Raw genomic sequence first — 54,967 nt, 5'->3', positions numbered from 1 at the left:
CTTGGGCCCGTTGACCGGGCGCTGATTGCCGAGATTGTTGCAACCGGCGCCGAGGCTGGGGAGCTCGCCGAAGCATGGGCCTGGGTCAACAGCGACGAAGCGCTGATTGGCGAGGGTCGTCGTCTTCCGAAGGGAAGGGTTGCTGAACTCGTCGATCTTCTCTCGGCGGAAGACGAGGACTGGGAGGAATAGCTCCTGAAGCTGTTCGGAAAAGACTATCTTCCGGATCGTTAGGCAGACGTCAGTTGATGGTGAACTCTCCGTCGATCTGTTTCCATTCGTGCGGTCCGATCAGGCGTTTGTGGGTAAAGCGGATGGAATGCAGCGGACCGTCGAGATTGTCCTGCCAGAAATCCAGAAACCGGTGCATTTCCGGGAAATCGGGGGCGATGTCGTAGTCCTGCCAGACATAGGTCTGCAGCACGGATTCGAAATCCGGGATGCGATAGAGGATATGAGCAGTCGTCAGGCCGTAACCCTTGAGCTGATATTCCAAATCAGACGAAAAACGCATGCTTTGCTCCATTGCAATATTTGACGAGCCGCCTCGCGGGAAGCGGCTGATCATTGCAACGCGAGTGGGCGAATTGTTGTTCCTTTTTAGACCTTTAGCAGCCAGTGATCGAGAGTGCTAATTTTTTCGCAGACGGCCCTTGAAACTGCAATTTGCGCTAACCAAATCGATTTCGCCGATTGCTCGAAGAAGAGGATCGGCGCTCGTCCAGACCGGTCATCCGGTCCGGTGGGGAGCTTGATCATCATTGTTTGTCCAGGAGGAAAACATGGCGTTCCGACCGCTTCATGATCGCATTCTCGTTCGCCGCGTGGAGTCTGAAGAAAAGACCAAAGGCGGCATTATCATTCCCGACACCGCTAAGGAAAAGCCGCAGGAAGGCGAAGTGATCGCCGTTGGTCCCGGCGCGCGCAACGACCAGGGGCAGCTTCAGCCACTCGACGTAAAGGTGGGTGACCGCATCCTGTTCGGCAAATGGTCCGGCACCGAGATCAAGATCAACGGCGAGGACCTTCTGATCATGAAGGAAAGCGATGTCATGGGCATCATCGAAGCCCAGGCCGAGCAGAGACAGGCTGCCTGAAGCGCTTTGTCCATCAGTCAATGTAGCTGCCTAATTGAGGAGTGAAAAAATGGCTGCAAAAGAAGTCAAATTCCATACCGATGCCCGTGAGCGGATGTTGCGCGGCGTCGATGTTCTCGCCAATGCGGTCAAGGTGACGCTCGGCCCGAAAGGGCGCAATGTCGTCATCGACAAGTCCTTCGGTGCGCCGCGCATTACCAAGGACGGCGTCTCCGTCGCCAAGGAAATTGAACTGGAGGACAAGTTCGAGAATATGGGTGCGCAGATGCTGCGCGAGGTGGCATCGAAGACCAACGACCTTGCCGGCGACGGCACCACGACCGCAACGGTTCTCGCCCAGGCCATCGTCAAAGAAGGTGCCAAGGCGGTTGCGTCCGGCATGAACCCGATGGATCTGAAGCGCGGCATCGACCTTGCTGTCGACGCTGTCGTGAAAGAATTGAAGGCCAACGCCCGCAAAATCTCCAACAATTCGGAAATCGCCCAGGTCGGCACTATTTCCGCCAACGGCGACACCGAAATCGGCCGCTATCTCGCAGAAGCGATGGATAAAGTCGGCAATGAGGGCGTGATCACGGTTGAAGAAGCCAAGACCGCCGAGACCGAACTCGAAGTGGTCGAAGGCATGCAGTTCGACCGAGGTTATCTCTCGCCCTATTTCGTGACCAACCAGGACAAGATGCGGGTCGAACTCGAAGACCCCTATATTCTGATCCACGAAAAGAAGCTCTCCAACCTGCAGTCGATGCTGCCGGTTCTCGAAGCCGTCGTGCAGTCCGGCAAGCCGCTTCTCATTATTGCCGAAGACGTGGAAGGTGAGGCGCTGGCAACGCTCGTTGTCAACAAGCTGCGCGGTGGCCTCAAGGTCGCGGCCGTCAAGGCCCCGGGCTTCGGCGACCGTCGCAAGGCCATGCTCGAAGACATCGCCATCCTCACGGGCGGCACTGTCATCTCTGAAGACCTCGGCATCAAGCTCGAGAATGTTACCCTCAACATGCTCGGCCGCTCCAAGAAGGTCTCGATCGAAAAGGAGAACACGACTATCATCGATGGTGCCGGCTCCAAGGCTGAAATCGACGGCCGGACGGCCCAGATCCGCGCGCAGATCGAGGAAACCACCTCGGATTACGACCGCGAGAAGCTCCAGGAGCGCCTCGCCAAGCTCGCCGGCGGCGTTGCGGTCATCCGCGTCGGCGGTTCGACCGAAGTCGAAGTGAAGGAAAAGAAGGACCGCGTTGACGACGCTCTGCATGCCACCCGGGCGGCCGTCGAGGAAGGTATCCTTCCGGGCGGTGGCGTCGCACTGCTGCGCGCTATCAAGACCTTGGACAATGTTCAGACCTCCAACGCAGATCAGCGCGTCGGGGTCGATATCGTCCGTCGTGCGATCGAGGCTCCGGTCCGCCAGATCGCCGAAAATGCCGGCGCCGAAGGGTCGATCATCGTCGGCAAGCTGCGGGAGAACTCCGAATTCTCCTACGGCTGGAACGCGCAGACGAACGAATTCGGCGATCTCTATTCCATGGGCGTGATCGATCCCGCCAAGGTCGTTCGAGCCGCCCTCCAGGATGCCGCGTCCGTCGCCGGTCTTCTGGTGACGACCGAAGCCATGATCGCCGAAAAACCCAAAAAGGAAGCCGCTGCGCCGGCAATGCCGGCGGGTGGAATGGACTTCTAACTGCCGCGAAATCCGGCCCGCCTCTAACGTAGAGGCGGGCCTTTTCTATGCCGCTTAGCTGGTGCGGCGATCCTGCGCTATAGTCCTTCCTCTCCGCCTCCATCAGGAACATCGCTCCGCCTGAAGGGTTGGAAGCGCATGGCGGCATAGGCCGCGATCAGGGATGGAGAGATTTCGATGGAGAACAAGCGCCCGAAAGCGAACACACCGGCGAACCCGGATGCTGTGCCTGAAGGCACGCCCAACGCAGCGGAAAACATCTGTCGGCGATGCTCCGGCACCGGCAGGATATCAGCAGGGCAGTGCCCGGAATGCGGCGGAACAGGGAAAGTTCTTACTGCGGTCGGAGGCGCGGGTTGATCCCACCGCCGATCATGCATCGGGACCTGGCACTTCCTCAGGCGTCGTCAGAAGCCGCTTTTGCCTTTTTCGACCAACTCGACCCCGTGTCGCCGGAGGCGCTTGTCGGGTTATGGCGCGGACAATCGCTTCCGACGGGGCACCGGCTGGATGGAGTTCTGGACAATCTGGGCTGGTATGGAAAGCGTTTCAACGCCGACTTGCGTGCCGACCCGTTGCTGTTTGCGAGTGGTCATCGAAGACTGGCGCCGCTCGACCCCGGAGCGCTTCCTATGAGGCTCGTTCTTCAACTCGCTGCGCATTTCGGCCGCACACGGATGGCCCGTAACGGGTTTACCCACCTGCAAAGAGCACTGCGGGCGCGAGGCCCTGTCGCGTCTTTGAAGTCTCTGCATTACAGAGGCAAGACAAGTGCGGCAATGGTTTATGATCGACAGCCGATTGTTGATCATCTTCGCGGGATCGACGACGATCGACTGATGGGGGTGATGGAAATACAGGGCAATGGTGGCGGGTATTTCTTTCTTCTCACCCGCGCCTCCGCTTGGCTCGGTCCTCAAGATTCATAGCTGCAATGCCAAACCGCAGGAAATCAGGAGCTTCAACAACGGAGGAACTTGGGGGTTTAAGATTAATAGTTAATATCAAGTGATATTGCGGGTTTTAATACCTGTGATAGAAGTATTTCTGCCCGATTCTGGGTAGAGGGGATATTCACTTGACTAAGTTTATCTACGCCGCCGCGGGAGCTTTCGTGGCCATTTTCGTTTCGGCTGGTGCATCCAGCGCCGAGGATCTGATTTTCACGCTGACGAACAAGACGAAGGGTACACTGGAGCGCTTCTATACGTCGCCGGTTGGCGTCGGAGATTGGGAAGAGGATGTGTTCGGTGAGGACGTGCTCGGACCAGGCGAGAGCATAAAAGTGACCATCGGCGACGGCCGCGATGTCTGCAAGTATGACATGCGCTTCGAGTTCACCGAAGACTCCGGCTTCGAAGATCTTGAGGATACTCAGGACCTCTGCGCGATGGGCTCCTATACCATTCACCAATAAGTCTCTGTTGGTCTTCGTCGAGCCCCGTCAGGAATGGCGGGGTTTTTGCACGTCTTGGATATCGTGCTGCGCCCTTTGTCGTTACCGTTTTCGGCAACGGACGGAAAAATTAGCGATCCGGCTGGATTCGGAACTCGCAGAGTGCAAAGCTCACCCTACATAGGGGAAGCTCTCACTTGTTTCGGCTCTAACTTTCGCGGGATGCCCCGCTGTCCGGAGGAAATTCAGTCATGTCCCTGAAAAAGCAGTTTCTGGGTATCGCGTTCGCGCTGGGCGTTTCGGCTACTATGGCGCATGCCCAGGTCGTGGTTTCCTCGAAGATCGACACCGAAGGCGGAGTGCTCGGCAATATTATCCTCGCCGTGTTGAAAGCCAACAAAATAGAGGCCACCGATCGCATTCAGCTGGGTGCGACCCCGGTCGTCCGCAAGGCGATCGCTGCCGGCGAGATCGACATCTATCCGGAATATACCGGCAATGGTGCCTTCTTCTTCGAAAAGGCCGACGATCCCGCCTGGAAGGATCCGAAAAAGGCTTATGAGACAGTCAAGAAGCTCGATTACGACGCCAACAAGATCGTCTGGCTTGCACCGTCGCCGGCAAACAACACATGGGCCATTGCAGTCCGCAAGGACGTGGCCGACGCAAACAAGCTGAAGACGCTCAGCGATTTCGGCAAGTACGTTGCCGGTGGCGGCAAGATCGTATTGGCGGCCTCTTCCGAATTCGTGAACTCGGCTGCGGCGCTGCCCTCGTTCCAGACGACTTACGGCTTCAAGCTGAAGTCCGACCAGCTCATTACCCTATCCGGCGGCGACACGGCCGCTACGATTGCGGCGGCGGCCAATCAGACGAGCGGCGCAAACGCGGCAATGGTCTACGGAACCGATGGCGGTATTGCGCCCTCCGGACTTGTGGTTCTCGAAGACGACAAGGGCGTGCAGCCCGTCTATCAGCCAGCACCTATCATCCGCGAGGAGGTGTTGAAGAAAAACCCGAACATCGAAGCGCTGCTGAAGCCGGTTTTCGAGAAGCTTGATCTCGTCACGCTGCAGGATCTCAATGGTCGCGTGCAGGTGGGCGGCGAGCCGGCCAAGGCGGTCGCAGAGGACTTCCTCAAGAAAAACGGCTTCTTGAAATAGTTTTTTTCCAAGGATTTTATGCGGCATAGGCCGGACGCTTCCAAGTGTCCGGCTTTTTGATCGGATCAGGAGCAGGGGCGGTTTGAGAATCCAGCTCGACAAACTCGGCATCGTCATTGCTCTTCTTGCGGCTTATGGGACGCTTGGGGCTTCCTTCGCCGTGTCGAAGCCGAACCGCATCGTGCAGGGGCAGGCGAAATCGATCCTGGATGCGCTTCCCTCCTGGGCGGCTTGGGCTCTGTTGGTGCTGTTGTTTGCCGCCGCGGTCGTGGCACTGCTGCGGACATCCGCCTGGGCCAAACTGATCGCGGCAGCCGCAGCGCTTCTAGCGCTTGCGCTTGCCATGGGTTTGACAGGGCACTTCCTCACACCAGCGGGCAACACCTACGCTCGCGTGTCTCCCGCCTCAGGTTTCTGGATCCTTCTTTTCGCCTTCGCGCTGCTGGCCGCCGATGCGATCACGCGGCTGAAGCCGCCGCCATGGATGCGGGTGCTGTTTCTGATATTGGCAGGCGCCGGTGTCGGAGGTCTCCTGTTTTCGGGAAGCTGGGACGGGCTTTCGATCATGAAGGAATATGCAGGCAGGGCCGATGTCTTTTGGGTCGAAGCAGGCAAACACGTCACGCTCGCGCTCGGGTCGCTTTTGGCGGCTGTGGCGGTCGGCCTGCCGCTGGGCATCCTTTGTCACCGGGTCGAGCCTTTGCGGGCGAGCGTTCTGAACGCGTTGAATATCATACAGACAATCCCATCCATTGCGCTTTTCGGCATTCTCATCGCGCCACTCGGGTGGATCGCCGCGACGGTTCCCGGTGCCGCGGCACTCGGCATTCGAGGCATAGGGGCCGCCCCTGCATTCGTTGCGCTCTTCCTCTATTCGCTGCTGCCGGTCGTCGCCAACACCGTCATCGGACTTTCAGGCGTTCCGAAAGACGCGGTCGATGCGGCGCGCGGGATTGGGATGACGAACCGGCAACGGCTCTTCAAGATCGAGTTTCCGCTTGCGTTGCCGGTTATCCTCACCGGTATCCGCATCGTGCTCGTCCAGAATATCGGTCTTGCAACGATCGCGGCCCTGATCGGGGGCGGGGGTTTTGGCGTTTTCGTCTTCCAGGGCATCGGCCAGACGGCGATGGATCTCGTGTTGCTTGGTGCGGTGCCGACCGTGGCGCTCTCCTTTGCAGCCGCCGTAATACTGGATGCACTTATCGAGCTCAATTCGCGGGCCGTAAACGGAGCGAGGTCGGGATGATCGAGATCGACGCCATCACCAAACAATATGACGGCGTTGCCGTTGTCGACGACGTTTCCATGGTGATCGAACCGCGCACGATCACGGTCGTCGTCGGTACGTCCGGTTCGGGAAAAACGACGCTGCTGCGCATGATCAATCGGCTGGTGGAGCCGAGTTCGGGAGCGATCAGGCTGGATGGCGAAGACAACCGGTCCATCGCCGGTTACGAACTTCGCAGGCGGATCGGCTACGCCATCCAGGGGCATGGGCTGTTTCCCCATCGCACCGTAGCGCAGAACATTGCGACCGTGCCAAGTCTGCTGGGTTGGGAAAGGCGGCGGATCGATCTGAAGGTCGCGGAACTGCTCACCCTCTTTCAGCTTGAACCGGAAATCTATGGGCCGCGTTACCCGCATGAACTTTCCGGCGGCCAACAGCAGCGGGTGGGAGTGGCGCGGGCCTTGGCGGCAGAACCCAATGTGCTCCTGATGGACGAACCATTCGGCGCCCTCGATCCGATCATCCGCGCCAAGGCGCAGGAGGATCTGCTGGCGATCCAGAAGCATTTTGGCACGACTATCGTGCTCGTGACCCATGACATGAACGAGGCCTTCCACCTCGCCCACAAGATCGCCGTGATGGATCAGGGAAAGGTCGTTCAATACGGACCGCCGGCCGAGCTTGTGCAGACACCGGCGACATCTTTCGTGGAAACCCTGATCGGCGAGACGGAGCGGCCATTCCGTCTGCTTTCGATATCAAGGGCCGGAATGGCCGTAGAGCCGGGTGAGGCGGCTGGCGAGCCAATTCGGGAAGACAGGACGCAGCAGGACGCGCTGGCCGACCTTCTCTGGAGTGGAAGAACGGCGTTGCCGGTGGTTTCGGTCACCGGCATGCCGATGGGACGGGTGACTCTGGACGCGCTTCTCAAGCGGGCAGCGAGGCCGCTATGAAGGCCTGGCTGCCGACCGCATTGCGGGCAATGCTGCTTCTCCTGCTGAACGCCTTTCTGCTCTTCCCGGAAAGTTTCGAGCCGTTGTTCAAGTCTCTGGTGCAGCCGAACGCGCCGGCCATTTACAACCAGGGCAGCCTGCTCAACCTGACGCTCTTGCACCTGAAGATCGTATTTTTCGCCACGCTGATTGCCGCGATCATCGCCGTGCTTTTGGCGATCCTTGTTACCCGGCCTTTCGGAAGCGAGTTTCTGCCTTTGTCCCGAAGCCTCGTGAATATCGGTCAGACGTTTCCCCCGGTTGCGGTACTGGCTCTGGCGGTGCCGGCCGTGGGTTTCGGGGAAAAGCCGACGCTGATCGCACTTTTTCTTTACGGCCTCCTGCCTATTTTCGAGAACACGCTTACGGCGCTCACCAATCTGCCCCGGTCGGTAGTGGAGGCGGCACGCGGCTCCGGCATGACGGGTTTCCAGCGGCTGCTGCAGATCGAATTGCCGCTGTCCTTGCCGGTGATTGTCGGCGGCATCCGCCTCTCGGTCGTCATCAGCCTGTCGACCGCGACGATCGGCTCGACGGTCGCGGCAAAAACACTCGGCGAGGTCATCATCGCCGGACTGCAGTCCAATAACCTGGCGTTCATATTGCAGGGGGGGCTGATCGTCGGAGCTTTGGCCGTCCTGATTTATGACGGTTTGTCGGCCGTGGAAGCCGTGCTGGCGCGCCGGGCCGGTGTTCGATGATGTCGAGATGCGGTTATCTGTAAAACCTAGCCATGGCTAGAATCCGTCGGAACGACCGCTTCGGTGTCCTGTTTGACGTTGCCGCGGTGAAAGATGAACAGGCCCGCAAAAACGATGATGCCGGCACCTATCCAGGTCTGGGTGTCCGGCAGGTCGCCGAAGAAGACCCAGCCGAGAATGACCGCCCATAGCAGGAGCGTATATTGCAGCGGCGCAAGGACGGACGCCGGGGCAAGCTTCAGCGAGCGGGTGATGAGCAGGTGCGCGATGCACGCCACGATACCCAGCAGGAGCAGCGCCAGCAGTTCGGCCAGGTTGAACGGGCTCCAGTTGCCGACGCTGAGAAAAATCCCGGCGATGAGGCCCGCCACCGTCTGCCAGGTCACCAGTGTAGCATCGGAGGTGGCACGCAGCCTGCGGTTCAGCACCAGCGTCAGGGCGAACGAGAAGCTACCGATCAACCCGAAGATGGATGGCCATGCCAGCATTTCGGACGAGGGCCGCAGCGCGATCACCACGCCGGCAAAACCGATCAGGACCGCAAGCCAGCGCCGCCATCCGATCCGCTCTCCGAGCAGAAAATGAGAAAGAGCGGCAACGTAGATCGGGCCGGCCATATAAAAGGTCATCACGTCGGCGAGCGGCAGGTAGATGACGGCTGCGTAGAAAAGGGCGAGGTCTCCGGTGGCGAAAAGGACGCGCATGATCTGCAGCGCCGGCCGCTCGACCTTGTAGAGTGCTGAAATCGGCTGGCGGGCGATCATCGGGCTGAGGACGAAGAAGGCGCCGAGCGAGCGGATGACCAGAACCTGGCCGACGGAAAAACTCGCAACCAGCCATTTGCCCATGGCATCGTTCAGCGAGAACATGAAATCGCCGAGCAGCATGAGCAGGACGCCGAGCAGCACCGCATTGCCGGCAAGGGCCGAAGACACTCTTTTCTGCATGTTGTTCGAGTGCTCCCGACTCAGGATTGTATTCTATGCTTGGCTTACCCGGCCAGCCTGCCGCCCTGCAAGGGGCGGGGGGCGCCTGTCGTGGTCGGAAAGCTGATCGGAAGGCCGCGCAAAACGCGGACGGCGAGAAATGCAAAGCATTCGGCCTCGACCGCATCGCCGCGCCAGCCGAACTGATCTGCAGAGGCGGCAACAACGCCCGCTCTCTTCTCAATCATCTTCATGATCGTCGGATTGTGGCGGCCGCCGCCGCTGACGATCAGCCGTCTCGGCCTGCGGGGTAAAAGATCGAGAGCCTTGCCCACCGCGGACGCCGTAAACGCGGATAGGGTTGCAGCGCCATCGGCAGGATCGAGGCCCTCGGCCATGGCCGCGGTAAAGTCGAACCGATCGAGAGACTTCGGATAAGGGGCTGTCAGGTAGGGATGTTGCAGGAGACGGGCAAGCCGCTCCTCGTCGACGCTGCCGGATGCGCCCAGCGCGCCGTCGCGATCCATTTCGCCCAGGCCCTGCGCTTTGATGAAATCGTTGAGCGGGGCATTTGCCGGACCGGTGTCGAAGGCGATGACGGTGTCGCCGCCATCCCACCAGGTGATGTTCGCGACGCCGCCAAGATTGAGCACGGCCGTCTCGCCGCTTGTGTCTACGCTGCGCAGCAATGCGGCATGATATGCGGCGGCAAGAGGCGCGCCCTGGCCGCCGGCGCGGACGTCGGCAGAGCGGAAGTCGTAAGCGACCCTGGTGCCGAGGATGGAAGCCATGAGCTCTCCATCGCCGAGCTGGCGCGTGTCGCCCAGCCGCGTGCTGGTCGGCGCGCGATGCAGCACCGTCTGTCCGTGAAAGCCGATGATGCCAATATCCGCCATGCCGAGGCCGGCGCTCTCGACGAGGTCTTTCACCGCCTTCGATTGAGCACGCGTCAGAGCTTCCTCCGCCTCCCTGAAGATTGCCGGTTCCGGCCCGTCGAAGTTCCAGGTGCGTGCCTGACGGAGGGTCTCTTCGAGCAGAGCGCGGATTTCCGGAGGGTAGGGGGCGAGCGTGTAGGCACCGAAGGTGTCGATCGTTTCGCCGTCCGTCTTTAGGAGCGCCACGTCGATATTGCCGTCCAGAACGGTTCCGGTCATCAGGCCGACGGCCCAGATAGGCTCCATGATCGAGATCCTCAGGGTTGGTTGATAAGGTCGCCCACCGTCTGCCGCAGCTGAACGATGCCGCTGTCGGCGTGGCGGGTCGGATGGACGCGATTGGTGAGCAATGTCCAGGCGTGGCCACGGTGGAAATCGATCCAGAGCCCGGTTCCGGTGAAACCGGTATGCCCAATGGTGCCGGGGCTGCAAGCGTGGCCGCCCGACCAGTTTTGATAGGGATGTTCCCAGCCGTGCGTTCGCTTGTCCGAGAGCGGCGTCCGCATCACCGCGATCGAGTGCTTCGAGGCGCCGGTGCCATCAAGCAAACCCTCGGCGAAATCGAGAACGGAATTGACCGTGCCGAACAGGCCCGCGTGGGCGGAGCCCTGGAGAGCGGCGCAATTTTCGTCATGCACTTCGCCGGAGAGTACACGCTGCCGCCAGGTGCAGTTTTCCGTCGCCGCCGATATGTCGGGCTTGGCAGAAAACGCAAAACCCTGACCTGGATCGAGATCGCGGATGCCTTTGCCGGTCAGCCGCTCCAGTGCAAAGCCAAGCAGAATGAAGTTGATGTCGGAATAGACGGGCGGGCCGTGGCGCCATTCACGCTGCAGGACGAAGGCGCGCAAGAGCTCCGGATCGCTGCCATAGGTATAGATCGGTTCCACGGCCGGGAAGGGCGTCTGGTGCCCCAGGCATTGACGGAACGTCACCTTCCGCTCCCAGGCGTCGGCATTGTACTGGCGCAGGTCCGGCAGCGCCGTCGTCAGCGGCGCGTCGAGATCGATCGTGCCTTGCTCCGCGAGTTCAAGAATGCGGGGGGTGGTGAATATGACCTTGGTCAGGGACGCCAGATCGAACCAGGTTTCGAGCTCCATGGGGCGGGCTGCAGGAACGATCTGCGCCGAACCTATGGCACGTGTCGCCCGGCCACGCTTCAGGTCGACGATGCCGAGTACGCCACCCGGAATGCGACCATCCGCAACGGCATTTTCGAGCGGCACGAAGGCACGATCGAAGGTGTCCCGCAGTTCGGCATCGGCGCCTATTTGGTCGTCCATTGTTCCACCTCAAGCTTCCGCCCGTGCCCGGTGATCCGGCCCGAAGCTCCGCCATTGCGTCGCCGGTGGCTCGAAACCAGGCGGCCGGACAAGCGACGGCACCTGCCGTGTGTCGAGTTCGAAATGCTGGTTGCGGCGATCGATGCTCGGCACAGCGGAGATGAGTCGTTTTGTATAGGAGTGCTGTGGATTGGAAAGTACCGAAGCGGCATCACCGATCTCGACGATCTCGCCGGCATAAAGAACCGCAATGCGATGGGCGATCCGCTCGACCACCGCCATGTCATGCGACACGAAGAGATAGGCGAGCCCATATTCACGCTGCAGATCCGCCAGCAGTTCCAGTACCTTTGCCTGCACGGAAACATCGAGCGCGGAGACCGCTTCGTCAAGAACGACGATCGATGGATTGAGCATGAGTGCGCGCGCAATGCAGAGGCGCTGCCGCTGGCCGCCCGAGAACTGGTGCGGATAGCGTTCGAGGCAGTTTTCCGGCAGGCCGACGCGCTTCAAGAGCGCGGCCATCCTGGCGCGTGTCTCCGCGTTTACCCGCCCGCCGGCGGCGATGACCGGTTCGGCGAGGATGCTGTCGATCCGCAGCCGGGGATTGAGCGAGGCGTAGGGGTTCTGGAATACCATCTGCACGCTCGGATCGGTCGCGGCGGCAATCCTGCCGGAATGCGTCGAGAAGCCGCCGCGGGTCGGGCGGACGAGGCCGAGGATGGCGCGTGCCGTGGTGGACTTGCCCGAACCGCTTTCGCCGACGATCGCCAGCGTTTCGCGGGGCATTAGATCGAAATCGACATTTTCCACGGCGTGGACGGCGCCGGGAGAGCGCCGGAACACGCTGCCGGCCACCTTGAAACGCACAGTCAAGCCATCGACCTTGAGGGCGGGCTTTGCCTCTTTGATCTGGCCTCGAACATAATCCGAGCGTGCAGCCCTGCCGGATTCGAAATGCGGCACCGCGCTGAGCAGGTGCCGGGTATAGGGATGCTGCGGCCGGTCGAGGACATCGCCGAGCGTACCCTGCTCGACCGCTTCGCCGGCCTGCATGACCATTACCTTGTCAGCGATCCCGGCGACGAGCCCGATATCGTGCGTGATGAAGATCATCGCCGTCCCGGTTTCGCGTTTCAACTCTCCAAGCAGCGCCATGATCTGCGCCTGAACGGTCACGTCGAGTGCTGTTGTCGGCTCATCGGCGATCAGCAGACGCGGATTGCAGGCAAGCGCCGTCGCGATCATCACCCGCTGAAGCATGCCGCCGGAGAGCTGGTTCGGAGTATATTTGAGCCGCCGTGCGGCATCGGGAATGCGCACGCGGTCGAGCGCGTCTTTTGCCGCTGCGGTTGCCTGCCTGCCGGTCAGGCCGCGATGGAGCCGGAAGGATTCCTCGATTTGGCGGCCGATCGTGAGCACCGGATTGAGCGAGGTCATCGGCTCCTGAAAAATCATGCCGATTTCCGACCCTCGGATTTTCTCGAGTACGGGTTCGGCCGCCTCGGCGAGGTCGAGGACGCTGTTGTCGGTTCGGGTAAGATTGACGGCGCCGCTGATGATCTTGCCGCCGCCGAAATCAACCAGGCGATTGATGGAGAGCGCAGTGACCGACTTTCCGGATCCGCTTTCGCCCACAACCGCCAGGGTTTCTCCGGCCTGAAGGTCGAAGCTCACGCCCCGCACGACCTCGTTTTCCAGAGGGTTCCGGCCAAAGCCGACGCGTAAATTCGAGACGGAAAGAAGGGGTGTCATGCGGCGGACCTGCGTGTCCTGGGATCGAGAATGTCGCGCAACGCATCGCCGAGCAGGTTGAAGCCCAGGATACTGATCATGATCGCCAGCGCCGGGAAGATCAGCAGCCATGGCGCAGTTTCCATCAGATTGCGGCTGTCAGCAAGCATGAGGCCGAGCGATGAGGCGGGCGGCTGGGTTCCGAGGCCGAGAAAGGACAGGCCCGCTTCCGTCAGCAGCGACCATGCGAGCGCCAGGGTGACCTGCACCGTCAGCGGCGCGACGAGATTAAGCAGCAGGTGGCGGGTCAGGATATAGCTGCGGCTGCTGCCGAAGGTGCGGGCGGCGTCCACGAATTCTCGGGCCTTGATGGAAAGCGCCGGGCCGCGGACCACGCGAGTGAAAATTGGCGTATAGACGATCGCGATTGCCGCAATGCTTGTCCAGGTACCCGGACCGGCAATCGCGATAATGAGCAGCGCAAGCAGGATAGCCGGGAAGGCGAGCAGCACATCCATGATCCGCATGACGAGGCCATCCCAGGCCTTGCCGAACCAGGCGGCCGTCAAACCAAGAACCGTGCCGGCGAACGTCGCGAGCGTCACCGAACAGAACCCGACGAAGAAGGATTGGCCGACCCCCTTCATCAGGCGGCTCGCGACATCGCGCCCGAACAGATCGGTGCCCATCCAGTAGATCATATTCGGGGCATGCAGCCGGTCGATGCGGTATTGCTGCAGCGGACTGTGCGGGGTGACGTCAAACATGCCGAGCAACGCGACGACGACATAGATCACGACGATCGTGCCGCCGATCCTGCCGCTCGGATGGGAAAAGATTGCACGCAACATCAGCCGCCTTCTCCAAGACGGATGCGTGGGTCGAGCGCGACATAAACGAGATCGACGATCAGGTTGACCACCATGAAGTTAAAGGCAATGAAGAGCACGCAACCCTGCACCAGCGCATAGTCGCGCTGCAGGATCGCATCGAGCACCAGCCGGCCGAGGCCGGGGAGGGCGTAGATCTGCTCCACCAGCACGGCGCCGCCGAGCAGGTAACCGAATTCGACACCGCTCAGCGTGACGACCGGGATCAAGGCGTTCGGCAGCGCATGCCGCCAGATGACGCTGCGTTTCGGAACACCCTTGCTCCGGGCGGTGCGGACATAGTCGTCGGAGAGCACGTCCAGCATGGCAGAGCGCGAGATACGGGTGACGGAGGCCGCAAAGGCAAAGCCGAGCGTCAGCGCCGGCAGGATCATCTGTCCGAGATTACGCAAGGGATGGGCCAGCAGCGGCGTGAATTCGCCCATGGTCGGCAGAATGCCGAAGCCGGCCGACAAGGTGTAGATGATCAGCAATCCGACGACGAAATTGGGCGTTGACTGCCCGATCATCGCAAAGATACGCACCCCGAGATCGGACATCCGTTCGTTGCGCGTGGCTGCAAAAACGCCGGCCGGCAAGCCGACGAGAAGTGCCACGCACATCGACATTAGGGCGAGTTGCAGGGTGAGCGGAAAACGTTCCAGAATGACGCCGAGCACCGGCTTTCCATAGGTAACCGAGATGCCGAGATCGCCGCGGAAAACGCCGAGCAGCCAGTGCCAGTACTGCACGGCAATCGGCTGGTCGATACCGAAATAGTTTGCCAGCGCCTCTCTCTGGGCCGGCGTCAGAAGGCCCGCTTCGGTGCCGAGCATTGCGGTGATCGCATCACCCGGCACCATGCGGATTGCCACGAAGACGAGAACGGAAACCCCGAGCATAACGAGCGGGAAGGTCGATAGCCGTCGCGTCAGGTAACTCATGAGCCAGCCAGCCTCCGTCCGTTCAGTTCAGCGTCATTGCTGAACCGTGACCTTGCTCAGGCCGAACAGGGAACCCTCCGGCGTCGGAATAAACCCTTGAACGTTCTTCTGCTGGGCGGTGTAGCTGTAAGACGTATAGAGCCAGACCCACGGCGACATTTCGACCAGATGTTTTTCGAAATCGGCAAAAATCGCCTTGCGTTTGGCGGGGTCGGTTTCTTCGCGCCCCTTCTGCATCTGACCGTCCAGGGTGTCGTCGATGTAGTTCGCGACCTTCTGCAGGTTGCCCGCTTTCGTCCAATACCTGTTGTACATGGAGTAAGGATCGGCGCGCCCGCCATTCAGTGCAACGGCCATGTCGAAGTCGCCCTTGAGCCAGGCATCGACATAGACGTTCAGCTCCATCATCTTGATGTCGAGCTTGACGCCGATTTCGGCGAGTTGCGACTGGATCACCTGCGCTTCGGAGGCAGCTGTGGCCGGTTCGCCGTTGGCGGCGATCACGGTTGCGGAAAAGCCGTCAGGATAGCCGGCGTCGGCCATCAGTTTCTTGGCCTTTTCCACATCGCGCTTATAGCAGAAGAGCTGGCTGGCATCGCTGGTATAGCCGGGCATGGTGAGCGGACCCGTCACCTTGCCTTCGCCGACCGAAGCGGTATCGAGGACGTCCTGCCGGTCTATCGCGCAGGAGATGGCCTGACGAACGCCGAGTTCGTTCATCGGCTTGCGTGAGGCGTTCAATTGCAGAACGTGGTAGGCCAGCACCGGCGTGCGGTTGAGCGTCAGGTTGGTTTCCTTCGGAACCAGCGTTGCCACCAGCGGGTCGTTCAGGAGCGCGAAGTCGATCTGCTTCGTCCGCAGCGATGCGAGGATCGCCGTTTCGTCGGGAAGCACGCTGATGTCGATCCCGTCGACGCCGACCCTGCCGCCCGCCCAATCCTTGTTGGCGCTCAGCACCTCCTTCGAGTTGGGGTCCCATTTCTCCAATTTGAATGGCCCGGAACCGAGCGCCTTCGTACCGACCGATCCAGCGGCGATCTCGCTTGCCGGAACGATCGCAGCGTTGATGCTTGCCATCGCCGTCAAAAGAGGCACGTCGGGTTGCGACAATTTAAAGACGACGGTCGTCTGGTCCGGGGTTTCGATCGACGCGATGGAACGGAAATTGGCCCGCGCCGCGGCGGCGGTCTTTTCGTCCAGGACGCGCTCGAAGGAAGCCTTCACATCCGCCGGTGTGACGGGCTTGCCGTCCTGGAACTTGGCGTTCGGATTGAGCTTGAATGTCAGTTGCTTGCCGCCGTCGGAGAATTCCCAGGAGGACGCGATTGCCGGAACGATCTTCAGGTCCTTGTCCAGGCGCACGAGCGGTTCATAGATCAGTTCGAGCAGCCGGATCGACGAAAAGGCGGTCTGTTTGTGGGGATCGAGGCCGGTCGCGTCCTGGGACCATGCCATCCGGAGCGTCGCGGACGACGCGGGCGAGGCAACACCGAGCGTTGCAGCGATTGCGAGACCGGCTATCAACCGCATTGAAAAATGTCTTCCCATTTCATTCTCCCTCTGAGATTTGGTTTGCCTTGCCGGCCCGACCGCAGCAAGCGGCAAAACCGTTCTTCCGCAGCTTCACGCTGTCTTTCCACTTATAGCCTTGCGAAGGAAGCCTCCGGCACCCTCAAGTGCCGTCCGTGCGCTGCCGACATCCATTCCCGTGAGCTGGATGAGGATCGCGAGCTTCACGTCGTTCTCTGTCAGGTCGAGCACCTCTCTTGCCTCGTCCGGCGAACAGCCCGTCGCCTGCATGACGATGCGGGCGGCGCGCGCCACGAGCTTCCGGTTGCTGGCGTGCAGATCGACCATGAGGTTCTGGTAGGTCTTGCCAATCCGGATCATGCTGGCGGTGGTCAGCATGTTGAGGATCAGTTTTTGCGCCGTGCCTGATTTCAGCCTCGTCGAGCCGGTCAGGATTTCAGGGCCGACGACCGGCGAAATGGCGATATCGGCAATGGCCGCAATTGCCGAATTGGGATTGCAGGATAGGGCGACGGTCCTGGCTCCAAGCGTCTTCGCATAGGTCAGCGCGCCGATCACATAAGGCGTGCGGCCGCTGACGGCGATGCCGACGACCACATCATCTGCCGTCAGCCCGATATCCGCGAGAGCCTGGCGGCCTTGGTCCGGATCATCCTCGGCCCCCTCGATCGCATGCATCAGCGCCTCGGTACCGCCGGCTATCAGTCCCACCACCATGCCTTCCGGCACGCTGAAGGTCGGCGGGCATTCGGATGCGTCAAGTACGCCTAATCGGCCGCTGGTGCCGGCGCCGATATAGACAAGGCGGGCGCCCTTTCGAAAAGCCCTGACGATGTCGTCCACCGCCTCGGCGATTTGCGGGATGACCTTTTCGACAGCCGAGGGAACACCCTTGTCCTCCTCGTTGATGGACCGGAGAACCTCCACGGTCGGGAACAGATCGATCTCCATGGAGCGGGGATTGCGGTCTTCCGAGACCAGCCCTTCCAACTCGGATATCAGCTCAGCGTCCGTCATGTTGCTGCCTTCGACATCGGGCGGATGACTTGTCTCTGTCCACCGTTAACCTTGGTTAAGGAGTAGGATTGTTCATTCTCTATGTCAATCAAAAATGGAATATAATATTCCTAATTTGATCCCAGTCTGCCTCTCCCGCCGGCCCTTGTTCAACCGCTGTGGGCGGCCCTGCGCGAGAGAATGATTGCGCCCGACACGGCATCGCCATCTGCCGGTTTCAGCCGACGGCGGACGTCCGGGGCAAGCCACGCCTCAAGCGGGCTCGACAGGCCACCAAGCAGCGTGACGCGCGGCGCGCCGAGTTCGAAAAGGGTGCGGACCAGCGTGTCGATCTGCTCTGCCGCAGCCTGGACTATTCGGCGGCCGGCTGAATCGCCCTGATCGGCATGGCGCATGACCATTGGCGCCAGTGCGGCATAGTCGGTGGCGGTTGCACGATCCATCCATGCGACCGCCTCCATGGGATCGCCCTTGAAGCGCTGCATGACTTCCCCGAGCAGGGCGGTTTTCTCAAGCCGCCCGTCACGGGCGCGCAATGCGAGCTGGATCGCTTTCAGCCCGAGCTCGGCGCCGCTGCCCTCATCGGAGATGGGAAAGCCGTAGCCGCCAACGCGAAGGTTCCTTCCCTCCACGACACCCAACCCGATCGAGCCGGTGCCGGCAATGACGATCGCGCCGTCGCGGCCGGAATGTGCGCCGAGGCAGGCGCCCATGCCGTCGCTGGTAAATTCCAGGCTTGCAAACGGATGCGGGATTGCCTTCAGGGCCTCCAGCGCACCCTTGCGGCCTATGCCGGCAAGGCCGATGCCGACATGGGTGCGGGCGACTTCATCCGGACCAAGTCCGGCCTCGTCGAACGCAGCATTGAAGGCGCGCGATATGGAGGCCCACGCCTCCTCGATGCCGAGGCGGGTGGTGGCGGGGCCTGAAAGCCCCTGTCCCAGCACCGCGCCGGATCCGTCCTCGATGCGCGCCCGGCAACCCGTGCCGCCGCCGTCGACACCCAGGAAATAGTGTTCGCCAGATGCCGTCATTCGCTGAACCGTTCGATATCGGCGCCGCAAAGGCGCAATTTCCGGTCGAGCTGCTCATAACCGCGATCGAGATGGTAGACCCGGTTGACGATGGTTTCGCCCGCCGACACAAGTCCTGCCAAGACGAGCGAAACCGATGCGCGAAGATCGGTCGCCATCACTTGGGCGCCCTTTAAGGGCGCTCCGCCCCGTACCAGTGCCGTGGTGCCCTGAAGCGAAATATTGGCTCCGAGCCGCATCAGTTCCGGAACGTGCATGAACCGGCTTTCAAAAACCGTTTCGCGGATCAGGGACGCGCCGTCGGCGCAGGCGGCAAGCGCCATGAATTGTGCCTGCAGGTCGGTCGGGAAACCGGGATAGGGCTCCGTGGTGATGTCAGCGGCTTCCAGAGGTCCGTCGCGCGACACGACAAGGCCACGGTCGCTCGGCCAGACACTGACGCCCATGGCCTCCAGTACCTGAACGACCGAAGCCATGTTTTCCAGCCTTGCATTGATCAGTTCCAGCGAACCGCCGGTAATGGCTGCTGCCACCGCATAAGTTCCCGCCTCGATGCGATCTGGAATGCCGTGATGTTTCGCCGGCAGCCAAGTCGTCGGCCCTTCGATGAGCACCCGATGGGTGCCTGCCCCTTCGATGCGTGCGCCCATCGCGCCGAGGCAGGCGGCAAGATCGGCAACCTCGGGCTCGCGAGCGGCATTGAGGATCTCCGTCTCGCCCTTTGCCGATGTTGCGGCCATCATCGCCGTCTCGGTCGCGCCGACGGACGGTGAAGGCAAAACGACGCGTCCACCTTTGAGGCCATTGGGAGCGGAGGCGACGATAAGCCCACCTTCGATGCGGATCTCGGCGCCGAGTGCGGCCAGAACCTTGATATGCATATCGACGGGGCGAGCGCCGATGGCGCAGCCACCGGGCAGTGACACGCGCGCATGGCCGAAGCGGGCAAGGAGCGGCGCCAGCACGAGAACAGTAGCCCGCATCCTGCGAACGGTATCGTAGGAGGTTTCTTTCGAGACGATGGACTTGGCATCGATCACTGTGGAATGAGACGATCGCGTCACCTCGGCGCCATGCAAACCGATGACGCCCAGCATATTCTCCACGTCGCTGACCTGAGGCAGATTGGTGAGCTCGACCGGGTGGTGGCTCAACAGTGCTGCTGCGATCTGGGGAAGTGCGGCATTCTTGGCACCGGCAATGGTGACGGCGCCCTGAAGCTTATGGCCGCCGATAATTCGCAATCTGTCCATGATGAAACTGCCGAAGGAGTGCTAGGGACTCTTCCCTCCAATAAAAGTAAACGCCCTGTCCTCCGAGTCAACGCTCTGGAATTTTTTATTCCGACTTTTCTCTGGTAGTGTGATATGCGGGCACAGAGACGCGACGGAAAGGCCAATGTCAGTCCTACGAAAGATCAACGCACAGCTCGAGGATATGGCGCCAGCGGATCGCCAGATCGGACAATTCATTCTGGATAACCCGGACCAGATGCTGAAGCTGTCATCGGCGGCGCTGGCAGCGGAAACGGGCCGCAGCCAATCCAGCGTCGTCAAATTCAGCCAGAAACTTGGCTTTGCCGGCTACCAGGAGCTGAAACTTGCCGTCAGCAAGGCGAAGGCCCAAGAGTGGCATGCACCTCCCGGCATGATTCACGGTTCGATCGAGGTTGGAGACGGCTATCTCACGATCCTGCAGAAGCTGATCAGCAGCAAGATGCTCGCCATGCAGCAGACGCTCGCGGTCAATGGTGAGCAGGAGATCGAGAGGGCTTTGACGGCTTTAAACGACGCACGCCGTATTCACATGGCTGGCGTTGGAGCCTCGTCGCTGGTTGCCCGCGACTTCTCCTATAAGCTGATGAAGCTCGGCCGCAACGTGTTGCATGACAGCGACAGCCACGTGCAGATGGCGAATGCCTCCACGCTGAACACCGCTGACGTCCTTTTCGCGCTTTCTTATTCCGGTGCGAGCATCGAGACACTGAGGATTGCCGAACTGGCGCGCGAGCGGGGCGCCACCGTCATGGCGGTCACCGGCCTTAACGGCGGGCCGCTCACGCAGGTCGCCAATATCCGGCTTTACACCGTCGCCGACGAGGAGAGAGTGCGTTCGTCGTCCATCACGGCCCGCGATGCCCAGCTGATGCTGACGGACCTTCTTTTCATTCTCCTCATGCAGCGCCAGCCGGATGCCAACGATTACGTTCACAACAGCGAGATTGCCGTCTCGGTGTTGAAGGCCAGATAGATATCTATGCGGAAGTCGGCCGGTGCTTCAGGCGCATGACTTTGAAGAAGCCGTTCGGAAAGGTCCGGCGAATATCAGCGACCTCGAAATTACCTCGACGCTCGGCCCATTCGGAGATTCGCGAGATCCGGAAAGCCGAACTCCAGCCGACCTTGTGGACGAGCGGCGCTACGGCCTCCTCTATTGCGCCCTGGATGCCGCGCCCATCGCCCAGCTTGCTGGCAATGATGATCTCACCGCCTGGCCTCAACACGCGAGCGCACTCATCCATCGCCCGCTCGGGATCTGGAATAAGGGTGACGACGAAGGGGAGGCAGACGGCGTCGAAGGAGCGATCGGCGAAGTCGAGCCGATGGGCATCCATCACATGCAGTGCGATCACATGCTCCAGCCGATCGTGAGCGACTTTCTCTCGGGCTTTGGCAATCATGTGTTCGGAAAGATCGACGCCTGTCACCCGACACTGCTTGGGGTAGTAGGGCAACATGAGACCGGTGCCGACGCCGACTTCCAGAATATCGCGCCCCGCTTCGGCTGCCAGTTTCGCAACCGTCCGATGGCTGTCGCGCAGGAGCCCGCGATAGACGCGATCGTAAACCGGAGCCCAGCGTTCATAGACCTTTCGCTGGTGCTCCACATTGTTCTGAATCTCTGGCAAGAGCGCCCCCCGTCGATAGCTCGTCACGTTCCGTGAACTCTCGATGGGGATGATAGTTCCCGCAGATCGCTGTTTTACGACGGCGCGACGCTCACTCTCCGCGCATGGCTTCGACAAACTTCCTCGCTCTTTCGCCGATGGTCGCGAGATCCATTCCGGGCTTGTAAAGAGAGGAGCCGATGCCGAAGCCGGCCGCACCGGCCTGGCTGTAAGCCGTCATATTTTCAGGCGTCACGCCCCCGACGGCAAGGACCGGAATTTCCTTGGGGAGGACAGCCTTCCAGGCCTTGATGACAAAGGGTGGTATCGCTTCGGCGGGAAAGGCTTTGACGCCCGTTGCACCCGCCTCGATTGCTGCGAAGGCTTCGGTAGGAGTGGCAACACCCGGCAGGCTCACCATGTCCGCTGCGCGCGTCGCCCTGATGACTTCTGGATTGGCATTCGGAGAGATAATGACCCTGGATCCGGTAGCGGCCACATCGGCGACCTGGGAAGGCGTCAGCACCGTGCCTGCGCCGATGATTGCCTGATCTCCGAAACGTTTCACCAGTTTCTCTATGCTTTTCAACGGTTCCGGCGAGTTGAGCGGCACTTCGATGATACGCCAACCTGCGGCGATCAACGTTTCGCCCACCGCCTCGACTTCCGCAGGCGTGATGCCGCGCAGGATGGCGACGAGGTTGCAGGCCTTGAGTGCTTCTTCAAATTTCATGTCGAAACTCCTTAGATGCTTTGGTGCTTTGCCGCTTCGGCAGCAATCAAGAGAATGCCGCGTTTGGCCGCGTTTTCCGGGCCGGGCTCGACAGTCAGATCAAAGAGCGGTGCGACACGGCCATAACGGTTGTTCAGGATATTGTTGCCAACGATGCCGATTGTATCGCCGGTTCGAAACCATCCGGTGGCCCGGGCCTGGCGGAACTCGGAGCCGATGACGAGGCCGGAAACGTAGTCGAGAATATCCTCCGGCTTCAGCTTTCCGTCGAGTATGCCGGTGCGGGCGCTGAAGATTACCGAGAGGAATGCGTCGGCACCGGCCGCGGCACTTGCGGCAAATTCGGCGCCTTTGTCGAAGGCGCTCCAATTGGTGTCGCCGCCGGGCTGCGGCTCAAGGGCCTTGGCGATGAACGAATGTTTCGTGAGAAGCGCAAAGATCTCGCCCGTTGCATAGGTCTGAAAGCTGGCGATCCGGCCGGACGCGATGCGCGCCCATTTGCTATGGGTGCCTGGCAGGACCAGCGTCCTGTCCTTCTCCAGGCCGAACCCGACAATCTGGGTTTCTTCACCGCGCATGACATCCGGGAAAGGCTGTGCGGCCGGGTTGCGCATGCCTGGCAGGAAGGTAATGACGGCGCCGTTTTCGAGCACCTTCTTGCGAGTTCCGGCCGCGAGTTCTGCGATGCCGGCCGGCGTATCGACATATGGCACTTCGATCCAGCCGTTGCGGCTGGTGATCATGCCGGTCGCAACGACCGGGAGAGGGCCATGGGCGGAAAACCATTCACCGACGGTGCGCATGAGAGCCGCTTTGAAGGCACCGTCCTTGACGAACTGAATTCCGCCTTCGGAACTTTCACGGATATCAAGGGTCTCGCCGGCTTCCGAGACAAGCATGGCACGCAGCGAACTCGTGCCCCAGTCCAGGATGATCGAGGTCGGTTGGGGCATGGTTATGTCGTTCCTCCGGATGGATTTTCGGCCTTTTCGATAGCCCGCCGCCTGGCGTCCTGTCGAGGGGTGATCTGGAATTAGTATGATAATTGCAAGCCGCAGCCGGATGATCGATCCGTTGGCCATGTGCGGCACCGCATCATTGAATTTCTCGGCCGCATCGCCATTTTAGGTGCAAATCCAAACCGAAGGAGGAAAGCATGGCGACGACTACCGAACGGGCCGTTCTGGCGGGCGGTTGCTTCTGGGGCATGCAGGATCTCATCCGGCGTCTGCCGGGGGTAATCTCCACTCGTGTCGGCTATAGCGGCGGCGACGTGCCGAACGCGACCTACCGCAATCACGGCACCCATGCCGAAGCGATCGAGATCATCTTCGATCCGGCCAAGACCAGTTATCGCGATATCCTGGAATTCTTCTTCCAGATCCATGATCCGTCGACGAAGAACCGCCAGGGCAACGATATCGGCATGAGCTATCGCTCAGCCATCTACTACGAAAATGACGAACAGAAGCGTGTCGCCGAAGACACGATCGCCGATGTCAACGCATCGGGCTTGTGGCCGGGCAAGGTGGTGACGGAAGTGGAGCCGGTCGGTGATTTCTGGCAGGCTGAACCGGAGCATCAGGATTATCTGGAGCGCTATCCGAACGGCTATACCTGCCATTTCCCGCGTCCGAACTGGAAGCTGCCGAAGCGTTCCAGCGTGGCTGCCGCCGAATAACCATTCTACATAATCCAATGAAAAAAGGCGCTGCCGTCGCGAACGGCAGCGCCTTTTGTTCGGGTTGTTTCTTATCAGGCGAGCGTATAGGCCGTCTTCACCACAGTGAAGAATTCCGCGGCATACTTACCCTGTTCGCGGGGGCCGAAAGAGGAAGCCTTGCGGCCGCCGAACGGTACGTGGAAGTCGACGCCTGCCGTCGGCAGGTTGACCATCACCATGCCCGCTTCCGAGTTGCGCTTGAAATGGGTGGCATATTTCAGGCTGGTTGTGGCGATGCCGGCCGAGAGGCCGAAGGGCGTGTCATTGGCAATTGCCAGCGCTTCTTCGTAGTTCTTAGCGCGGATGACGCTTGCGACCGGTCCGAAGATTTCCTCGCGGGAAATCCGCATCTGGTTGGTCGCTTCGGTAAACAGCGTTGGCTGCAGATAGAAGCCGGGGGTATCGCGCTTGATAACTTCGCCGCCGAAGGCGAGCTTGGCGCCTTCCGACTTGCCGATGTCGATATAGTCCGTGTCCTGCTTCAGCTGCTTGTCGTCGACGACCGGGCCGATATGGCTGCCGGCCTTCATGGCGTTGTCGACGTTGAGCGTCTTCAGCTTTTCGGTCAGCGCCGCGACAAACTTGTCGTGGATGCCTTCGGTGACGATCAGCCGCGAGGAGGCGGTGCAGCGCTGGCCGGTCGAGAAGAAGCCGGAATTGGCGGCTGCTTCGACAGCGACGGTCAAATCGGCGTCATCAAGGACGACCATCGGGTTCTTGCCGCCCATTTCCAGCTGGAACTTGCGGTTATGCTCGATCGAAGCGAGCGCGACGCGCTTGCCGGTGCCGGTGGAGCCGGTAAATGTGATGCCGGCGAGGTCCGGGCTGTCGAGCATGGCCTGGCCGACTACCGAGCCGCGGCCCATAACGAGATTCAGCACGCCCTTCGGGAGACCGGCGCGGTGCAGGATGTCAACGATCGCCCAGCCACATCCGGGTACAAGATCGGCAGGCTTGAAGACCACGGTATTGCCGTAGCAAAGCGCCGGAGCGATCTTCCAGGCCGGAATGGCGATCGGGAAATTCCAGGGCGTGATGATGCCGATGACACCGAGCGGTTCGCGGGTGATCTCGACACCGATGTTCGGACGGGCGGAGGGCACCATTTCACCGGTGAGGCGCAGGGCTTCGCCGGCGAAGAAATCGAAGATCTGGGCGGCGCGGATGACTTCGCCGGTTGCTTCGGGAAGGATCTTGCCTTCCTCGCGGGCCAGGAGCGCGCCGAGCTCGTCCTTTCGGGCGAGGATTTCGTCGGAAGTCTTTCTGAGGATCGCGTGGCGTTCGAGGATGCCGGAGCGGGACCAAGCGGGGAAGGCTGCCTTTGCCGCGGCGATCGCCTGTTTGGCGTCTTCGGCGCTGCCCTGGGCATACATGCCTACCACATCATTCGTGTCGGAGGGATTGATGTTCTTCGAAGCGTCGGAGCCGACCCATTCGCCGGCGATCAGGTTCTGGTAGATGGTCATTGACCTCTCCTTTCATGTGAAAGGCCCCGTCATGGGACGGGACCGTCAGATAAAGCTTGTTCAGTCGCTCACCTGAAAATGCTTGGCAGCCAGAGCGACAGGGCAGGGATGTAAGTCACGAGCAGCAATACTGCTATGCTGGCTCCGAAGAAAGGCCAGATCGTGCGCATCGCTTCACGTATCGTGATGCCGCCGACCGCGCAACTGACGAATAGCACGGTTCCGACCGGCGGCGTGTTGAGGCCGATGCCGGCATTGAGGATCATGATGACGCCGAAGTGCACCGGATCGACGCCGAAAGCCTTGACGACGGGCAGCAGGATCGGCGTCGAGATGATAACCATCGGTGCCATGTCCATGAAGGTGCCGAGGACCAGCAGGATAAGGTTGATCATCAGCAGAACGACGATCGGATTGTCCGAGATCGCGCTGATTGCTGAGATGATCAGCGATTGAACCTGCAGGAATGCCATCAGCCAGCCGAACGCGGCCGCGGTTCCGATGACCAGCAGCACCATCGCCGTGGTGCGCACGGCGCCCATGACAGCCTCTACAAAACCTTCCCAGTTCAGTTCGCGATAGACGAGCATGGCGACGAGGAAGGCGTAGAGGACGGCAATGCAGGAGCTTTCCGTTGCCGTGAACACACCGGAGCGGACGCCGCCGAAGATGATGGCGATCAGCAGGATACCGGGCAGCGAGGCCAGCAGGTAATAACCGACACGGGCGAGGCCGGGGAACGGGTCAGCCGGATAACCACGCTTGACGGCAACCCACCAGGCTGTGAACATCAGCGCACCGGCGAGCAGCAGGCCGGGAATGATGCCGGCGGTGAAGAGATCTGCGACAGATACGTTGCCGCCCGCTGCGATCGAATAGAGGATCATGTTGTGCGAGGGCGGGATCATCAGTGCGATGATGGCGGCATTGGCGGTCACGTTGACGGCGTAGTCCTTGTCGTAGCCGCGGGCCGCCATTTGCGGGATCATGAGTCCGCCGACAGCCGAGGCATCCGCAACCGCTGAACCGGAAATACCACCGAACAGCGTCGAGGCGACGACGTTTACCTGGCCCAGGCCTCCGCGCAGATGCCCGACGAGGCCGGCTGCAAAGCGGATCAGTCGATGGGCGATACCGCCGCGCACCATCAGGTCGCCCGCAAAGATGAAGAACGGGATCGCCATCATGGCGAAGACGTTCATGCCGGAATTCAGCTGCTGGAAGACGACGATCGGCGGCAGACCTATGTAGAGGACCGTGGCGAAGGATGCGATCCCCAGGCAGAACGCGATCGGCATGCCGATCAGCATGAGGAGCGTAAAAGAACCGAAAAGGATGGCGTAGGCCATTACGCAGCCTCCTGCACGAGGACGTCGGCAGCCACTTCAATGCCGACAACGACATCGACAAAGCGCTCCAGAGCGAAAAGAGAGATCATCGCGCCGCCGACGATCATCGGGAAGAAATCCGTGCCGCCCGGCCAGCCGAGAACGGGAATGGTGGCCGACCAGGTGCCGATGGCGAGTAGTGTCGAATAATAGGCCATGCCGATACCGAAGAGAACGATAAGACCGAGGCTTATGAGATCCATCGTTTTCTGGATCACCGGCGGCATGACGTAACGGACGATATCGAGCCCGAGATGCACGCTCTCGCGAACGCCGACGGCTGCTCCGAGCATGATGAACCAGGACATCAGATAAAGTGACAGCGGCTCGGACCATGTCGGGGAATCGTTCAGCACATAGCGGCCGAAAACCTGCCAACCGACGATGAGGGTCATGGTGACCATGCCAATGCCGGCGATGTAAAGTGACATGCGACTGAGCCCGCCCAGAAGGGGTCTTATGGCCAGCATGAAGTTTCTCATGATTACGTCCTCCCGCCGGTGTCTGCGAAAAACCGGCCTACAAAAAACCGGCCCTCGAAGGAGGGCCGGTCTACCGCTTGAACTTACTTTACGTCCTGGATGCGCTTCAGGAGATCCTTCATCTTCGCATCGGTAACGAAGCGGTCGTAGACCGGCTTCATGGCCGCGGAGAATTCTTCCTTGTTGACCTCGATCACCTTGACGCCGCCGTCGCGGACCTTCTGTTCCGAGCTCTTTTCACGGGCCGCCCACAGTTCCCGCATCTTGCCGACGGATTCCTTGGCGGATTCCTTGACGGCCTTCTGGTCTTCCGGGCTCAGCTTGTCCCAGGACGTTTTCGACATGACCAGAATTTCCGGGGTCATGGAGTGCTGCGTCAGGGAATAGTTCTTGGCCACCTCGTAGTGACGAGCCGATTCATAGGAAGGCCAGTTGTTTTCCGCCCCGTCGACGACGCCGGTCTCGAGCGAGGAATAGACCTCACCCATCGGCATCGGCGTAGGATTGGCGCCGAAGGCCTGCATCATTGCAATCCACATGTCCGACTGCTGGACGCGAATCTTCATACCCTTAAGATCGGCGAGCTTCTCCACCGGCTTCTTGGTCGTGTAAAAGGAACGCGCGCCGGAATCATAGTAAGCCAGACCAACGAGACCATGGGGTTCGAAGGCTTTCAGAACCTCATCGCCAATCGGACCGTCGACGACCTTGTGCATGTGTTCGGTCGAGCGGAACAGGAAGGGAAGGCCCAAAACGGCTGTCTCGGGCACCAGGTTGTTGAACGGGGCGGCGTTCACGCGGTTCATGTCGATGACACCGAAGCGGGTCTGTTCGATCGTGTCCTTCTCGCTGCCAAGCACCGAGTTGTTCATGACCTGGATCTTGATGCGGCCGTTGGTGCGCTGCGAAATCAGTTCGCCCATATACTTGACCGCTTCCACGGTCGGATAGCCGTCCGGATGGATGTCGGCGGAACGCAGCGTTACTTCCTGCGAATGGGCGGTTGTCGCGGCGAGCGCCAGGCCTAGTGCAAGGCCGAGCATTTTGGTGAGTTTCATGTTTTCCTCCTCTGGTAACACGCCGGAGCCTCCATGCTCCGGTCGTTCTGTCGTCAGTCTCTTTCAGCCGTCCATGCGGGAAGGCCGTAAAGTTCTTCTGGATTCTTCACGAGCGCGAGGTGACGGGCCGTGTCGTCTGGGAGCCAGCCGAGCACGGTATCGGTCAGCGCCGCATCGTTCGGATAATCGGCCTGCTCGCGGGCGAGATTGTGGGGCCAGTTGGTGCCCCAGACGATGCGCTCGGGCGCATAGGCTGCGATTTCGCGCGCCACTGCCGCCACATCGGCATAGTCCGGGCCGCCGGATTTTGATGACTCGTAGGCACCTGCGAATTTGAACCAGCATCTGCCGCCGTCGATCAGCCGCTTGACTGCCGCGACCTGCGGACTGTCGGGCGTGACGCCTGCGAAAAATTTGCCGTGATGGTCGAGCACCCAGCGGGATTTCAGCCTCGCGAGCCGCGCCTCGTGGTCGAGAATGTTGCTGCCGTCGAATTGAACTGCGAGCATCCAGCCCTGGGACGCGGCTTTCGAATCCACCGCTTCCAATTCGCCAAGGTTCACGGCGCCACCGGGAAGATCCATGATGCGGGCGCCGACATTGCCGGCTCCGGAAAGACGGTCCATTTCCGGATCCGATGTGGTCGAGTCGATGACGCAGACACCGCGGGCGATCGAGCCGAACTCGGCAAGGCAGGCGTTCAAGTTGGAGTTGTCGCGCTGCTGGGCATTGCCCTGGGTGACGATGACCCGATCGATGCCGATCCAGCGCATGAATTCAAGATACTGGGCAGGCGTCGGTAAATCTCCTGCCGGCAGGCCGGGACCGCCGGGCAGGGAAGGGTAACCCGGCAGATAGGCATGCATCTGGGTATCGACCGCGCCCTTGGGCAGTTTAGTCTTGGGAGGATTGCCGGAAAGGGTGCGGACGAGCATCAGATATCTCCCATGCGGAATTCAGCGAGCGCATCGCGGTTGATATCGATCCCGAGGCCGGGGCCGTTCGGAATCTGCACCACGCCGCGCTCGTGTTCGATCGGCGTTTTGATCACCGCCTGGCGGAACGGGTTATCGGTGCGGTCGAATTCGAGGATCGGTTCGATCGGGTTGACCCGGACCGGGCTCGGAATCATTGCTGCCATGAATTGCAAGGCTGCCGCGATATGCACCGCCGTACCCCAGACGTGCGGCACGACGCGGATGCCGTGCAATGCGGCGAGGTCGGCGACGCGCTTGGCCTCCGTGAAACCGCCGACGCCAGCCAAATCGGGCTGCAGAATGTCTACCGCACGGGTTTCCACCGGTTCGCGCATACCCCAGCGGCTGTGCCAGGTCTCGCCGCCGGCAACCGGGATCGGCTGTCTGGCGCGGACTTCTCGATAGGCAGCGAGCTGTTCCGGGACGACGGGCTCCTCGAACCAGTCAATGCCAAATTCCGCCGCCGCGTTGCCGAGCCTGATGGCTTCCACAGCGTCATAGCCGTGATTGGCATCGATCATCAGGCGCATGTCCGGGCCGGCGGCATCGCGGACTGCCCGTATGACGCGCAGATCTTCCTCGACGCCGAAGCCGATCTTGATCTTGGTGGCGTGAAAACCCTCTTCGCGATAGCGGGCGACATCCGTCGCATTGTCCTCGATCCGATCGACACCGTCGCGCTTGAAGCTGCCGGTTGCATAGGCCTTGACGGACTCGCGAAAGCGACCGCCGAGCAGGATCGAGACCGGGACACCGAAATGCTTGCCCTTTATGTCCCAGAGCGCGATGTCGATGCCGGACAATGCTGTGACGGCAAGGCCACGCTGGCCCTGGTCGCGAAGCGCATTGTAGAGCCGCGCCCAGATCTTTTCGGTTTCCAGCGGATTTTCGCCGATCAGCCAATTTGCATAGGCTGCGACGACCGCAGCATTCGGTCGGGCAGGGCCAAGACACTCGCCCCAGCCGATCGTGCCGTCGTCGCACTCGATCTCCACCAGAATATGCGCGCGGCGATCGAAGCGCATGGAAGCGCTTTCGAAGGCGACATCGAGCTTGTGTTCGAGAAGATGGGTGCGAACCGATGCGATCTTCATGGCATTACCGCTTGTGGGAGCCGATGAGTTGCAGAAGCATGTCTTCTTCGTCCGCTGTCAGATCGTCCAGCGGCGGGCGTACCTTGCCGGCATCGAAGCCCTGGAGGCGAACGCCAGCCTTGATTGCCGAAACTGCATAACCCTTGCGACGGCTGCGCAGCGCCATGAACGGGTAGAAGAAGTCCCTTAGGATCTCCTCGCAGCGTGCGCGATTGCCCGCCCGAAGAGCCTTGTAGAACTCGACGGCCAGTCCCGGCACGAAGTTGAAGACTGCTGAGGAATAGGTCGTGAAACCGGCCCCGAGATAAGCTTCCGCAAAAAGTTCGGCAGTCGGCATACCGCCGAGATACATCAGCCGATCGCCCATGGTGGCGGTGATCTGCCGGACCAGTCCGATGTCGCCGGTGCCGTCCTTGAAGGCGATGAGGTTCGGGCACTCATCACACAAGCGCTTCAGCGTGTCGACCTGCAGGACGGAATTGTCGCGGTTGTAGACCATGACGCCGATGCCGACCGACTGGCAGATGCGCTTCACATGATGATAGAGCCCTTCCTGTGGCGCATCGATGAGGTAATGGGGCAGCAGCAGGATGCCATCGGCGCCGGCCTTTTCGACGGCGCGGGCGAGTTCGACGCCCACATGGGTGCCGAAACCACAGCCGGAAACGATCGCCGTCTTGCCGGAGGCTTCCTTGGCGGCTGCGACGATACCGGGAATTTCGTTCGGAGAGAGCGAGAAGAACTCGCCGGTGCCGCCGGCGGCAAAGAGAACCGGCGCCTCGAAACCAGACAGCCATTCGATATGGCGGCGATAACTTTCCGGTTGAAACTGGCCTTCCTTGTCGAAATGGGTGACGGGAAAGGACAGCAGGCCGGCCCCAAGCGTAGCCTTGATTTCTTCAGGCGTCATGATCTGTATTTCCTCTGTAAACGTCTCCTCCGGACGGAAATTGTCGTACAGGTCGGAGTTACTTGTGTCAACAAGTTATCTTACAGATTCCCGCATCTCTCTCAGGAGGGTCCGGTAGCGCAGTTGGGCACCGCGCAGGTGCCGTCGCATCGCCTCGCGAGCGCCTTCCTCGTCGCCCATGGAGATCGCGCTCACGATGGCGTTATGTTCATCGTCCAGGAGCTTGATATAGGCCGCCTGATCGGCCTCGGAGTCGTCCGGTCGCAGAGCAGCGCGGGGGATGAGATTGCGTCCGATCATCGTGAGAAATTCGCGGAAGCGGGGATTGTTTGTCGCTTCCGCGATCGCGAGATGCAGTGCGAAATCCGCCTCGCTCGTCGGCTTCGAGGCCTCCAGACAGGCGCGAACTGCGTCATGTCGTTCGAGGATAACTTCCTCCTGCGCCGGTGACCGCCGGAGCGCTGCGAGCCCCGCAGCCTCCACCTCCACTGCAGTTCTGAGCTCGAGCAGCTCGATCATCGACGACACGCGAGCGAGGTCGGTATTGGAAAGTGATAACATTGCGGGACGATTCGGCGCGGAGGTCTCCAGCACGAAGACGCCGGCGCCTTGCCGTGCCTCCACCAGCCGGTCGGCCCGAAGTGCGGCTATCGCCTCGCGGACAACGGTGCGGCTGACGCCATGGGCCGCCGTCAGCTGGGCCTCGCTCGGCAGTTTCGAACCAGGCGGAAACTGACCGCTGGCGATCGCCCGCCTGAGCGTTTCGTCAAGCCGGGATACGAGCGTTCCTGATTTCTTCCCGGTATCCGCATTCGTCTCCACGCTCATAGGTTCCCTCATCCTTCTCCAGCCACGCCGAGTATTCCACTCGGGATAGCGTCTATTTCCGGTGCCCTGTTGTGCAAGATGTATGATAACTTTGGGTGGTTGTCATCAACAACGTTCGTATTGCAGGAAGGCGCGGCGCGCTCGCCGCCGGAAAGTGGGCAGGAACAAGCGGCACAGATGCCGCTTCCGCCTTACGAAGCCAAAGCGTTTTCAGGTCTGGCCGATGCCGCAATCGCGGGGGCGGCAACGAGAGCAAGTGCCGCAGCAGAGGCAAAGAATATTCCGTAGCCGAAGGCGTTTGCAATCTGGCCGGCCAGGATTCCGCCGAGGATGCTCACCAAAGCGTCCATGCACTGAAAGAGGGTAAAGTCGATTCCAGCCTGCCGTGGATCCGACCAGCGCATGAACTGGGCGTAAAGCGCGACGAAGCCAAAAGCCATGATGCCGGACGAACTGCCGATCGCTGCGACGACCAGCAGGCTTTCCGGCAGCAGTTTGGTAAAACCTGCAAGGCTGAACAGCGCGAGAAACGCCGCCTGGACAAGGAGTGAGAGCGCCAGCACGAGCCGCACGCCCCACAACCTGACGCAGAGCCCGCCAAGAAGTGCCGCGGCCAAGCCCACGAAAAGGCTTCCCACTCCGTTCAACAGGCCTATCGTCGCCACGTCGAACCCGGAATCGACGAGGAAGGGGCCGATCATCCCGAGCGCTGTTTTCTGCGCGATCACAAAGATCGCCGAAACCAGGAGGCCGCGACGCAGCTCCGGCCGCCTCAGCGGAGCGCCGAGCGATGGAACGTGCTGACGGGTTTCCTCCGGCAGGTTCCGTGCGGCGCCGAACAGGAAGGGCAGGCCGAGAAGGAGCAGGATCGCTGCTATCGTCCAGGATGCCTGAGACCAGCCGAAGGCCCCGACCAGGTAGAGGAACAGGCCACCGCCTATCGCCGAACCGAGATAGGCGCCGCCGACCTGTGCGGCGTTGCCCCAGCCATGCTGCGCCTTGGACAGCGTCTGAACCGCAAAACCGTCACAGGCGATGTCGACCGTCGAGGCAGCAAAGGCCACGACCGTCAGGCAGGCAAGCAACGGAAAAGCTTCACTCGGCGTCAGGCTGCCGACCAGCAACATGCCGACGATCGAGATCAGTCCGCCTGTCGCAACGATTTCGGCAGAGCGGTTTTTTCCTCTTGGCGGCAGCCGGTAGCGCTCCACCCAGGGCGACCAGAGGAATTTGAGCGCCCAGGGCAGCGCGATCAGCGAAACATAGCCGATCTGGTCGAGCGGTACGCCCTCGGAGCGCATGATCGCGGGAAGGCCGGCCCAGGTAACGCCGCCGATGACGCTCTGCGCGACGTAAAGCCCGCCGATCCCCGTGAGCACGAGGAGCGGCGAGGGCGGGTTGCGGATCGCTGTCTCAGCCATCAGAAGCGATAACGCAGGCTGCCATAGACCGTGCGCCCTTCGTCCCAATAGCAATTTCCGGCAGAGCAAACCGCCTTCTGGGTGTCGAACAGGTTCTTGGCGTTCACCTGAAGGGTCAGACCCTTCAGGTCCGGATTCTGATAGCCGAAGTCGTAGGACAAGGCAGCGTCCATCAACGTGCGGGAATCATTCTTGAATGTATTCGTGTCGTCGCCATAGCTTTCGCCGATATAGCGGACGCCGGCGCCGAGACCGAGACCGGCGAGCGGACCGTCTTCGAACAGATAGTGCCCCCACAGCGAAGCGATGTGGTTCGGTGTAGCGGAAAGCTGATTGCCGACCGTGCCTGCCAGTCCCTTGTCGATCTCCATGCGCATGTAGGTATAGGAGGCGATCAGGCTGAAGCCGTTGTCGAACGAGGCGTTTGCCTCGAGTTCGATGCCGCGCGAATGCAAGTCGAGCTGGCGCTGAACCTGATTGCCGTCCGCGTCGAACGTACCGTCATAGACCACGCCGTCGGTCTGCTTGATATCGAAGTAGTTGGCGGTGATGACGGCGTTCGTATCCGGGATCTCATATTTGACGCCCACTTCGACCTGGTCGGCGACCGTGGGTCTGGCAACAGATCGAACGCCGGAGGTGTCGTACACGAAGCCGAGGTTTGGCGAGAAGGACCGCGAATAGTTGGCATAGGGAATTACGCCCCATTCGGTTTCGTAGGATATTCCAACTCGGCCCGAGAAGGCGCTATCGGTACTGTCGATCTCGGTCAGGGCAGCCGTGACGCTGTGCGACTTCGCCCAATCCTGTCGACCGGTCACGAAGAACGTCCATTGATCCCATTCCATCTGGTCGTGGAGATAGAGGCCGTACTGGTCCATTTCCTGGCTGCCGGAGAAGAAGAAGGGCTGCGACTTCAGGTCGTCAACCGATACGAAGGAGGAGGCGGAACGGGCGCTGTAGTCGGTCCAGCTGTAGTTGAAGCCGGCGACGGCCGTGTGGCTGACGGGGCCGGTGTCGAACTCGAACTGCGCCATGTTGTCGATCGAGAAGTTCTTTACGTGCTCCTTGTAATGTCCCCAATAACGGGTGGGGGCAGCCGGATAAAAACCGCTATACTGCAGATCGGCGTCGACGTCGTGATAACGCAGGTTCTGCCGCAAGGTGACGACTTCGTTCAGGCGGTGCTCGAATTCGTATCCGATGCGGCCCTGCTTGGTGGTGAAATCGTTCCAGTCCGGGTCGCCGGCATAGGTTCGCGAGACAGTTCCGTAGCTTGGATTGTCGTAGAAAGCCGTGCCGCCCGTGACCGAGCGGGAATATTCGCCGAGCACCGTAAGCTTGGTGTCTTCGTCCGGCTTCCAGGTAAAGGCCGGGGCAATATAGAACGTGTCGTCGGGATAGCCATCAATATGGGTGTCGCTCTTCCGGCCGAGCGCTGTCAGGCGGTAGAGGAGCGTGCCTTCTTCATCCACAGGCCCCGACAGATCGATCGCCGCCTGATACCTGTTGTCTTGCCCGATCACCGTCTCGACCTCATGGAAGGGCTCGTCCTTGGGACGCTTGGTGACCAGATTGACGATGCCGCCGGGGCCGCTCACGCCATAGAGCGATGAGGCCGGTCCTTTGAGGACGGTGATGCCCTCCAATCCGTAAGGTTCGGTCTGAAACCAGGCGGAGGGGCCGTTAAACTGCTTCAACCCGTCGCGGAAGAGACCGGTATAATAGGCCGGGAAACCGCGAAGATAAAAAGCGTCATAGCGGGAATCGTAGCCGAACGTGTTCGGATTGGCGCCCGCGGTATAGCTCAGCGATTCGTTGAGGGTGCGCGGCTTCTGGTCCTCGATCTGATCTTGCGTAACGACCGAAACGGCTTGGGGAATTTTGACGATCGGGGTGTCCACCTTCGTGCCGATCCGGTCGGATTTTGCGACATATCCTTCCTGAACGAGGATGTCGTCGCTTTCCGACTCGAGAATGATCGGCGCGAGCGTCGTATCGGCGTTGGGATCCTGAGCCTTCGCCCAGCCAATGGAAGTGATGACCACGCCTGCCGCCAGCAGGCCCACCCGCACTTTGATTCTCATAACTTGCCCCTAGAACTCATGAATAGTTCGAGCTCACAAATATGATACTGTCTGTCAAGTATTAATGGCGGTTCGAACGGGGGCAATTCGAAGATATCGGCTGGTGTATCCGGTAAGCATCAGATGGCGAGGGATGAAATCGGCGTCCGCTTCAGGCCTGTCGCAGCGCATTCTTGTTTCGCGACGGCCTACCCACCACATGCTGTTCTTCTTCCGCTTCTTCCATTTCCAGAAGCGCGGATTTCTGGAGTTCTTGCCATGGGTTTCATCGACATCAATCCTCCTGTTCCCGAGGATGGCGCCCTGCTTGACGTCTATTCGGAGACTGTTGCCGGCGCGGTTGATCGCGTCGGCCCTGCCGTCAGCAGCATCGAACGGCTCGGCGACAACGGCCATGGGTCCGGCTTTGCCATATCGCCCGACGGGCTGATCATCACCAATCACCATGTCGTCGGCGACGCGAAGGCCGTGCGCATCCGCAGCGCCGACGGCGCGGTGGGGCAGGCGAGCGTGCTCGGGCGCGATGCGGATACCGATATCGCACTTGTTCGTGCCGACATGGACGTCCAGGCCTGGGCCAGGCTCGGCGATTCGAAGAGACTGCGCCGCGGCCATGTCGCGATTGCCATCGGCAATCCGCTAGGCTTCGACTGGTCGGTCACGGCCGGCGTGGTTTCGGCACTCGGACGCTCGATGAGGGCGTCGACCGGCCGGCTGATCGAGGACGTCATACAGACGGATGCAGCACTTAATCCCGGCAATTCCGGAGGTCCGCTCGTCTCGGCTGCCGGCGAAGTCGTCGGCGTCAACACTGCCGTCATCCGCGGTGCGCAGGGCATCGCCTTCGCCGTCGCCTCTAACACGGCGAATTTTGTGGTCTCCGAAATCCTGCGCTTCGGGCATGTACGCCGGGCTTTTGTCGGGATCGTCGTCGATACGATCGCGCTGCCGCGTCGGATAGCGTTGAAGGCTGGGATGACCCAGGAGACGACGGTACGCATTCGCCGCATCGATCCGGGCAGTCCCGCGGAGCGGGCCGGGTTGAAGGAGGGGGATTTCATCCTGGCGATCGACGGCCAGCCGGTCAGCGGCGGGGATGATCTTATCCGTTTCCTGGATGGAACGCGAATAGGCAGGGAAACGCCGATTACCCTGTATGATCTCGATTCACGGATCACCCACCGGGTGCTGGTTCCAGCAGCGAGGCCGAAGACCTGATAATCGGCCGAGTCGGCGCTGGTTGTCGCTTCCCGATCAGGATTGTCGCCGGCTATATGTATGGAGCAGATGCGGTGACGGGCGGCGGTGGAAATTGAAACTTGTGGCGGTTCTCGCTACGATTTTGCGCAAACACGCAAGGGGAATCGGTTGACGAAAGGCATTGGACTTTGGGCTGCAGCCTCTTTTGCGCTCCTCCCGATGGAGGCATCAGCGCAGGCTCAGTGGCAGCCGGTCGAACAGGTGCAGACCTATCCCGTTACCGGCGATTCCGGGATCGATCTCTATGGATCGATCGGTGAAAGAGGCCCAAAAGTGGGCAAGGAGGTTCTCGCCATTGCTCACACCAACTTCAAACTCACCTGGACTAGGAAATACGAACCACAGCCAGATGGTGCCTGTACCCTGGTCTCGGCAAAACCGAAGCTGATCATCACTTACGTGCTGCCAAAGCCCGTTTCTCCCTTGTCGCCGGAGATTAAGAGGAAATGGGATATCTTCATCGCGGGGGTCCGTCGGCACGAAAATGTGCACGGGGTTATGATCGTCGACATGGTGAAGGAGATCGAGCGGGTGAGCGTCGGCCTCACGGTCGCCAACGATCCGAGGTGCTCTAAAATCCGGACGGAGCTGACCGCGAAACTCGGCGAGATTTCCAGGACTCACCGCAAGCGCAACAGCGATTTCGACAAGGTCGAGATGAGCGAGGGCGGCAACGTCCATCAACTCATCCTGAACCTGGTGAACGGCAAATAGTCGAGGCAGCCGCAAGGGCGGCTGCCAGAACGATTCAACAAAGTGGCGTAGCTATCTGTTAAGGCTGACTAAGCGCAGTACTTCACCTCCTGCGCATCAGATTGACGATCAGCACGCCGAGGATCGCTATGATGCCGCCTGCGGCCCCGATTACGGTGGGCACTTCGCCAAGCCACAGGAAACCGATCAAGGTGGCGGTCGGGGGGACGCCATAGAGGAAGTTTGCGGCCCGGGCTGCGGACAGGCGCTTCAAGGCGACTGCCCAGGTGACGTAGCCGATCACGGTCGGAAAGACGACCAGATATGCGACGCTCCAGTTCACGTCGGCGGGCGCAACGGCAAGCGCCTGTATCGTGAAAGGTACCGCCGGGAGCAGGGGAATGGAACCGATCAGCATCAGCCATGCGGTGACGGCAAGCACCGGCATCCGACCAAGGATCGGCTTCTGCAACACGCTCGCGACGGCGGAGCAGAGGGCGGCGCCGAGAATAAGGATGGCGTTGGGATCGAGATCGAAGCCGTTTTCGCTCGATGCAGCGATAAGAGCGACGCCGGCAAACGAGACCGCCGTGCCAAGCCAACCCCACTTTCCGAACCGCTCGCCGAGAACGAAGGTCGCAATCAGCGCAGTAAAGACAGGCATTGTGTTGATGATGAAGCTTGCCGGCCCCGCGGCGACCGTCCGCTCGCCCATGTTCAGCAGGACCGCATAAGCTGCGATGAACAGGATCGCTGCGACGGAAAGCCTCACGACATCCCGCCTTGCGGGAAGTACCGGCCTTGCCGCAGCGAGATAAAGGACTGCGATCAAGGCCGCGGAAACATAGCGTGCGGTGGCGAGTTCGATCGGGGTCAATGCCCCCAGACCGATGCGGATGGCGGCGAAGGAGGAAGCCCAGAAAACGATCGTCACGAGGATCGCGGCGAAGGCAATCCAGTCAAATCCCTGTCTTTCATTCATTGCTGGTGAGTCCATTGCAACAGTGCTCATGTCTGCCTCCGTCTGGCGTAGTCGACATTGGTTTAGGCCGTTGATCTATGCTTGAAAAGCAACGCGATCGATGATCATATGTGCGCATGGTTCACAGCTCGCAGACTTTGCCGCCTCTCGATACTTTGGAAACGTTTGCCCGGGCCGCTCGCCTCGGGTCCTTTTCGGCTGCGGCGGAAGAGGGCGGTGTGACACACGGGGCCGTCTCTCGTCAGGTCGCGCGGCTGGAACGCTGGATGGGGGTCCGGCTTTTCCTGCGTGAAGCGCGGGGCGTGACGCTGACGCCCGAAGGAATCCGGTTTTTGGCCCGCACCGAAGATGCGCTTGGAATCCTGGCCAACATGGACGAGAGATGGCTCCCTCGGCGCAACAGGACAGCGGTGCGGCTTTCGGTGACACCATCCGTCGCATCGCTCTGGTTGTTCCCACGACTGTCCAGGCTGGAGACCGAGGACATTCATCTCGAACTGGTGCTCGAACATCGGCTGGCTGATTTCAGCGAGGGGATCGATCTTGCGATTCGCTGCGGAAAAGGGCCGTGGGCCGGCGTCCGCAGCTTGCCGCTCTGGCAGGAGGAGCTCTACCCGATTGCGGCACCCATGCTGGCGGAACGACTAGGCCCGCATCCCGACGCCAAGTCCCTGCTCGATTATCCGATCCTGCATGATTCCAACATCGAAGCCTGGCGGCGCTGGCTGGCGGCCGAAGGTTTGGACTACGTGCCGCGTGGGCATGACCGGCGCTTCGAGGACTATAACCTCGTGGTTGATGCCTGCTCGCACGGCCTGGGTATTGCGCTCGCCCGTCCACCGCTCGCCGATGCGGCACTTGCCAGCGGCAGGATCGTACGGGTTTCGGAAAGGACGATCGAACATCACGTCGCCTTTCATCTTATCCGATCAAACGATGCGTTGCGCGGGGCGGCGGCACAATTTGCCCACCGGTTTTTATCCGAGGCAGGGCACGACGAGGCAGCAATCGCCGCCTTCCTGTCGCCGGGGCGGGGGCGGTGACGGGCATGACAGTCTCCTCGAATGGAAGCTCCATTTTTCGTAAGGAATAGCAGGTTGTCTCTTCCGAGCGCTGTTCTACTTCCTCCGGCAGACGAAGCCGAGGAGCATCCATGGATACCAAAGCAACGATCGCACGAATCTGGCGGGGCCGAACGCTGGCCGAAGTGGCCGATGAATATGAGGCTTATCTGCGGGAGGCAGGCATTCCGCCGCTTGAGAAAACGGCTCTTGCCGTGCAGCTCTTTCGGGATGACATCGGCGCGGAAACCGAATTCATCACCACCTCCTACTGGCCCGATTTTGAATCCATGGCAGCGTTTACGGGTGGCGATCCCGACAAGGTGCATCACCTCGACCGCGATCCCGAATTCCTCATCGCGCTGCCCGAGAGAGTAGCAATCACCAGGATCCTCATCGATCGAAAAAACTAAGTGAGGGCGCTCACGCGGCTCCGGACTGGAGATAGCTGATCACCGCGTCGGCGATCATCCCCTTATGGCGCTGCATTGTCTCCGGTTCGGAGAGATCGCGACGGAAGATCGTGCCGAAGGTGTATCGGTTCGAGACCCGGAAAAAGCAGAAGGCGCTTATCAGCATGTGCACGTCCATCGGATCGGCTCTTCTCGTGAAGACGCCGTCGGCTATGCCGCGGTCGAGGATTGCTGCGATCGTCTCGATGATGGAAACGTTCAGGTCACGGATGGCATCGGAACGCAGCATGTGGGCCGCGTGATGTATGTTTTCGATACTGACCAGGCGCACGAAGTCCGGATTGGTTTCGTCGTGTTCGAACGTGGTGAAGATCAGCGTTCGCAACGCCTGTTCCGGCGGTAGATTGGAAAGCTGCAGATCGGCTTCCAATGTACGGATCTTGCGGTAGGCGCGTTCCAGAACGGAAAGATAAAGGCCTTCCTTGCTGCCGAAATAATAGTAGATCATCCGCTTCGAGGTGCGGGTCTTTTCCGCAATCGCATCGACCCTGCCGCCGGCAAGGCCGTTGGTGGAAAACTCTTCCGTCGCGACCTCCAGAATATCCTCCTGCGTGCGCTGCGGATCGTTCTTCCTGGTGTTTTGGCGTTTCGCTGCCATCCCCAACCCGCCTTCTTAAATTTACGCATCTTTTCCAAAGTCATAGCGATCCGTACCGGCAATTTCAACAGATCATGCTTGACATACTCACTAGTTAGTACATTTTATCATGCAATCAGCGGTCCTGAGGAGGGGGCGCTGGTGAGAGCTTCCTGTCAGGTGCAAAGTGGTGACGTTCCACGCGTCACCTTGGCAATTGGGCGGCGAAGCTTCGGGAGGACTGAATGACACGAATTATCGACTGGTATTTCCTTGCCTTGAAGGTGATCATCGCGCTGCTGCTGGCGGCCATGGTGGTGCTTGTCTTCGGCAATGTGGTGCTGCGTTACGCCTTCAACCAGGGCATTACCGCTTCCGAAGAGCTGTCGCGCGTTTTCTTCGTCTGGCTGACCTTCCTTGGTGCAGTCGTCGCAATGCGTGAGCACGGGCATCTCGGCGTGGATTCGCTCCTGAAGCGCCTGCCGCCCGCATCCGCGAAGATCGCCGTACTTCTCGGCCAGGGGCTGATGCTAGCCGCCACGTGGCTGATGGTGAGCGGGAGCTGGACCCAGACGCTTATAAACCTTCCGGCCAGCATGCCGGCCACGGGCATTTCCATGGGCTGGTTCTACGGAGCCGGACTTGCCTTCGGTGTCCCGACCTTCCTCATCATTCTTTATGACGCCTTCCAGGTAGCGACGGGGCGCATCGATCTCGCGACGGCCCATCTGGTCCGTGACAGCGAGGAGGAGATCGCGCTCGATAGCCACCCGGAAGCGGCCGTTGCCGGCGTTAACAAGGTCTGAGGAGAGCCGCCATGACACTGACCATCTTCCTCGGCGCACTTCTCGGCCCAATGGCACTCGGCGTGCCGATCGCGTTCGCGCTCATTCTCAGCGGCGTCGCGCTGATGATGTATATGGACATTTTCGACGCGCAGATCGTCGCTCAGAACGTGCTGAACGGTGCGGACAGTTTCCCCCTGATGGCAGTGCCCTTCTTCCTGCTTGCCGGCGAGATCATGAATACCGGCGGTCTCTCGAAGCGCATCGTCAACCTCGCCATGGCGATGGTCGGCCATATTCGCGGCGGTCTCGGCTTCGTTGCAATCTTTGCCGCCTGCATTCTGTCGAGCCTTTCCGGCTCGGCGGTGGCGGATGCCGCAGCGCTCGGCGCGCTGCTCTTTCCGATGATGATCAAGTCCGGTCATGATCCGGCCCGCACCGGCGGTCTCCTGGCTTCAGCCTCCGTCATCGGTCCGATCATTCCTCCCTCTATCGGTTTCATCCTCTATGGCGTTATCGGCGGCGTTTCGATCACCAAGCTTTTCCTCGCCGGTATCGTGCCGGGCCTGCTGATTGCGCTGGCGCTCTGCGTTACCTGGCTGATCGTTGCGCGCAGGGAACAGTTCGAGCTTCCGCAAAGACAGAGCCGGCAAGTCCGCGTCGAGGCTTTCCTGGAAAGCATCTGGGCGCTGATGCTGCCGGTCATCATCATCGTCGGGCTGAAATTCGGCGTCTTTACGCCGACCGAAGCTGGCGTGGTTGCTGCTGTCTACTCGCTCTTCGTGTCGATGGTCGTCTATCGCGAACTGGCGCCCTCGCAGCTCTTTTCCGTCTTCGTCGCGGCCGGAAAGATCACGGCGGTGGTCATGTTCCTGGTTGCCTGTGCGGCAGTCTCCGCCTGGCTCATCACGGTAGCCGACGTGCCGGGCAGTCTCGTTGCGCTCATCGAGCCCCTGATGGACAACCAGACGCTTCTGCTTCTGGCGATCATGGTGCTGATCGTCGTCGTCGGCACGGCGATGGACATGACGCCCACCATCCTCGTCATGACCCCCGTGCTGATGCCGATCATCAAGCAGGCCGGCATCGATCCGGTGTATTTCGGTGTGCTGTTCATCATCAACAACTCGATCGGGCTCATCACACCGCCGGTCGGCACCGTGCTCAACGTCATCTGCGGCGTGTCCAAGCTATCGATGGAAGACCTCATGAAGGGCGTGATGCCGTTCATGATCGCCGAGCTGATCGTCCTTTTCCTTCTCGTCCTCTTTCCGCAGCTGGTGACCGTGCCGGTCGCCTGGTTCGCGCGGTGAGACCGAGGGGTGCCTTTTTAAAATGCATGTCAACCGGCCGTGGGGAACCCGGCCATTCTCTGGGAGGAAACTATGTTCGACACGATGAAGAAACTGGCGCTGGGGATCGCGCTGCCGGCGTTGTTGTTTGCCGGTACGGCGTCCGCAGAAATCGGCGCACATACGCTCAAATTCGCAGCCGCCAACAACAAGGGCCATCCGCAGGTCACCGGGATGGAGAAGTTCGCCGAGATCGTCAAGGAAAAGAGCGGCGGCAAGATCGAGGTGAAGCTGTTTCCGGGCGGCGTCCTCGGCGGCGACGTCCAGACAGTCTCGGCGCTCCAGGGGGGCGTGGTGGAAATGCTGGTGCTGAACGCCGGCATTTTGGCAAGCAACGTCAAGGCATTCGGTGCCGTCGACCTGCCGTTCCTGTTCAACAGCGGCGAAGAAGCCGACAAGGTGATGGACGGCGCATTCGGCAAAAGCCTCGCCGACAAGCTGCCGGCGACCGGTCTGGTCGGACTTGCCTACTGGGAACTCGGTTTCCGCAACCTGACCAATGAACGCCGGCCGGTCACCAAGCTCGAAGACATCAAGGGCCTGAAGATCCGCACTCTGCAGTCGCCGATCCCGATCGAGATGTTCAACAGCCTCGGCGCCAACGCCGTGCCGCTGCCTTATACCGAACTCTATACGGCACTCGAAACCGGCACGGTCGACGGCCAGGAAAATCCGGCCGCCAACATCATCAACGCCAAGTTCTACGAAGTCCAGAAATACATGACGCTCACCCGTCACCAGTACAATCCGCAGATCGTGCTGATCAGCAAGAAGTTCTGGGACAAGCTGAACGACGAGGAGAAGGCGGTCCTCCAGTCGGCAGCGACCGAGGCACGCGACTTCCAGCGTAAGGTCTCGCGCGAGGCGGATGCGAAGGCCGTCGCCGAGATCAAGGAGAAGGGCATGCAGGTCGACGAGCTCAGCGCGGCCGAAACCCAGAAGCTGCGTGATGCCGTAAAGCCGCTGATCGACAAGTTCAGCGCCGACATCGGTGCCGACACCGTCTCGCTGCTCTTCAAGGAACTCGAAGCCGTACGCAAGAAGTGACCGTTCCATCGGCCCGTCTTCACCGGGCGGGCCGATCCATCCAGGCATACAAGGCATAAAAACCATGGCCGAGACATTGCTGAAACCGTTGAAGGCCGCGCTAATCGGCGCCGGCATCCAGGCCTCGCTGACGCCCGCCATGCACATGGTGGAAGGTGCTGCGCAGGGCATCCGCTACGACTACGAGCTCATCGATCTGAATCAGATCGGCCGGACGCCGGAGAGCCTTCCGGACCTGCTTCGCGATGCCGAGGCGAGGGGGCTGATCGGCCTGAATATCACCCATCCCTGCAAGCAGCTCGTCATTCCCTATCTCGATGAACTGTCCGAAGAGGCGAGGGCGCTGGGAGCGGTCAACACCGTCGTGCTGAAGGACGGAAAGCGCTTCGGCCATAACACCGACTGGTGGGGTTTTGCCGAGAGTTTCAAGCGTGGTCTGCCGGATGCAGATTTGCAAGCGGCGGTTCAGCTTGGTGCCGGTGGCGCCGGTGTTGCCACCGCTTACGCCATTCTTTCCCTCGGCCTGAGGACGCTGACGGTTGTCGATCGAGAACCGGAGAGGGCGGAGCAACTGGCGGAAAGCATGTCGGTACGCTTTCCGGATGCGACGATTTCGGCATCGAGCGATATCACTTCCGCCATGGAGACGACGTCGGGCCTCATTCACGCGACTCCGACCGGCATGGCGAAATATCCGGGCATGCCGCTGCCGCCGGATCTGCTGAAGCCGGATCATTGGGTGGCGGAGATCGTTTATTTTCCGCTGGAGACGACGCTCCTGAAGAAGGCCAAAGAGCGTGGATGCAAGGTTCTCAATGGTGGGGGAATGGCCGTCTTTCAGGCGGTGGGTGCCTTCCGGCTGTTCACCGGCCGCGAGCCCGATGTTGGCCGCATGATACGGCATTTCGAGACCATGACTGCTTGATTGTCCGTATCGGCAGCGTCGAGCGGATTTAACTCTGGTGATCCTTGGGCGGCTAATTATAGTGGGCCGGCCGCGCTTTTGCGGCCTCGCATTGCCCGCCATGCTTTCCCAGGTAGTTCTTCCATGACACTTGCCATTTCCGCCAAAGACATCGACGACCTTGCGCTGATCGAAGAGTTGAAGCGCTGGGTCGAAATGGAAACGCCGACGTCCAACGCGAGCGCCGTCAATCGTCTTGCAGATCGCGTCGAGGTTCTAAGCAGGCTGGCGGGTTTGGAAGTGGAGCGGCTGGCAGGCACCCTCGGCTTCGGCGATATCCTGGCTGTCCGTTCTCCGCGTCCGGCCGGCAGCAATGAAAAGACCCTGCTCGTCCTTGCCCACCTGGATACGGTACATGCGGAGGGTGTCATCGCCAAGCAGCTGCCAATGCGGCAGGAGGGCGACAGACTCTACGGCCCCGGCATCTATGACATGAAGTCCGGTGCCCTGATGGCGTTCGAAGCCATGAAGCTTGCGGTCAAGCGGGGAAACCACATGCCGATCGACCTGATCTTCGTGCCGGACGAAGAGACGGGCAGCCTGTCCTCGCGTGCCTTTATGGAGGAGGCCGCGCGGAGAGCCGGATATTCGCTCGTTGTGGAACCGGCGCGCGATGGCGGCAAGATCGTCGTCGCCCGCAAGGGCGTCGCCATGTACGACATCACTGTGAATGGACGCGCGGCTCATGCGGGGGTGAGGCCGCAGGAGGGCCGGAGCGCCATCCGCGCCGCCGCCCGTCTGGTGCTCGAGCTGGATGCGCTCAACGATGCGGAACGCGGCGTGACGGTCACCGTCGGAACGATCCACGGCGGGACGGGACGCAATACCGTTCCTGCAGAATGCCGGCTGCAGGTCGATGTCCGTGTCCCCAACGATGCCGTAGGCAGGGAGGTGACGGGCAGGATCGAGGCGGTGCGGCCGATCGATCCCGACATCACCTTCGAAATCGTCGGGCAGATGAACCGGCCGCCCTTCGCGCAATCGGAAGAGGGGCGGAGATTGTTTGATGTCGCGGCCGATATTGCCGGCAATCTCGGTATCAAGCTTGAAGGCATGGCGACCGGCGGTGGGTCGGATGGCAATTTTACAGCAGCCCTCGGCGTGCCGACACTCGACGGCCTCGGCGCGGATGGCGCCGGTGCTCACACATTCGAAGAGCATATCTTCTTGAGCAGCATTCCTCCGCGCACCGCGCTGCTCGCCAATTTGATGCTTTCACTCCGGGCAAGATGAGCTCAGGCCGGCAGGGGCACCTCGAAGGAGTTGCGGATACGGCTCTTGCCGACCTCGATGACGTGACGCATGGCGGCAATGGCTTTCTGAGGATCGCGCGATGCTATCGCATGGGCGATCTTCAAATGATTATCGGCCACCTCGTCGATCATTTCGGGAGAAGCGGCTGGTGAGGAAAGCTGGAACGATATGGCCAGCGCTGCCTCGATCAGCGCGCTTGCCGAGCGCATGAACGGATTGCCGGACATCCGGGCGATTGCGAGATGGAATTCCAGATCCACGTTGGCGATCGTTTCCGGCGTGTGCGAGAGATCATCGAATTTGGCGGCGATCGCATAGAGCGCGATAATGTCGTCGCTGGAAGCACGCAAGGAAGCAGCAGCTGCCGCGGCTGGTTCGAGCGCCATGCGCATTTCCGCCAGGTGCTCTATGAACTCGTAGTCCAGCCCCGACTCGAAGCGCCAGCCGAGAACGTCAGGATCGAAGAAGTTCCAGCTTGCCTTGTCGAGGACGCGGGTTCCGACCTTTGCTTTCGCTTCGACAAGCCGTTTGGCCGCCAGCGTCTTCATGGCTTCCCGAAGTACGGTGCGGGACACCCCGAAGCGCGCCGAAAGTTCTGCATCGCCCGGTAGCAGCGAGCCTTCCGGTATCTTCCCGGACACGATTCCGCGGCCCAGCTCCGCTACCACATGCGCGTGGTTGCTGCGGCGCTTTCGACCACTGATCGTCGTTTCCAGAAGACCCAATTAAACCTCCCTAAGCCGTCCCTCGGCCAATCGCCTGTTCGAATACCAGATGATCCCGCGCTGCAATACAATGAAGATGAAGAGCAGGATGCCGATGACGATCTTGGTCCACCACGAAGACAGCGTGCCGTCGAAGACGATGTAGGTCTGGATCAGGCCTTGGATCAGGATTCCGACGAATGTCCCCGCAACGAGACCGACGCCGCCCGTCAACAGCGTGCCCCCGATAACGACCGCCGCGATCGCATCCAGCTCGACGCCGACGGTCGCCAGCGAATAGCCCGAAGACGTGTAGAGCGTATAGGCAATGCCGGAAAGGCCGGAGAGAAAGCCTGAGAGGGCATAGATCCCGATGGTCGTCGGTCCAACCGGCACGCCCATCAGTTCCGCCGACTGTTCGCTGCCGCCGATCGCATAGACATTGGCGCCAAAGCGGGTCCGGCCGGCAACGAAGGCGCCGACGACAAATACCAGCAGCATCAGCATGGCGAGCGCCGTCAGCCTGCCTCCGCCCGGAAATCGGAAATAGAAGCCCTGGATCGTATCGATGACCTCGTGCGAAATCGGTACCGACTCCGTCGAGATGAGGTAGGCCGCGCCGCGGGCAAGAAACATTCCTGCAAGGGTGACGACGAAGGGCGGGATGCCGAGATAGCGGATCATCGCCCCCATCAGGCTGCCGAACAGCGTTGAGATTACCAGCACTGCGGCAAAGGCGGCAAGCGGATGGACCCCCAGCGATCCGACCAGCACGGCGACGAAGACGCTGGTGAAGGCGATAACAGAACCGATGGACAGATCTATGCCGCCCGAAAGAATGACGAATGTCATCCCGACAGCCGCAATGCCGAGGAATGCATTGTCGGTCAGGAGATTGCCGATCACCCGGGTCGACAGCATGTTCGGGAACTGCAGGATGCAGAGCGCATAGGCGATGACGAAGATGCCGAGCGTGGTGACGAAGGGCAGGTTGCGGGTATGGATCATCGCGCTGCTCCTTCCGCCTTGCTGGCTGCCGTTTCGGGTCGGGTCTTTGCCGCTTTCATGAAGCCGAGCAGGTTCATGATCGCCGGAGATTGTAGTGTCAGCACGACGATGATGATGCCCGCCTTGATGATGAGGTTGAATTCAGGCGGGAAGCCCGAAACCAGGATGCCGGTATTGATCGACTGGATGATCAGCGCGCCGATCAACGAAGCCGTGATCGAGAACCGGCCGCCATTGAGCGATGTCCCGCCGATGACGACCGCCAGAATTGCATCCAGCTCCAGCCAGAGACCGGCATTGTTGGCGTCAGCGCCGCGGATGTCGGCGGTCACGATCAGGCCGGCTACGGCTGCGCAGATACCGGATATGGCATAGACGAAGAACAGCAGGAACCGCGCGCGTACGCCGGCAAGGGTCGCGGCGCGCCGGTTGATGCCGGTCGCTTCGATCAGGAAGCCCAGGGCAGAGCGCCTGACGAGCACGCCGATCAGAAGCGCCGCCAGGATCCAGATCAGGATCGGGACCGGGATGCCGGCCACCGAACCGGAGCCCAGGGCAGAAAAGCCGTCATTGTTGAAGGTGAGAATGACGCCTTCGGTAATCAACTGTGCAATGCCGCGCCCGGCCACCATCAGGATCAGGGTGGCAATGATCGGCTGAATGTCGAGGAGTGCGACGAGGACGCCATTCCACAAGCCGCACACCAGGCCGACGCAGAGGGATGTGAGGATCACCACCGAGAGCGGATAGTCCTTGCTGATGAGCGCTGCAGCAACGGCACCGCAGATGGCGATTACCGCGCCGATCGAAAGATCGATGCCCCGGGTCGCGATCACCAATGTCATGCCGATCGTCAGCAGTGCCACCGGGGCGGCACGCACCAGAATGTCGATCAGGCTGCCGTAGAGGCGGCCGTTCTGGAAGGAGATCGTCAGAAAGCCCGGGGCGATCGCCGTGATCAGCGCGAGAATGATCGCCAGCGCGATTATCTGCGGGGCGAGGCGGCGCAGGCGGCGGGTGAGACGGTTCATCACGCGGCCTCCGTACGGGCGGAGGTGGCGATTGCCTGCATGATATTGTCGGCCGTCAAGGCGTCGCCGGACAGTTCCGCCACATGCCGCCGGTCGGAAAGCACGATGACCCGGTGGGCGACCGCCGTCAGTTCCTCAAGTTCCGACGAAATCACCACCAGGGACATGCCCTCCGAACACAGGCGTTCTATCATCTTCAGGATTTCCGCATGCGCGCCGATATCGATGCCGCGTGTCGGTTCGTCGAGGATCAGCAGGCGCGGCTCGGTCGCCAGCCAGCGGGCGAGGATCGCCTTCTGCTGGTTGCCGCCGGACAGGAATTTGATCGGCCGGTTGGCATCCGGCGGGCGGATATCGAGGGATTTGATGAAGCTTTCGGCGAGAGCATGCTTTTCACGCGAGGAGATCGGCTTTGACCAGCCCTGCCGGGCCTGCAGCGCCAGAGCGATATTATCGGCAACCGAGAAGTCGCCGATGATGCCATCGGTCTTGCGTTCCTCGGGGCAGAAGCCGAAGCCGTTGACGATCGCCGCCTCGGGGGAAGTCAGGGAAACCGGCTGGCCATCTATCGTCGCAGTGCCGCTGTCGGCCCGATCGATGCCGAAGAGCAAGAACGCGGTCTCGGTCCGCCCCGAGCCGAGGAGGCCCGCAATACCGACAACTTCGCCGGGGCGAATATCAAGGTCGAAGGGCGCCACGCTGCCGCGCTTGCCATAGTTTGCGAAGCGTATGGGCGCCTCGGCGGTTGCCGCAACCGTCTCGTCCTGGGCCTGATGTTCGCGGGTGATGTGCTGCAACTCGCGGCCGAGCATCATCGAGATAAGTTCCAGCTGCGGCAGTTCGGAAAGTTTTCGCGTGCCGACCAGGCGCCCGTTGCGCAAGACCGTGACGCGGTCGGCAATCGCATAGACCTGGTTCAGGAAATGGGTGATGATGATGATGCCGAGGCCTTCTTCACGGAGCCGGCGCAGCACCGAAAACAGCATCTCGACCTCATGGGAATCGAGGCTGGCGGTGGGTTCGTCGAGAACCAGGACCTTGCCGGACAGATCCACTGCACGGGCGATCGCGACGATCTGGCGGACGGCCACCGAATAGGAGGAGAGCAGGGCGTCGACATCGATGTCCAGGCCATAGCGGGCAAGCAGCGCCTTCGAACGCCGGCGCATTTCGCGGCGGTCGATCAGACCGAAGCGGTGCGGCTGGCGCCCCAGAAAGAGGTTTTCGGCTACTGTCAGGTTTTCCAGCAGATTGACTTCCTGGTAAACCGTACCGATGCCGAGTGCCTGAGCCTCAGCCACGTTTGCCGGGGTCACGTCGCTTCCGTCAAGCTGCATGGTTCCGCGGTCACGGCTGTAGACCCCGGTCAAGATCTTGATCAGCGTCGATTTGCCGGCGCCGTTTTCGCCGAGCAGCGCGTGGATTTCGCCCCGGTTCAGGGAGAAGTCGACGCCGTCGAGCGCCGTGATGCCGAGAAAGGTCTTGCCTATGCCTCGGGCTTCCAGAAGAGAATAGGAATCTGACATGCCGATAATTCCCGCACGTATCAAAGAACCGGAGCGGTATGGGGGCTCCGCTCCGGTTTCAGTTAGCGCCCGGCCCAGAATGAAGAGCAGGCCGGGCAGCGGGAGGACTTAGTAGCCGAGACCCTTCTTGGCCTCATAGACCTTCATCGGATCATCCTTGGCCGTATAGAGCTTGGATTCCGTTTGGATCCACTTCGGCGGCTCTTTCTTGTTCTTCAGATAGGCTTCGAGTGCATCGAAGGCAGGGCCGGCCATGTTCGGAGTCAATTCCACCGTCGCGTTGGCTTCGCCCTTGGCCATGGCCTGGAAGATATCCGGCACGGCATCGATCGAGACGATCTTGATGTCGGTGCCGGGCTTCAGGCCGGCTTCCTTGATAGCCTGGATGGCGCCGACGGCCATGTCGTCGTTGTGGGCGTAGACCGCGCAGATACCCTTGCCGCCGCCTTCGGCCTTGATGAAGCTTTCCATGACTTCCTTACCCTTGGTGCGGGTGAAGTCGCCGGTCTGCGAGCGGACGATCTTGATATTGCTCTTGCCGGCAATCGCTTGATCAAAACCTTTCTTGCGGTTGATGGCGGGCGAGGAGCCAGTCGTGCCCTGAAGCTCAACAACCTTGCAATCCTTGGAGCCGACTTCCTTGACCAGCCACTCGCCGGCGACCTTGCCTTCGAAGACGGTGTCGGACGTAACAGCGGTCAGGTAGAGGTCCTTCGGCGCATCGATCTCACGATCGAGCAGGATGACCGGGATTTTCTCTTCCTTGGCTTCCTTCAGGACTGCGTCCCAGCCGGTCGCCACGACCGGTGCCACGAAGATGGCGTCAACGCCCTGGGCGATGAAGCCGCGGATGGCCTTGATCTGGTTTTCCTGCTTCTGCTGCGCATCAGCAAATTTCAGATTCACGCCACGTTTTTGCGCTTCCTGCTTGGTAACGGTGGTTTCAGCCGCACGCCAGCCCGATTCGGAGCCGATCTGCGAGAAGCCAACGGTGAGTGATTGTGCGGATACGCCCGAAGCAAGTGCCAGGCCGAATGCGACGGTAACCGCCGCGAGTGCTCTTTTCATCTATAATCCTCCCAGAGATGAAGCAAACTGACGGAGCCGAGGATGAGCATATAATATTACTTTTTCAAGAGGCATTTTTGATGAAGTTGCGGGAAACTTCAGTTCTAGCACCTGTGCTTGTTTTTTAACTCATTGATATATATCAAGAATCTGTATGTGGAAAAATTTCCATGGCGTTTGGAGTGCTGCCCAATCGTTCTTGACAAGCGGGCGATCAATCCAATAGTCGTATTTATGACTGCATCGGATCCGAAGGTTCTGGTGGGAGGCGCATGGTGGCAGGAGACGCCATGCAGAATATGAAATCATTGGGTAACGGAATCGATGTTGCGCGTTCTTCAGGTTAAAGATGGCAGCGGCAAGCTGCAGGTCGTCGCATGGGATGGAGAAGGGGCTGCACGTATAGTGCAGGGCGTTTCTTCGACATATGAGCTCGCTCAGCAGGCAATTGCCGCCGGCCAGACGCTGGCGCAGCGCATCGATGCCGCGGGCCTGGGCGATGCCGTGGATGTTCAGAAGGCTGCCGAGGAGGGCCGTCTTGCTCTGCCGATCACGCATCCGGATCCCGGCCATTTCGTCGTAGCCGGGACGGGGCTCACCCATCTCGGTTCCGCGGACGGACGCGACAAGATGCACAAGGCCGCTCAGTCCTCGGAAAAGCCCACCGATTCCATGCGCATGTTCCTCATGGGTGTCGAGGGCGGCAAGCCTGGTCCGGGGCAGATCGGCGCGCAGCCGGAATGGTTCTACAAGGGCAATGGCTCGCAGTTGCGCGCAACCGGCGAAGATCTCGTTTCGCCCGCCTTCGCGCTCGATGGCGGCGAAGAGCCGGAGCTTGCCGGCATCTATCTGATCGGACCGGACGGTACGCCCTTCCGCATCGGCTTCTGCCTTGCCAACGAATTTTCCGACCATGTGACCGAAAAAGGCAACTATCTCTGGCTTGCCCACTCGAAGCTTCGGCAGGCCTCGCTGGGCGCTGAGCTTCTTGTCGGCGATCTGCCCGATCATGTAGAGGGCACGTCGCGGGTCCGTCGCGGCGATCAGGTGATCTTCGAGAAGCCCTTCCTTTCCGGGGAGGCGAACATGTCTCATACGATCGCCAATCTCGAGCATCACAATTTCAAATATGAGCTGTTCCGCGAACCGGGCGATCTGCATGTCCACTTCTTCGGTACGGCTACGCTTTCCTTCTCGGAAGGGATCAAGACGGAGCCAGGTGACGTGTTCGAGATCGCTGCGGCTCCCTTCAAGCTGCCGCTCGTCAACCGCCTGACGGTTGCCGCCGACAAGCCGGTTACGATCAAGAAGCTCTGAGGGTCCCATGGCTTCCATTCGTCTTGCCATCGTCGGTCTCGGAAAAATCGCAAGAGATCAGCATCTCGGCGCGATCAAGGCGACCGACGGCATCGAGCTTGTAGCCGTCGCAAGCCGCCATGCCCAGCTCGACGGCGTCGCCTGTTTCCACGAAATCGGCGATCTGCTTGCATCGGGCGTGGAAGTTGACGCCGTTTCTCTCTGTACGCCGCCGCAAGGGCGCTTCGAGCAGGCCAAGGCGGCGCTCGACGCCGGCAAGCACGTGATGCTCGAAAAGCCGCCGGGCGCGACGCTGTCCGAGGTCTACGCCTTGGAGGCACTCGCAAGGGCGAAAGGGTTGACGCTGTTTTCGACCTGGCATTCGCGCGCCGCTGCCGCAGTCGAGCCGGCACGCGCGCTGCTCGCCACGCGAAAGATCCGCAGCGTGGCTGTGGAGTGGAAGGAAGACGTCCGTCACTGGCATCCGGGTCAGGCCTGGATCTGGGAGCCGGGCGGTCTCGGGGTATTCGATCCGGGCATCAATGCATTGTCGATCGTCACTCAAATCATGCCGGAAAAATTCCACCTCACCCGGTCCGAGCTGACCTTCCCGGCCAACCGCGCGGCACCGATCGCCGCCAGCCTTGCATTCGAGACCGATAGCGGGCTTCCGGTGGCGGCGGAATTCGACTGGCGGCAGACTGGCCCACAGACATGGGATATTCGAGTTGAGACCGACGAGGGCCCGGTCGTTTTGACGCATGGCGGCAGCCGGCTTTTTGTCGATGGTCAAAACGCGATTCTCGAAGAGGACCGCGAGTACCGTAACCTTTATCGTGATTTCGTAGCATTGGTGGCTGCCGGCCGGAGTGATGCCGACTTTTCGCCGCTGGTGCATGTCGCCGATGCCTTCATGCTGGGCCGGCGCATTCAAACAGATGCATTCGAGGACTGATTATGAGCAATTCAGAGAACGCTCCATCCAATGAGATCGCCGAAACCGAGCACCGCCGCCAGGAGGTGAAGAAGCTCCGCTCGCGCGCCTGGTTCGACAACCCGGCGAATGTCGACATGACGGCGCTTTATCTCGAGCGCTACATGAATTTCGGCCTCAGCCAGGCAGAACTTCAGTCGGATCGGCCGATCATTGGTATCGCGCAGACCGGCTCCGACCTCTCTCCGTGCAACCGCCATCACCTCGAGCTTGCGCACCGCCTGCGCGAAGGCATCCGGGAAGCCGGCGGCATAGCGATCGAATTCCCGGTCCATCCGATCCAGGAGACCGGCAAGCGCCCGACGGCAGGCCTCGACCGCAATCTTGCCTATCTCGGCCTCGTCGAGGTGCTCTACGGCTATCCGCTCGATGGCGTCGTCCTCACCATCGGCTGCGACAAGACGACCCCGGCCTGTCTCATGGCTGCTGCGACCGTCAACATTCCCGCGATCGCTCTGTCGGTCGGGCCTATGTTGAACGGATGGTTCCGCGGCGAGCGCACCGGTTCGGGCACGATCGTCTGGAAAGCCCGCGAGCTGCTCGCAAAGGGCGAGATCGATTATGCGGGCTTCGTCAAGCTGGTCGCGTCGTCGGCGCCGTCTACCGGTTACTGCAACACCATGGGCACGGCAACGACGATGAATTCGCTGGCCGAGGCGCTTGGCATGCAGCTGCCGGGTTCGGCGGCCATCCCGGCACCTTACCGCGACCGCCAGGAGGTTTCCTATCTGACCGGCCTTCGCATCGTCGAGATGGTGAAGGAAGATCTGAAGCCTTCCGATATCCTGACCAAGGAAGCCTTCATCAACGCGATCCGCGTCAATTCCGCGATCGGCGGCTCCACCAATGCCCCGATCCATCTGAATGCGCTGGCCCGCCATATCGGCGTCGAACTCACCGTCGACGACTGGCAGACCTATGGTGAAGAGGTGCCGCTGCTGGTCAACCTCCAGCCGGCCGGCGAATATCTCGGCGAAGATTATTACCACGCGGGCGGCGTGCCGGCGGTCGTCAACCAGCTCATGGAACAGGGCCTCATTCACGAGGACGCTATGACCGTGAACGGCAAGACGATCGGCGAGAACTGCCGCGGCGCCATTATCGAGGATGCCAAGGTTATCCGCCGCTACGAAGAGCCGCTCAAGGAGCGGGCCGGCTTCCGCGTGCTGCGCGGCAATCTCTTCTCGTCCGCGATCATGAAGACCAGCGTCATTTCGCCGGAATTCCGCGAACGTTATCTGTCGAACCCGGCCGACCCGGAGGCATTCGAGGGCCGGGCCGTGGTATTCGACGGACCGGAGGATTATC

The 54,967-nt window shown here is 60.7% G+C and carries 54 protein-coding genes (2 of these 54 cut by a window edge); 23 read left to right on the top strand and 31 right to left on the bottom strand.

The window, feature by feature from the left end:
• Positions 1–192, top strand: the 3' portion of a protein-coding gene (locus C5L12_RS01290; protein WP_105370195.1) for a hypothetical protein. Its footprint begins 33 nt before the window's first position; only the last 192 of its 225 coding nucleotides appear in the window; its start codon lies off the left edge, out of view; the stop codon is at positions 190–192.
• A 49-nt stretch (positions 193–241) separates the two neighbouring features.
• On the opposite strand, the gene C5L12_RS01285 is transcribed toward C5L12_RS01290, so the two are convergent.
• Entirely contained in the window at positions 242–514 is a 273-nt protein-coding gene (locus C5L12_RS01285; RefSeq protein ID WP_105370358.1) for an usg protein, read from the bottom strand.
• Positions 515–782: 268 nt separating this feature from the next.
• On the opposite strand from C5L12_RS01285, the gene groES reads away from it, so the two are divergent.
• The 8 genes from groES (at position 783) to C5L12_RS01240 (ending at position 8,258) form a co-directional block, all read left to right on the top strand.
• Positions 783–1,097, top strand: a complete 315-nt coding sequence (groES, locus tag C5L12_RS01280) for a co-chaperone GroES (RefSeq protein WP_105370194.1) — start codon at positions 783–785, stop codon at positions 1,095–1,097.
• Positions 1,098–1,146: 49 nt separating this feature from the next.
• Entirely contained in the window at positions 1,147–2,775 is a 1,629-nt protein-coding gene (groL, locus tag C5L12_RS01275) for a chaperonin GroEL (RefSeq protein ID WP_105370193.1), read from the top strand.
• 374 nt (positions 2,776–3,149) lie between these two features.
• A complete protein-coding gene (locus tag C5L12_RS01265) occupies positions 3,150–3,704 on the top strand; it encodes a GXWXG domain-containing protein (protein WP_105370191.1) in 555 nt (184 codons plus the stop codon).
• Between the two features lie 149 nt (positions 3,705–3,853).
• Positions 3,854–4,192, top strand: coding sequence for a hypothetical protein (locus tag C5L12_RS01260; RefSeq protein WP_105370190.1), 339 nt, complete (start codon positions 3,854–3,856; stop codon positions 4,190–4,192).
• Between the two features lie 230 nt (positions 4,193–4,422).
• Entirely contained in the window at positions 4,423–5,334 is a 912-nt protein-coding gene (gene osmF / locus C5L12_RS01255; protein WP_105370189.1) for a glycine betaine ABC transporter substrate-binding protein OsmF, read from the top strand.
• 82 nt (positions 5,335–5,416) lie between these two features.
• Positions 5,417–6,583, top strand: coding sequence for an ABC transporter permease (locus C5L12_RS01250; RefSeq protein WP_105370188.1), 1,167 nt, complete (start codon positions 5,417–5,419; stop codon positions 6,581–6,583).
• A complete protein-coding gene (locus C5L12_RS01245) occupies positions 6,580–7,518 on the top strand; it encodes an ABC transporter ATP-binding protein (protein WP_105370187.1) in 939 nt (312 codons plus the stop codon). The genes C5L12_RS01250 and C5L12_RS01245 overlap by 4 nt, the downstream gene beginning before the upstream one ends.
• Entirely contained in the window at positions 7,515–8,258 is a 744-nt protein-coding gene (locus C5L12_RS01240; protein ID WP_105370186.1) for an ABC transporter permease, read from the top strand. Before C5L12_RS01245 ends, C5L12_RS01240 begins: the two co-directional genes overlap by 4 nt.
• Positions 8,259–8,284: 26 nt before the next feature.
• On the opposite strand, the gene C5L12_RS01235 is transcribed toward C5L12_RS01240, so the two are convergent.
• From C5L12_RS01235 to murA, 10 genes are all read right to left on the bottom strand, one after another.
• Positions 8,285–9,205 (bottom strand): DMT family transporter, encoded by a 921-nt coding sequence (locus tag C5L12_RS01235; RefSeq protein WP_105370185.1) that lies wholly within the window; start codon positions 9,203–9,205, stop codon positions 8,285–8,287.
• Positions 9,206–9,249: 44 nt separating this feature from the next.
• A complete protein-coding gene (locus tag C5L12_RS01230) occupies positions 9,250–10,365 on the bottom strand; it encodes an anhydro-N-acetylmuramic acid kinase (RefSeq protein WP_105370184.1) in 1,116 nt (371 codons plus the stop codon).
• Between the two features lie 11 nt (positions 10,366–10,376).
• Positions 10,377–11,402, bottom strand: coding sequence for a serine hydrolase domain-containing protein (locus C5L12_RS01225; protein WP_105370183.1), 1,026 nt, complete (start codon positions 11,400–11,402; stop codon positions 10,377–10,379).
• Between the two features lie 9 nt (positions 11,403–11,411).
• Positions 11,412–13,157, bottom strand: coding sequence for an ABC transporter ATP-binding protein (locus C5L12_RS01220; protein ID WP_105370182.1), 1,746 nt, complete (start codon positions 13,155–13,157; stop codon positions 11,412–11,414).
• Positions 13,154–13,987 (bottom strand): ABC transporter permease, encoded by an 834-nt coding sequence (locus C5L12_RS01215; RefSeq protein WP_105370181.1) that lies wholly within the window; start codon positions 13,985–13,987, stop codon positions 13,154–13,156. The genes C5L12_RS01220 and C5L12_RS01215 overlap by 4 nt, the downstream gene beginning before the upstream one ends.
• Positions 13,987–14,949, bottom strand: a complete 963-nt coding sequence (locus C5L12_RS01210; RefSeq protein WP_105370180.1) for an ABC transporter permease — start codon at positions 14,947–14,949, stop codon at positions 13,987–13,989. The genes C5L12_RS01215 and C5L12_RS01210 overlap by 1 nt, the downstream gene beginning before the upstream one ends.
• Positions 14,950–14,982: 33 nt before the next feature.
• Positions 14,983–16,497, bottom strand: coding sequence for an ABC transporter substrate-binding protein (locus C5L12_RS01205; protein WP_105370179.1), 1,515 nt, complete (start codon positions 16,495–16,497; stop codon positions 14,983–14,985).
• Positions 16,498–16,572: 75 nt separating this feature from the next.
• The gene (gene murQ / locus C5L12_RS01200) at positions 16,573–17,496 is read right to left on the bottom strand and encodes an N-acetylmuramic acid 6-phosphate etherase (RefSeq protein ID WP_105370178.1); all 924 of its coding nucleotides are present in this window, start codon (positions 17,494–17,496) and stop codon (positions 16,573–16,575) included.
• A 149-nt stretch (positions 17,497–17,645) separates the two neighbouring features.
• Positions 17,646–18,530, bottom strand: a complete 885-nt coding sequence (locus C5L12_RS01195) for a glucosamine kinase nucleotide-binding domain-containing protein (RefSeq protein WP_105370177.1) — start codon at positions 18,528–18,530, stop codon at positions 17,646–17,648.
• Entirely contained in the window at positions 18,527–19,783 is a 1,257-nt protein-coding gene (gene murA, locus C5L12_RS01190; RefSeq protein ID WP_105370176.1) for a UDP-N-acetylglucosamine 1-carboxyvinyltransferase, read from the bottom strand. The genes C5L12_RS01195 and murA overlap by 4 nt, the downstream gene beginning before the upstream one ends.
• Positions 19,784–19,928: 145 nt before the next feature.
• Between murA and C5L12_RS01185 the strand changes: the two genes are divergently transcribed.
• Positions 19,929–20,780, top strand: coding sequence for a MurR/RpiR family transcriptional regulator (locus tag C5L12_RS01185; RefSeq protein WP_105370175.1), 852 nt, complete (start codon positions 19,929–19,931; stop codon positions 20,778–20,780).
• A gap of 4 nt (positions 20,781–20,784) precedes the next feature.
• Here the strand turns inward: C5L12_RS01185 and C5L12_RS01180 are convergent, their stop codons facing one another.
• From C5L12_RS01180 to C5L12_RS01170, 3 genes are all read right to left on the bottom strand, one after another.
• The gene (locus C5L12_RS01180; RefSeq protein WP_105370174.1) at positions 20,785–21,438 is read right to left on the bottom strand and encodes a class I SAM-dependent methyltransferase; all 654 of its coding nucleotides are present in this window, start codon (positions 21,436–21,438) and stop codon (positions 20,785–20,787) included.
• A 91-nt stretch (positions 21,439–21,529) separates the two neighbouring features.
• A complete protein-coding gene (locus C5L12_RS01175; protein WP_105370173.1) occupies positions 21,530–22,150 on the bottom strand; it encodes a 2-dehydro-3-deoxy-6-phosphogalactonate aldolase in 621 nt (206 codons plus the stop codon).
• A gap of 11 nt (positions 22,151–22,161) precedes the next feature.
• Complete coding sequence (locus C5L12_RS01170; RefSeq protein ID WP_105370357.1) at positions 22,162–23,103, bottom strand: 2-dehydro-3-deoxygalactonokinase; 942 nt, start codon at positions 23,101–23,103, stop codon at positions 22,162–22,164.
• A 203-nt stretch (positions 23,104–23,306) separates the two neighbouring features.
• On the opposite strand from C5L12_RS01170, the gene msrA reads away from it, so the two are divergent.
• Positions 23,307–23,831 (top strand): peptide-methionine (S)-S-oxide reductase MsrA, encoded by a 525-nt coding sequence (gene msrA / locus C5L12_RS01165; RefSeq protein WP_105370172.1) that lies wholly within the window; start codon positions 23,307–23,309, stop codon positions 23,829–23,831.
• Between the two features lie 74 nt (positions 23,832–23,905).
• On the opposite strand, the gene C5L12_RS01160 is transcribed toward msrA, so the two are convergent.
• From C5L12_RS01160 to C5L12_RS01115, 10 genes are all read right to left on the bottom strand, one after another.
• A complete protein-coding gene (locus C5L12_RS01160; protein WP_105370171.1) occupies positions 23,906–25,339 on the bottom strand; it encodes an aldehyde dehydrogenase family protein in 1,434 nt (477 codons plus the stop codon).
• A 68-nt stretch (positions 25,340–25,407) separates the two neighbouring features.
• On the bottom strand, positions 25,408–26,688 hold the full coding sequence (locus C5L12_RS01155; protein WP_105370170.1) for a TRAP transporter large permease: 1,281 nt from the start codon (positions 26,686–26,688) through the stop codon (positions 25,408–25,410).
• A complete protein-coding gene (locus tag C5L12_RS01150; protein ID WP_105370169.1) occupies positions 26,688–27,209 on the bottom strand; it encodes a TRAP transporter small permease in 522 nt (173 codons plus the stop codon). The genes C5L12_RS01155 and C5L12_RS01150 overlap by 1 nt, the downstream gene beginning before the upstream one ends.
• Positions 27,210–27,292: 83 nt before the next feature.
• Positions 27,293–28,267: a TRAP transporter substrate-binding protein gene (locus tag C5L12_RS01145; RefSeq protein ID WP_105370168.1), complete on the bottom strand. Its 975-nt coding sequence runs from the start codon at positions 28,265–28,267 to the stop codon at positions 27,293–27,295.
• Between the two features lie 53 nt (positions 28,268–28,320).
• Entirely contained in the window at positions 28,321–29,202 is an 882-nt protein-coding gene (locus tag C5L12_RS01140) for an amidohydrolase family protein (RefSeq protein WP_105370167.1), read from the bottom strand.
• Entirely contained in the window at positions 29,202–30,338 is a 1,137-nt protein-coding gene (locus tag C5L12_RS01135; protein ID WP_105370166.1) for a mandelate racemase/muconate lactonizing enzyme family protein, read from the bottom strand. Before C5L12_RS01135 ends, C5L12_RS01140 begins: the two co-directional genes overlap by 1 nt.
• Before the next feature lie 4 nt (positions 30,339–30,342).
• Positions 30,343–31,248: a 5-dehydro-4-deoxyglucarate dehydratase gene (gene kdgD, locus C5L12_RS01130; RefSeq protein ID WP_105370165.1), complete on the bottom strand. Its 906-nt coding sequence runs from the start codon at positions 31,246–31,248 to the stop codon at positions 30,343–30,345.
• Positions 31,249–31,323: 75 nt separating this feature from the next.
• Positions 31,324–32,076: a FadR/GntR family transcriptional regulator gene (locus tag C5L12_RS01125; protein ID WP_105370164.1), complete on the bottom strand. Its 753-nt coding sequence runs from the start codon at positions 32,074–32,076 to the stop codon at positions 31,324–31,326.
• A 191-nt stretch (positions 32,077–32,267) separates the two neighbouring features.
• Positions 32,268–33,497, bottom strand: a complete 1,230-nt coding sequence (locus C5L12_RS01120) for an MFS transporter (RefSeq protein WP_105370163.1) — start codon at positions 33,495–33,497, stop codon at positions 32,268–32,270.
• Complete coding sequence (locus C5L12_RS01115) at positions 33,497–35,584, bottom strand: TonB-dependent siderophore receptor (protein ID WP_105370162.1); 2,088 nt, start codon at positions 35,582–35,584, stop codon at positions 33,497–33,499. Before C5L12_RS01115 ends, C5L12_RS01120 begins: the two co-directional genes overlap by 1 nt.
• 258 nt (positions 35,585–35,842) lie before the next feature.
• Here C5L12_RS01115 and C5L12_RS01110 point away from each other — a divergent pair, with 258 nt between their 5' ends.
• Together C5L12_RS01110 and C5L12_RS01105 are read left to right on the top strand one after the other, a co-directional pair.
• Positions 35,843–36,802, top strand: a complete 960-nt coding sequence (locus C5L12_RS01110) for a S1C family serine protease (RefSeq protein WP_105370356.1) — start codon at positions 35,843–35,845, stop codon at positions 36,800–36,802.
• Between the two features lie 201 nt (positions 36,803–37,003).
• A complete protein-coding gene (locus tag C5L12_RS01105) occupies positions 37,004–37,558 on the top strand; it encodes a DUF922 domain-containing Zn-dependent protease (RefSeq protein WP_105370355.1) in 555 nt (184 codons plus the stop codon).
• Positions 37,559–37,640: 82 nt separating this feature from the next.
• Here C5L12_RS01105 and C5L12_RS01100 read toward each other — a convergent pair whose 3' ends face one another.
• Complete coding sequence (locus tag C5L12_RS01100) at positions 37,641–38,549, bottom strand: DMT family transporter (protein WP_105370161.1); 909 nt, start codon at positions 38,547–38,549, stop codon at positions 37,641–37,643.
• Positions 38,550–38,635: 86 nt separating this feature from the next.
• On the opposite strand from C5L12_RS01100, the gene C5L12_RS01095 reads away from it, so the two are divergent.
• Together C5L12_RS01095 and C5L12_RS01090 are read left to right on the top strand one after the other, a co-directional pair.
• Positions 38,636–39,562 (top strand): LysR substrate-binding domain-containing protein, encoded by a 927-nt coding sequence (locus C5L12_RS01095; protein WP_105370160.1) that lies wholly within the window; start codon positions 38,636–38,638, stop codon positions 39,560–39,562.
• Between the two features lie 110 nt (positions 39,563–39,672).
• Complete coding sequence (locus tag C5L12_RS01090) at positions 39,673–39,993, top strand: hypothetical protein (RefSeq protein WP_105370159.1); 321 nt, start codon at positions 39,673–39,675, stop codon at positions 39,991–39,993.
• A gap of 10 nt (positions 39,994–40,003) precedes the next feature.
• On the opposite strand, the gene C5L12_RS01085 is transcribed toward C5L12_RS01090, so the two are convergent.
• Positions 40,004–40,651, bottom strand: a complete 648-nt coding sequence (locus C5L12_RS01085) for a TetR/AcrR family transcriptional regulator (RefSeq protein WP_105370158.1) — start codon at positions 40,649–40,651, stop codon at positions 40,004–40,006.
• 224 nt (positions 40,652–40,875) lie between these two features.
• Between C5L12_RS01085 and C5L12_RS01080 the strand changes: the two genes are divergently transcribed.
• From C5L12_RS01080 to C5L12_RS01060, 5 genes are all read left to right on the top strand, one after another.
• Complete coding sequence (locus C5L12_RS01080) at positions 40,876–41,436, top strand: TRAP transporter small permease (RefSeq protein WP_105370157.1); 561 nt, start codon at positions 40,876–40,878, stop codon at positions 41,434–41,436.
• 11 nt (positions 41,437–41,447) lie between these two features.
• Positions 41,448–42,728, top strand: coding sequence for a TRAP transporter large permease (locus C5L12_RS01075; protein WP_105370156.1), 1,281 nt, complete (start codon positions 41,448–41,450; stop codon positions 42,726–42,728).
• A gap of 72 nt (positions 42,729–42,800) precedes the next feature.
• Positions 42,801–43,814, top strand: a complete 1,014-nt coding sequence (locus tag C5L12_RS01070) for a TRAP transporter substrate-binding protein (protein ID WP_105370155.1) — start codon at positions 42,801–42,803, stop codon at positions 43,812–43,814.
• Between the two features lie 64 nt (positions 43,815–43,878).
• Positions 43,879–44,739 carry a shikimate dehydrogenase gene (locus C5L12_RS01065; RefSeq protein WP_105370154.1) on the top strand — a complete coding sequence of 287 codons (861 nt, stop codon included), beginning with the start codon at positions 43,879–43,881 and terminating at the stop codon, positions 44,737–44,739.
• A gap of 123 nt (positions 44,740–44,862) precedes the next feature.
• Complete coding sequence (locus C5L12_RS01060) at positions 44,863–46,011, top strand: M20 family metallopeptidase (protein WP_105370153.1); 1,149 nt, start codon at positions 44,863–44,865, stop codon at positions 46,009–46,011.
• A 2-nt stretch (positions 46,012–46,013) separates the two neighbouring features.
• Here the strand turns inward: C5L12_RS01060 and C5L12_RS01055 are convergent, their stop codons facing one another.
• The 5 genes from C5L12_RS01055 to ytfQ form a co-directional block, all read right to left on the bottom strand.
• On the bottom strand, positions 46,014–46,757 hold the full coding sequence (locus tag C5L12_RS01055) for a FadR/GntR family transcriptional regulator (protein ID WP_105370152.1): 744 nt from the start codon (positions 46,755–46,757) through the stop codon (positions 46,014–46,016).
• Positions 46,758–47,744, bottom strand: coding sequence for a galactofuranose ABC transporter, permease protein YjfF (gene yjfF, locus C5L12_RS01050; protein WP_105370151.1), 987 nt, complete (start codon positions 47,742–47,744; stop codon positions 46,758–46,760).
• Positions 47,741–48,775 (bottom strand): ABC transporter permease, encoded by a 1,035-nt coding sequence (locus C5L12_RS01045; protein WP_170109033.1) that lies wholly within the window; start codon positions 48,773–48,775, stop codon positions 47,741–47,743. Before C5L12_RS01045 ends, yjfF begins: the two co-directional genes overlap by 4 nt.
• On the bottom strand, positions 48,775–50,301 hold the full coding sequence (gene ytfR / locus C5L12_RS01040) for a galactofuranose ABC transporter, ATP-binding protein YtfR (protein ID WP_105370149.1): 1,527 nt from the start codon (positions 50,299–50,301) through the stop codon (positions 48,775–48,777). Before ytfR ends, C5L12_RS01045 begins: the two co-directional genes overlap by 1 nt.
• Before the next feature lie 108 nt (positions 50,302–50,409).
• The gene (gene ytfQ, locus C5L12_RS01035; protein WP_105370148.1) at positions 50,410–51,369 is read right to left on the bottom strand and encodes a galactofuranose ABC transporter, galactofuranose-binding protein YtfQ; all 960 of its coding nucleotides are present in this window, start codon (positions 51,367–51,369) and stop codon (positions 50,410–50,412) included.
• Positions 51,370–51,693: 324 nt separating this feature from the next.
• Here ytfQ and araD1 point away from each other — a divergent pair, with 324 nt between their 5' ends.
• The 3 genes in view from araD1 to C5L12_RS01020 are tightly spaced (at most 7 nt apart) and all read left to right on the top strand, a layout consistent with a single transcriptional unit that may run on beyond the window.
• Positions 51,694–52,686 (top strand): AraD1 family protein, encoded by a 993-nt coding sequence (gene araD1 / locus C5L12_RS01030; RefSeq protein WP_105370147.1) that lies wholly within the window; start codon positions 51,694–51,696, stop codon positions 52,684–52,686.
• Between the two features lie 7 nt (positions 52,687–52,693).
• Positions 52,694–53,620 (top strand): Gfo/Idh/MocA family protein, encoded by a 927-nt coding sequence (locus tag C5L12_RS01025; protein WP_105370146.1) that lies wholly within the window; start codon positions 52,694–52,696, stop codon positions 53,618–53,620.
• 2 nt (positions 53,621–53,622) lie between these two features.
• Positions 53,623–54,967, top strand: the 5' portion of a protein-coding gene (locus C5L12_RS01020; protein ID WP_105370145.1) for an IlvD/Edd family dehydratase. 500 nt of this gene lie beyond the right edge of the window; 1,345 of the gene's 1,845 nt are visible here — the first part of the coding sequence; its start codon is at positions 53,623–53,625; the stop codon falls past the right edge of the window.

The sequence above is a fragment of the Neorhizobium huautlense genome (assembly GCF_002968575.1).
Classification (GTDB): domain Bacteria; phylum Pseudomonadota; class Alphaproteobacteria; order Rhizobiales; family Rhizobiaceae; genus Neorhizobium; species Neorhizobium huautlense.
This window is presented reverse-complemented; position numbering and strand designations above follow the sequence as displayed.

What these genes read in the sequence shown, in the direction of transcription:
- C5L12_RS01285 (WP_105370358.1), bottom strand. Translation starts at nt 514, where the DNA reads ATGCGTTTTTCGTCTGATTTGGAATATCAGCTCAAGGGTTACGGCCTG.
- groES (WP_105370194.1), top strand. Translation starts at nt 783, where the DNA reads ATGGCGTTCCGACCGCTTCATGATCGCATTCTCGTTCGCCGCGTGGAG.
- groL (WP_105370193.1), top strand. Translation starts at nt 1,147, where the DNA reads ATGGCTGCAAAAGAAGTCAAATTCCATACCGATGCCCGTGAGCGGATG.
- C5L12_RS01265 (WP_105370191.1), top strand. Translation starts at nt 3,150, where the DNA reads ATGCATCGGGACCTGGCACTTCCTCAGGCGTCGTCAGAAGCCGCTTTT.
- osmF (WP_105370189.1), top strand. Translation starts at nt 4,423, where the DNA reads ATGTCCCTGAAAAAGCAGTTTCTGGGTATCGCGTTCGCGCTGGGCGTT.
- C5L12_RS01245 (WP_105370187.1), top strand. Translation starts at nt 6,580, where the DNA reads ATGATCGAGATCGACGCCATCACCAAACAATATGACGGCGTTGCCGTT.
- C5L12_RS01240 (WP_105370186.1), top strand. Translation starts at nt 7,515, where the DNA reads ATGAAGGCCTGGCTGCCGACCGCATTGCGGGCAATGCTGCTTCTCCTG.
- C5L12_RS01235 (WP_105370185.1), bottom strand. Translation starts at nt 9,205, where the DNA reads ATGCAGAAAAGAGTGTCTTCGGCCCTTGCCGGCAATGCGGTGCTGCTC.
- C5L12_RS01230 (WP_105370184.1), bottom strand. Translation starts at nt 10,365, where the DNA reads ATGGAGCCTATCTGGGCCGTCGGCCTGATGACCGGAACCGTTCTGGAC.
- C5L12_RS01225 (WP_105370183.1), bottom strand. Translation starts at nt 11,402, where the DNA reads ATGGACGACCAAATAGGCGCCGATGCCGAACTGCGGGACACCTTCGAT.
- C5L12_RS01220 (WP_105370182.1), bottom strand. Translation starts at nt 13,157, where the DNA reads ATGACACCCCTTCTTTCCGTCTCGAATTTACGCGTCGGCTTTGGCCGG.
- C5L12_RS01215 (WP_105370181.1), bottom strand. Translation starts at nt 13,987, where the DNA reads ATGTTGCGTGCAATCTTTTCCCATCCGAGCGGCAGGATCGGCGGCACG.
- C5L12_RS01210 (WP_105370180.1), bottom strand. Translation starts at nt 14,949, where the DNA reads ATGAGTTACCTGACGCGACGGCTATCGACCTTCCCGCTCGTTATGCTC.
- C5L12_RS01205 (WP_105370179.1), bottom strand. Translation starts at nt 16,497, where the DNA reads ATGGGAAGACATTTTTCAATGCGGTTGATAGCCGGTCTCGCAATCGCT.
- murQ (WP_105370178.1), bottom strand. Translation starts at nt 17,496, where the DNA reads ATGACGGACGCTGAGCTGATATCCGAGTTGGAAGGGCTGGTCTCGGAA.
- C5L12_RS01195 (WP_105370177.1), bottom strand. Translation starts at nt 18,530, where the DNA reads ATGACGGCATCTGGCGAACACTATTTCCTGGGTGTCGACGGCGGCGGC.
- murA (WP_105370176.1), bottom strand. Translation starts at nt 19,783, where the DNA reads ATGGACAGATTGCGAATTATCGGCGGCCATAAGCTTCAGGGCGCCGTC.
- C5L12_RS01185 (WP_105370175.1), top strand. Translation starts at nt 19,929, where the DNA reads ATGTCAGTCCTACGAAAGATCAACGCACAGCTCGAGGATATGGCGCCA.
- C5L12_RS01175 (WP_105370173.1), bottom strand. Translation starts at nt 22,150, where the DNA reads ATGAAATTTGAAGAAGCACTCAAGGCCTGCAACCTCGTCGCCATCCTG.
- C5L12_RS01170 (WP_105370357.1), bottom strand. Translation starts at nt 23,103, where the DNA reads ATGCCCCAACCGACCTCGATCATCCTGGACTGGGGCACGAGTTCGCTG.
- msrA (WP_105370172.1), top strand. Translation starts at nt 23,307, where the DNA reads ATGGCGACGACTACCGAACGGGCCGTTCTGGCGGGCGGTTGCTTCTGG.
- C5L12_RS01160 (WP_105370171.1), bottom strand. Translation starts at nt 25,339, where the DNA reads ATGACCATCTACCAGAACCTGATCGCCGGCGAATGGGTCGGCTCCGAC.
- C5L12_RS01155 (WP_105370170.1), bottom strand. Translation starts at nt 26,688, where the DNA reads ATGGCCTACGCCATCCTTTTCGGTTCTTTTACGCTCCTCATGCTGATC.
- C5L12_RS01150 (WP_105370169.1), bottom strand. Translation starts at nt 27,209, where the DNA reads ATGAGAAACTTCATGCTGGCCATAAGACCCCTTCTGGGCGGGCTCAGT.
- C5L12_RS01145 (WP_105370168.1), bottom strand. Translation starts at nt 28,267, where the DNA reads ATGAAACTCACCAAAATGCTCGGCCTTGCACTAGGCCTGGCGCTCGCC.
- C5L12_RS01140 (WP_105370167.1), bottom strand. Translation starts at nt 29,202, where the DNA reads ATGCTCGTCCGCACCCTTTCCGGCAATCCTCCCAAGACTAAACTGCCC.
- C5L12_RS01135 (WP_105370166.1), bottom strand. Translation starts at nt 30,338, where the DNA reads ATGAAGATCGCATCGGTTCGCACCCATCTTCTCGAACACAAGCTCGAT.
- kdgD (WP_105370165.1), bottom strand. Translation starts at nt 31,248, where the DNA reads ATGACGCCTGAAGAAATCAAGGCTACGCTTGGGGCCGGCCTGCTGTCC.
- C5L12_RS01125 (WP_105370164.1), bottom strand. Translation starts at nt 32,076, where the DNA reads ATGAGCGTGGAGACGAATGCGGATACCGGGAAGAAATCAGGAACGCTC.
- C5L12_RS01120 (WP_105370163.1), bottom strand. Translation starts at nt 33,497, where the DNA reads ATGGCTGAGACAGCGATCCGCAACCCGCCCTCGCCGCTCCTCGTGCTC.
- C5L12_RS01115 (WP_105370162.1), bottom strand. Translation starts at nt 35,584, where the DNA reads ATGAGAATCAAAGTGCGGGTGGGCCTGCTGGCGGCAGGCGTGGTCATC.
- C5L12_RS01110 (WP_105370356.1), top strand. Translation starts at nt 35,843, where the DNA reads ATGGGTTTCATCGACATCAATCCTCCTGTTCCCGAGGATGGCGCCCTG.
- C5L12_RS01105 (WP_105370355.1), top strand. Translation starts at nt 37,004, where the DNA reads ATGGAGGCATCAGCGCAGGCTCAGTGGCAGCCGGTCGAACAGGTGCAG.
- C5L12_RS01100 (WP_105370161.1), bottom strand. Translation starts at nt 38,549, where the DNA reads ATGAGCACTGTTGCAATGGACTCACCAGCAATGAATGAAAGACAGGGA.
- C5L12_RS01095 (WP_105370160.1), top strand. Translation starts at nt 38,636, where the DNA reads ATGGTTCACAGCTCGCAGACTTTGCCGCCTCTCGATACTTTGGAAACG.
- C5L12_RS01090 (WP_105370159.1), top strand. Translation starts at nt 39,673, where the DNA reads ATGGATACCAAAGCAACGATCGCACGAATCTGGCGGGGCCGAACGCTG.
- C5L12_RS01085 (WP_105370158.1), bottom strand. Translation starts at nt 40,651, where the DNA reads ATGGCAGCGAAACGCCAAAACACCAGGAAGAACGATCCGCAGCGCACG.
- C5L12_RS01080 (WP_105370157.1), top strand. Translation starts at nt 40,876, where the DNA reads ATGACACGAATTATCGACTGGTATTTCCTTGCCTTGAAGGTGATCATC.
- C5L12_RS01075 (WP_105370156.1), top strand. Translation starts at nt 41,448, where the DNA reads ATGACACTGACCATCTTCCTCGGCGCACTTCTCGGCCCAATGGCACTC.
- C5L12_RS01070 (WP_105370155.1), top strand. Translation starts at nt 42,801, where the DNA reads ATGTTCGACACGATGAAGAAACTGGCGCTGGGGATCGCGCTGCCGGCG.
- C5L12_RS01065 (WP_105370154.1), top strand. Translation starts at nt 43,879, where the DNA reads ATGGCCGAGACATTGCTGAAACCGTTGAAGGCCGCGCTAATCGGCGCC.
- C5L12_RS01060 (WP_105370153.1), top strand. Translation starts at nt 44,863, where the DNA reads ATGACACTTGCCATTTCCGCCAAAGACATCGACGACCTTGCGCTGATC.
- yjfF (WP_105370151.1), bottom strand. Translation starts at nt 47,744, where the DNA reads ATGATCCATACCCGCAACCTGCCCTTCGTCACCACGCTCGGCATCTTC.
- C5L12_RS01045 (WP_170109033.1), bottom strand. Translation starts at nt 48,775, where the DNA reads ATGAACCGTCTCACCCGCCGCCTGCGCCGCCTCGCCCCGCAGATAATC.
- ytfR (WP_105370149.1), bottom strand. Translation starts at nt 50,301, where the DNA reads ATGTCAGATTCCTATTCTCTTCTGGAAGCCCGAGGCATAGGCAAGACC.
- ytfQ (WP_105370148.1), bottom strand. Translation starts at nt 51,369, where the DNA reads ATGAAAAGAGCACTCGCGGCGGTTACCGTCGCATTCGGCCTGGCACTT.
- araD1 (WP_105370147.1), top strand. Translation starts at nt 51,694, where the DNA reads ATGTTGCGCGTTCTTCAGGTTAAAGATGGCAGCGGCAAGCTGCAGGTC.
- C5L12_RS01025 (WP_105370146.1), top strand. Translation starts at nt 52,694, where the DNA reads ATGGCTTCCATTCGTCTTGCCATCGTCGGTCTCGGAAAAATCGCAAGA.